Source organism: Nocardia sp. NPDC004151 (assembly GCF_042874235.1).
Taxonomy (GTDB): Bacteria; Actinomycetota; Actinomycetes; order Mycobacteriales; family Mycobacteriaceae; genus Nocardia.
Map to the genome: position 1 here is coordinate 112062 of NZ_JBIAMR010000019.1, position 43228 is coordinate 155289.

Below are 43228 nucleotides of genomic sequence, written 5' to 3' on the forward strand. Positions count from 1 at the left end.
GCGCCGCTCGGCCGGGCTCAGGGTCTCGAAGCCGCTGCCGCCCAGCGTGTCTCGCGGTCCTGGTCCGGAGTCGACCTGCAGTCGGGCCAGGAGCGGTTCCGCGCCGGAGGTTTCGGCGAGCCGCGCCGCCTCGCGCAACGGCGGGCGCGCTCGATCGGCCTCCCCCAGCGCGCGGTAGGCGGCCCCGAGATCGGCCAGCACGGTGGCCAATTCGAGTTCGTCGCCGCCGGAGCGGGCCAGGGCGGCCGCGCGCCGCAGCAGGGTGACCCGTCGCAGCGGGTCACCGGTGGCGGCCAGCAGTCGCAGCGACACCCCGCCGCTGTGATGCCGTTCGGCCCCGCCGATCGCGTCCAGGTGCCGGGTGGCGAGAGCGCGGGCCTGCCGCGACTCCCCCGCCGCCAGGCTCACTGCGGCCAGGTCGTTGCGCCACGGTGCGAGCCACGCGAAGTCCAGGCCCCACTCGGTCATGAGCCGGCCGCAGCGGCGGAAGTGGCGTTCGGCCTCGTCGAGCAGCCCGATGGCCAGGCAGTGCTCGCCGCGGGCGCGCAGATAGCCCAGCGCGAAACGGGTTTCGAACACCGCGCGCGGCAGCGGGCGTTCCAGTTGGGCGGCGGCCTCCACGTGACGCCCCTGCGCGGTGAGGGCGCGCACCAGCACCGCGACCGCCCGGCCGAGCCACACCCCGAGCTGTTCGGCGGGCAGCAGGTTCAGCGCCGCGGCGGCGTGTCCGGCGGCCTCGGCCGGATTGCCTTTGCGCAGCAGTGTTTCCGCGCGGGCCGTGGCGAACAGCGCCTGCCAGGTCGGGGCGCGCCGCGCGGTCGCCTCCGCGAGCAGCGACGCGCACCAGGCATCGGCGGCGTCGAGGCGGTCGGTGTGCAGCAGGCAGTCCACGGCGGCCACCAGCACTTCGACGGTGTCCGGCGCGAGGCGGTGCTGGGCCAGCATGCGTTGCGCCGCCGCGGCGGTCTCCTCCGGCGGACGCTGATTCCACAGGCCGTCGAGCAGGGCGGCGGCCTGCCGGTGCGCCGAATCACGCTGCGGCGCATGCGGACCGGACGCCGCGCGGCGGGGCGTGCTCCGGGGAACCGGAGACCCTTTCGTGGCCCGCGAGCTCGCGGGATCGGCGTGTCCACCCGAGTGCGCGTCGTGGTGTGCGATGGCGGGTGCCTGGGAGCCCGACTTCGCTCCGCAGCTCGGTGCGGCGAGCAGCCAGGAGTGCCGCTGGGCCTGGACCGGGTGGGTGTAGCGCAGCCACGCGCCGAGGAATTCGAGCCGATCGCCGAGCGCGGCGTCCGCCTCCCGCCGCAGCCGCAGCAGGGCGTGGTCGGCGTGCAATATGTGACCGTGCCAGAGCATCTGCAGCACGGTCATCGGGAGCTCCGGGCACGGCACCCGCCCGGTGCGCAGCGCCGCCTTGAGCCGCCCGAAGTTGCGGGTGCGACCGGACGGATTGATCCGCCATTCGACCGCGACCAGCTTCGTCGCGATCCCCGCCCGCTCGTCGGCTCGGCGACTGGCCCGATAGGCGAGCTCCAAATAGGTTCCGGCACTGTCCCATTCGTCGGCGTCGAAGGCATGGTCGGCGACTTCCAGCAGCACCTGCGCCGCCCAGGACCCGCGCGTGTCCCCCGCCGCGACCAGGTGCGCCGCCACCACCGCCGCCGGAAACCCCTCCCGGCACAGCAGTTCCGCCGCCGCCGCGTGCAACGCCCGCCGCTCCTCCTCCGGAAGCTCACGCAGCACCAGCGCCGCCATGTCCGGATGCGGACGACACTCCCCCACGATCAGCCCGGCCCGCACCAATGCCGCCGTCACCGCCCGGATCTCGCCCACGCCGCGGCCGAGCAGCGCCGCCACCCGGCCCAGGGAAGCATGATCGCCCAGCACCGCCGCCACCCGCGCCACCCGCAGCCGCTCGGTCTCGGCCGCCTTCGACCGGGGCACGGAGGCGTTCACCCGCCCGGCTCGGGCAATCGCCGGAACCGCGGTGGTGGACCGTAGCTCGCCCGAATCCGTCTGCGCGCCGGCCGCATCCGGCCGCGCTCGCGTCGCCGCCGGGTCGACCCGGCCCGCGGTCGTGCGGATGGCGGGCGCGCCGCTCGTTCCGCCACCGGCCCCCACCGGTAATCCCCCTCGGTCCCGTGCGACCGACCGTGCCATCTGAGGTCCCTTCACCGAATCGCGGGCGCCCGGCTGTCGGACATGGCACGGCGAGCTTCGGTGTGCGCGAGCGGCATCATTGCAGCGAGGGCGTGTGGACGCCCAGGATCAGCCGGGGCACAGCGGGTTTCGAAATCTACTGCCAAACAGTGTATTTCACTTTCCCCTAGGAGGTGGGGGCGAGCACTCGCGGACGGTAGACCAGGGCGGCGGCCGCGTCGCCGTCCACGCCGAGGAACACCACGGACCGGGCCTCGTCGAGCATGCCCTGGCCCGCCGCGCTCAGGTAGGCGTGCACCGGGCCCGCCGAGTACGGGTCGCCCGCGAAGGGATCGATTCCGGCCACCGCCGCCGACGGCACCCCGACCCGGTAGGCCACGCGCTCGCGAAATCCGGCGACCGGGGCCGGGGCGAGCAGCACCGCCGCGCCGGTCGCGAAGTCGCCGGGCTCGAGGCCCTCGCCGGAAAGGCATTCCCGCAGTATGGTTTCGGCGAGGTCGAGCGGATCGGAGGTGGCGGCGCGCACGGTCAGCGCGCCGCGGCCCGCGGTTCCGGCGGCCTCGAGGTCGGCCCACGCGGTCGGGGTGAGCGGGCCGCTGTTCCCCGTCGTGTAGAGGCGGCCGAAACCGCCCGCGCCACCGTCGGCGCGCAGCAGGATCGCCGCACCGCTGGCGGTGTACGGGAAGTCCTCACGGCCGCGTTCGGTGGTGGGGTGGGTGTCCCCGGCGACGATGAGCGCGTACTCGACATCACCGAGCCCGGTGAAGCAGTGCGCGGTCATGAGGGCGTGCAGCACCCCGGTGGCGCCGTTGAGCAGATCGAAGGAGAAGGCGGGCAGGCGGCCGGTCTCGTACTCCAGACCGACCTCGAGGCGCTTCTGGATCAGTGCGGCGACGGCGGGTTCGGCGATATTGCTGTCGCGGAACACCCCGGCATTGATCACCAGGCCGACCCGGTCGGCGGAGATCTCGGCGGCGGCCAGCGCCTGCCGTCCCGCGCGGGCGGCGAGTTCGAAATAGCTTCCGGTGTCGGCGTCGGTGCACACGGCCGCCGAAACGATTGCGGTGGTCATGGATTCAGGCCTCCAGCCGGGAGATCGTCGCGGCGAGGTGACCGGAGACCACCCCGGACGCCTCGGGGATCAGCAGCACCTTGGAGCCGCGCGGAATTCGCCCCTGCGCCAGATGTTCGCGCAGCACCAGGAAGTGGGAGGTGGACGCGGTATTGCCGTACTCGGCGTAGATATTGAGCGCCTGCGGCATGGGGGTGTCGAAATGGCGTTCGGTGAGCGAGCTGATGTACTCGATGGCCGGGCCGCTGAACTGGTGGTGGATCCAGTAGTCGTATTTCTCGCTCTCCCACGCTCGGCCGGTCTCGAAGAGGAAGTCGGCCATGCGGGAAATGCCCTGCAGGAATCGTGATTCGCTGGCCAGTGCCCGGTTGTCGGTGTACATGGCGATGCCGGTGGTCTTGTCACTCGGCATGCCGATGCAGTGTTCCGCGCCGGCCGAGGTGGTCATGAGTTCGATGTAGTGGATCTCGTCGTCATCGTCACCGCGGTCGTCGACCACCACCGCCACCGCGGCGTCGCCGACGGTGAGCGCCGCGAACTGCGGGTCGTAGGGCTTGGAGATCTCGCGGGTGGCGGTCTCGGCGATGGGGGTGATCTGCTCGCCGCTGACCACCAGGCCGCGGCGCACCACGCCGGCCTTGATCATGCGGTCCAGCACCAGCACGCCGGTGATCATCCCGGCGCAGGCGTTGGACAGATCGAAGTGCAGGGCCTTGCCCGCGCCGATGGCGGCGCCCAGCTGGGCGGCGAACGACGGGGCGAAGCAGTATTGCCCGGGCGCGGTGAAGCGGGTGATCGAGACCGAGATGATCACGTCCAGATCCTCGGCCGTGTAGCCGGAGCGTTCCAGGCAATCCTCGATGGCCCGCTGCGCGAGCACGAAGGAGGATTCGTAATCGCCGGGGTCGCTATTGTGCACGCGGCGATTCTTGATTCCGGTAATTCGTTCCAGATCCAAGGCCCGCGGTACCGACAGGGCATTGATGACGTCTTCGGTGGAACGGATGGTGCTGGGTGTATACGCGCCAATGGATTCGAAGCGTGTACGCATGTGGCCCCCTGCTCTCTCGGGTGATTTCCGTAGGCCCCGATGCCGAGTGGAAAGCTACCGTACGGAGGGGTGGACGGGAGGTGGGCGTTGATCACGGATCAGCCTGTTGTACACAGTATTTCGAATCCGCGTAGGGGTGGGATAGGGGGTGCGGAGTAACCGGTGTCGGTACCGCGAGACACACTAACATTGTTGTCCATCAAAGGAATTCGAATCAATACGGCTGGCGGCCACGGTGAGCCCCGTGTAGCCTCACCGACATATTTCTCGCATTCCTCGACAATTCCCTGGGGGAAGTGTGTCGCATTCCTTGCCCACTGTTTATTGGCGCGCCCTCGATCGATTCACCGATATCGTTTCCGAGCATCCTTCCCGGGCGGCGGTGATCCACGCCGAGGGCCGGACCCGGGCCGGCCTGCCCGACTACCGGCAACTCACCTACGCCGAACTCGACGCCTGGTCGGACACCATTGCCGAGCGGTTCCTCACGGCCGGGGTGGGCGCAGGCGTGCGCACCATCGTGCTGGTGCGACCGGGGCCGGAGCTGTACGCGGTGCTGTACGGACTGTTCAAGATCGGCGCGGTGCCGGTGGTGATCGACCCCGGCATGGGGTTGTTCAAGATGCTGCGCTGCCTGCGCGCCGCCGACGCCGAGGCGTTCGTGGGGGTCACCGAGGCGCAGGCGCTGCGCATCGTGTTCCGCGCCTACTTCCGCAAGGTGCGGGTGGCGGTCACCGTGGGCCGGTCCTGGTGGCAGGGACCCACCCTCGAGAGCTGGGGCCGCACACCGGCTTCCGCCCTGCCCGAGCGCGAGCCCGCGCCCGATGACGAGCCGCTGCTGATCGCCTACACCACCGGCAGCACCGGGCCCGCGAAGGCGGTGGTGCTCACCCACGGCAATCTCGCGGCCATGATCGATCAGGTGGACGCCGCGCGCGAGCACGTCGCGCCGGAGACCTCGCTGATCACCGCGCCGGTGGCGGGCATCCTGGAACTGTTGCTCGGATCCCGGTGCGTGCTACCGCCGTTGATCCCGTCCAAGGTCGGGGCAACCGATCCCGCGCACGTGGTGGACGCGGTCGAACGGTTCCAGGTGCGGACCATGTTCGCCTCTCCCGCCGTGCTGATCCCGCTGCTGGACCACATCCGCCGCACCGGGGCCGCGCTGCCGAGCATTCGCAGCGTCTACTCCGGCGGCGCGCCGGTGCCGGACAGCTGCATCGCCGGACTGCGCGAGGTGCTGCCCACCGACGCCCGGGTGTACTCGGGATACGGCGCGACCGAGGCGCTGCCCATGGCCACCATCGAATCCCGGGAACTGCTGGGCGAACTCGTGGCGCAGGCCCACACCGGGCACGGCGTCTGCGTGGGCGCGCCGGCGCTGCACGTGCGGGCCCGCATCATCCCGATCACCGATGATCCGCTGCCGGACTGGCCGGATGTCGAGGGGCGGGGCGGCCTCGCGGGCCCGCTCGGGATCGGGGAGCTGGTGGTGTCCGGGCCGAATGTCAGCACCCACTACTTCTGGCCGCCGACCGCGGACCGGGTCGGCAAGATCGCCGACGACGAGGTGATCTGGCATCGCACCGGCGATCTGGCGTGGCTCGACGACGCGGGACGAATCCGGTTCTGCGGCCGCAAGAGTCAACGCCTGGAGACGGCGCGCGGTCCGATGTTCACCGTCCAGGTCGAGCAGGTGTTCAACACCGTCGCGGGCGTCGCCCGGACCGCGCTGGTCGGCGTGGGCACGCGCGGCGAGCACCTGCCGGTGCTGTGCGTCGAACTCGAGCCCGGCGCCGACCGCGACGCCGTCGAGCGCGAATTGCGCGGGCGGCGCGACGAATTCGAGATCACCAAGCCGGTGACGGAGTTCCTGTTCCATCCCCGGTTCCCGGTCGACATCCGCCACAACGCCAAGATCGGCCGCGAACGGCTGACGGTATGGGCGGACAAGCAGCTCGGACCGGGGGCGTCATGAAGGTCTTGGTGACCGGAGCCTCGGGGTTCCTCGGCGGTGCGCTGACCCGCCGCCTGGTCGGGGACGGCGAGCACGAGGTGTCGATTCTGGTGCGGCCCACCAGCGATCTGCGCGACCTGACCCCGGTCCTGGACCAGGTGGAGCGGGTGGTCGGCGATCTCGGCGATCCGGCGTCGCTGGAGCGGGCGGTCGCGGGCGTGGACATGGTGTTCCACAGTGCGGCCCGGGTCGACGAACGCGGCACCCGCGCCCGCTTCTGGGCCGAGAACACCACGGCCACCGCGCGTTTGCTGGCCGCGGCCGCCGCCGGTGGCGCGCGCCGGTTCGTGTTCGTGTCGAGTCCGAGCGCGCTGATGGATCGTGACGGCGGCGACCAGATCGATATAGACGAGTCGGTTCCGTATCCGTCGCGCTATCTGAACCACTACTGCGAGACCAAGGCCGCCGCCGAACGCCTGGTGCTGGCGGCCGATGCGCCCGGCTTCACCACCTGCGCGCTGCGGCCGCGCGCCATCTGGGGCGCGGGCGACCGGTCCGGGCCCATCGTGCGGCTCCTGGAGCGGGCGGCGGCGGGGACCCTGCCGGATCTGTCGGGCGGGCGCGGCGTCCACGCCTCGCTGTGCCACGTGGACAATATCGTCGACGCCATGGTCAAGGCCGCGGGCGGCGAGAACGTCGGTGGCAGAGCGTATTTCATCGCCGACGCCGAACGCACCGAGGTGTGGGGGTTCCTGGCCGAGGTCGCCGCCGACCTCGGGTATCCGCCGCCGGGCCGGGCGCTGGACCCGCGTCTGGTGGCGCTGGTGGTGTCGGTGATCGAGAACCTCAGGCGGGTCCCGTATCTGGCCGAGCACTGGACCCCGCCGCTGTCGCGCTACTCGGTGGCGGTGCTCACCCGCACCGGCACCTACGACACCTCGGCCGCCGCCCGCGATTTCGGATACCGGCCCGTTATGGACCGCGACACCGGCATGGCCGAACTGAAATCCTGGATCCACCGCACGGGGGTGATCGCCGGATCCACCCACTGACCAGCGTTCGGGCGCTCTCCGCGAAACCTTGTGTTACGCGCGGTAGCGGCTACCATGGCTTGGGTACAGCGCAGTACCGCACTCAATGAGGAGAGCGCCCGATGCCGGCATTCGACTATCACGGCGTATCCGTCGCCTACGACCACGCCGGATCCGGCGATCCGATCCTGTTCCTGCACAATATCGGCGGCGACCGCCACATCTGGGCCAACCAGACCCGGGCCCTGGCCGCCACGCACAGCGTCTACGCGCTGGACCTGTTCGGCTACGGCGACTCCGACTCCCCCACCAGCGGTTATACCGTCGCCAACTACGTGCGCCTGGTCTCGGAGTTCATCAGCGCCCACGATCTCACCAACGTGACGCTGGTCGGCAACTGCTTCGGCAGCGCGCTGTCGCTGCTCTACACCCGCGCCAACCCGCAGAACGTGCGCGCCCTGGTGCTGTGCAGCCCGCTCACCGCGGCCACCCTGCGGCCGACACCGACCGGTTGGACCGCCCGCGCCGCGTCCCGCATCCCGCTCGACTCCGTCGCGAGCGCCATCCGCCTGCCCGGCGTCGCCGCCAACCTCGTGGTCCGCGAACAGCTCGGCCCGCGCGGCCGCGCCATGACCTCCCCGTCGTTCACGGCCCTGCGTCACCGCTGGTCCGAGCCGCGCCGCCTGTACCCGCCCGCCGCCATCGCGCGCGATCTCCCCACGCTGGCCACCCTCGACACCTTCCACCCCTCCCCCACTTTCCCGCCCATCACCACCGTCTGGGGCGAGAAGAACCGCATCCTCTCCGCCGCCGCGGGCGCCCGTCTCAACGAAACCCTCCGCCCGGCCCACGCCATCACCCTCCCCGACTGCGGCCACCTGATCATGCTCGAGCAGCCCGAAACCGTCACCGCCGCAATCCGTTCGGCCACCACCACGGCCCTCGCGGGCTGAATCGACCAGAGCGCGGGATCCGTTCAGCCGTCCCCGGCCGCGCGGCGAAGGAGCGCGGACAGTTCGCGCATGCGGTCGACCAGTTCCGGTGGTTCGATGACCCGGAATTCGAAGCCGAAGCCCGCGACGTAGACGGCTATCGCGTCGAGGGAGTTCGCGCCCGCGTGCAGGACGCAGGTGGTCGCGTCCACGGCTTCGAGGACGCCGACCGTCGGGGAGATGAGGTCGGCGGCCCGATCGGCGGAGGTCAGCAGGGTGATCCGGGCGTGGTAGCGGTAGGGCGCCGAGGTGACGCCGCGCGAAACCTGGTCGGCGGGGTCGGGGGCCTCACGCGGGGTGAAACGCGGGCCGGTGGGGATGCGCGGGGTGAGTCGGTCGACGCGGTAGGTGCGCCAGTCCTCGCGGTCGACATCCCAGCCGGTCAGGTACCAGCGGCGACCGTGGTGCACCAGACGGTGGGGTTCGGTTGTGCGGTAGGAAGTTTCGGTGCCGGCGTGGGTGCGGTAGTCGAAGCGCAGACGGTGCTGGTCGCGGATGGCGGCGGCGATGGTGGTGAGGGTGTCGGGGTCGACGCGGGGGCCGCCGGAGGGGACCGACACGGTCGCGTCCTGGAGGGCGGTGAGGCGGTGACGCAGCCGCGACGGAAGCACCTGTTCGAGTTTGGTGAGCGCGCGCAGGGAGCTTTCCTCGATGCCCGCGATGGTGCCGCCCGCGGCGGTGCGCAGGCCCATGGCGACCGCGACAGCCTCCTCGTCGTCGAGCAACAGCGGCGGCACATTCGCGCCCGCGCCCAGGCGGTATCCGGCGCAACCGGGTGTGGCGTCCACGGGATAGCCGAGGGCGCGCAACTTCTCGATATCGCGGCGCACGGTGCGCACGTCCACCTCGAGCTGGGCGGCCAGATCCGCGCCGCTCCATTCGCGCGGGGTCTGCAACAACGACAGCAGTCGCAGCAGTCGAGCCGAGGTTTCCAACATGAATCCGATTCTTCCCGACAGCTAGGGCAGAGCCTGTCCTAACCGGCTCGTAGCGTTGTTCTCATGAGCGAACAGGTCACTCCCTTCCGCATCGACATCCCTCGGACTCAGCTCGACGATCTGCGGCGGCGGCTCGAATCCGCCCAGCTGCCCGCCCCGCTGCCGGGCGACGACTGGGACACCGGCGTACCCGTGCACTGGCTGCGGGAACTGGTGGAGCACTGGCGCACCGGATACGACTGGCGCGCGGCCGAAGCCGAAATCAACCGGTATCCGCAGTTCCTCACCGAGATCGAGGGGCAGCGGGTGCACTTCCTGCACATCCGCTCGGCCGAACCGGGCGCGGTGCCGCTGCTGCTGACCCACGGCTGGCCCGGCTCGGTGGTCGAATTCCTCGACGTCATCGGGCCGCTCACCGATCCGGCGGCGCACGGCGGCGACCCGGCCGACGCGTTCCACCTGGTCATTCCGTCGCTGCCCGGGTTCGGGTTCTCCGGGCCGGTCGCCGACACCGGGTGGACGCGGGCGCGGATCGGCCGGCTGTGGGCCGAGCTCATGCGCCGCCTCGGCTATGAGCGCTACGGCGTACAGGGCGGCGACATCGGCGGCTCGGTCAGCCCCGAAGTGGCGCGGTCGGCACCGGACAAGGTGATCGGCGTGCACGTCAACGGCGGCACCAATCTGCCTCCGCAGTCGGCGGTGAACGACCTCGACGAACTCACCGACCTCGAACGCGACCGGATCCGGCGCATCCAGGCGTTCATGCGAGAGGAGTTCGGCTACATCGCGATCCAGTCCACCCGGCCGCAGGCGCTGGCCTACGGCCTGGTGGACTCCCCGGTCGGGCAGCTGGCCTGGATCATGGACAAGTTCCGCGAGTGGACGCATCCCCGCAATGTCGTGCCCGACAAGATCATCGACCGGGATCGCCTGCTCACCAATGTGATGCTGTACTGGCTGACCGGCACCGCCGGCTCCGCCGCCTACGTGGGCTACGCCCAGACCGGCGAATGGGGCGCTCCCGCAACCAATTCCGGTGTCCCGACCGGCGTCATCGCCTTCGCCCACGATGTCTGCATCCGGCGCTACTGCGAGCCGTCGAACACCATCACCCGCTGGACCGACGTCGACCGCGGCGGCCACTTCGCGGCGCTGGAGGAGCCGGAGATCCTCGTCGGCGACATCCGGGAGTTCTTCCGCGACCTGCGCTGAGCGCCGGGACCGGAATCCGGTGCGGTCCGGCCGTATTCAGGGCACCAGTGGCCTGACCTGCTCGGCGGCGAAGCGGACGAAGCCGACCGGGTCGGGCTCGTCGCCGGTGGGTTGCAGCACGACACCGGTGGCCCCGGCCTCGGTCCAGGCGATCACCGCGTCGGCGATGGCCCGGGCGTCCCCGCCAACCCCGATCCCGGGGATGGTGTCGCGGTTCTCGGCCCGCAGTTCCGCCGCCACCCGGTCGGCGGCTCCGGGCCCGGTGGCGGCCAGTAGGTACACGACGATCGGATACGGATGCGCCGCCATGGATTCCGGCCGGGCGGCCCGCACGATCCCGGCAGCCGTGCGGACCCCTGCGGCGGGGGTGGAGCTGGTGAGGATCACCCCGTCGGCCGCCGCGCCCACCAGTTCGAGGGTGCGGGGCCCGGTCGCCGCGGCCAGGATCGGCGGCGCGGCGGGCGGGGGCCAGTCCAGCGCGACGTCGTCGAGCTGAACATACCTGCCCCGCACGGAGATTCGCTGCCCTGCCAGCAGGGCCCGCAAGGCCTCGAGGTATTCGCGCAGCAGCGTGATCGGCGAGGCGACCCGCTCCCCCACCTGGCCCATCCAGTCCTGCACCCCGTGCCCCACACCCCAGATCCCGCGCCCGGGGAACATTCGTTCCAGTGTGGCCAGCTCCATGGCGGTGATCGCGACATTGCGCAGCGGCACCGGCAACACCCCGACGCCGATGCGCACGCGCTCACTCCAGGCCAGTGCGGCCGACGCGGTCGCGATCCCGCCCTCGAGGAAACAGTCCTCTCACAGCCACAGTTCTTCGAGCCCCGACGTGTCGGCGGCCCGCACCACCTCCCGCAACCGCTCCGGCGGTTGCTGCGGCCGGAACACCACTCCCAGCGTCGTCATCCCCCATGCCTACCACGCGGGCGGCGGAAACGACTGCGGCCCGGCCCATTCGAGGGACCGGGCCGCGGGGAAGTTCGGCTCAGCCGAAGTGGCAGACGTAGTGGACCGGCTCCACGACCTCGATGACGAAGCTGGAGTTGCCCGGGACGGAGAAGGACTCGCCGCCCTTGTAGGCGACGGCCTCGGTCTCACCGGCGAGGGTGACGTTGCACTGACCCTCGAGCAGCTCCATGATCTCCGGCGCGCCCGTGTTGAAGGTCAGGGTGGCGGGGAGGATGACACCGACCGACTTGCTGGTGCCGTCGGCCAGCTCGATGTTGTGGCTCACACACTTGCCATCGAAGTAGACGTTGGCGCGCTTGGTGACGGTGACATTCTCGAACTTCATGCTGCTACGGAGTCCTTTGCTCGGATGGGGACCCGCCTGGCGGGCGGTCCGGTTCGCGCCGATCGTACCGGTGGTCTCCGGGCGATCGTTCAGTCGGGCAGGGCGCCGGCGCCCGCGTCGGCCAGCGCGTCCAGGGCCGCGACCGCCAGCGCCCGGCCCTGCTCGATGATCGGGGCGGCGCGATGGAAATCCATGGTGCCGCAGACGTTCTGCGGCACCGAGATCACCAGGTCGGGCGGGTGGGCGGCGAGATGCTGGCGGGTGATGGAGGCCAGCATCAGATCGATCGCCCGCTGCGCGACATCGGTGGCGCGCACGCTGCTCAAGGCGGGCGGCTGCTCCTCGACGGGCGCGTCCGGGGTGCGGCCCAGCCTTTGCGCGGACGCCCGCCACCACTGGGTGAACCAGTTGGTCCGCGGTTGCGCCCGGTCGTAGGCGGGGTCGGGCGGACCGGACAGGTCGACCCCGATGAGCAGGTCGGCCGATCCCAGCGCCATGGTGGCGACCACCGGCAGCGGATCGAGGACGCCGCCGTCGACGAGGACGTGACCCTCACGCAGCACCGGGGTGATGAAGCCGGGGATGGCGATCGAGGCGCGGATGGCGGCGTCGAGTTCACCGTCCCGGAACCACGTCGAGCGACCCGTGGTGATGTCGGTGGCGACCGCGATGTAAGGAATCGGCAGGTCCTCGATGCACAGTTCGCCGAGCATCTCCCGGATCCGGTCCAGGATCTTCCCCGCCCGGATCACCCCGGGCTCGCTGAACGCCGGATCCAGCAGGCGCGCCACCTCGAACTGGCCGAGAGTCGCTGCCCAGGAAGTGAATTCGTCGAGCTTGCCCGCCGCGTACAGCCCGCCGACCAGCGCGCCCATCGACGACCCCGCCACCCCGGTGATCTCGTAGCCGCGTTCCCGCAGCTCCGCGATCACGCCGATGTGCGCGTATCCGCGTGCCCCGCCGCTGCCCAGGGCGAGGGCCACCCGCTTGCCGGTCGGCACCGCGCCGCCCATGGGCATCGCGCCGATCGGCGCGGTGCTGCTCGTCGGCACCGAGTCGTCACGCGTCGCCATGGCGTTCTCCCATCTCGACGGCGACCGGACCGACGGGTTTGGGCTGTTCCGGCCGCCAGCGCCGCACCAGGTAGACCCCCAGGGCACAGCCCGCCGTGATTCCCAGCGCCGCGTAGGCGGGCACCGGTTCGTGGGGTACCTGCGGCAGTCGATACCAGTGCGGTGAATACCCGATCCGCCCGAACGGCCTGCCGCGCAACGCGACCGCCGCCGACGGCACGAACAGCGCCGACAGCGCGACCACCACGCTCGTCGCGCGCCGCGGCAGCGCGGACCCGAGATTGCCGCCGCCCACCAGGCTGATGGCCACCACGCCCAGCACCGCCCAGGTCGGATTCGCGATTCCGGTCACCGCGAGCAGCGCCGCCACGGCCGCCAGCACCGCCGACGCCGCGATGGCGACGTAGGGGCGCGGCCGCAGCCAGGCCACCAGCAGTCCCGCCGCGACCGCCACGTCGATCAGCAGATTCGCCCAGCCCGGACGTGGCACGGTGACCACCGCGGACGCCGCGGCGGAGAAGGCGACCAGCAACAGCAGCAGCACGCCGTCGCGGCCGGGCAGAATCAGCGCGGCCAGGAACGCGCCGACGATCACCAGCGCGACACCCGCGACGACCACCGCGACCCGGTCACCGCTCTCGGCGAGCCAGCGCGAGGCCCGAGCCAGCGTGAACACGGCGACGGCTCCGGACAGGATCGGGGCCAGCGAGAAGTCCGGTCCCTCGCCGGGCATCGGCCCGATGTGATCGCGGGCCGGAAGATTCGCCGCCACCAGCGCCAACGCGACCAGGGTCAGCCACACCGGCGGCGCACCTCCGAACAGGCGGTCCAGGGTGCTCGACCACCGATCCTGGTCCGGGGGCTGGGCGAGATCCCCGAAGATCACCGAGCTCAGGCAGCCGAACAGGTACGCGCCGCCCGCCAGGGACGGCGTCCACGCCACGGGTGCGAGGCAGCCGATGATGACACCGGCGCACAGCGCGTCGACGTAGTTGACCGTGGTCAGCGAATCCATGCCGACCCCGGACATACCCACGTGATTGACCAGGATGCCCAGCAGCGCGACCGCGACCGCGTACCAGGCGGCGCGGTTACTGCGGACGCTCACCACCGCGGCCGCGCAGATCACCGCGACCATGGCGCCGGATTCCATGGCCGGCGGCACGCTGCGGACCATGAGGTCGACCTGCTGAGGTGCGGAGGTGAACCAGCCGTAGCTGACGGGCATCATGATCGCCAGCCCGGCCGTCGCGGTGGCGGCGTAGACCGCCGCGAACCGCACCAGCGCCCGCCACTCCACCATGTCCTTGACGGTACGGCGATCAGCGAACAGCCCGCAATCACGACTCGCAGACGCGCCGGACCGGATGGCGGGCGCTATCGTTCACCTATGTCTGCTGCAACTGAGAATGTTCGCGTAGATAGTGAGTTCGCACCCCTACGGACCGTGGTCGTCGCCCAGAGCGAGTTCCGCGCTCCGGACAACCAGGAGCTAATCGGCCACGAGATGCCGGTGGAACCGGCCGCGGTGGGCGTCCTCGACGTGGTCTGGGGCAGGACATTCGGCGAGGTGTACCCCGACAAGCAACGCGCGTGGGAGGCCGAACGCGAGGAGCTGGCCGCGGTCCTGGAACGCCACGGCGTGGAGGTGCTGCGCCCGCGCCTGTTCACCGCCGCCGAGAAGGCGGCCGCCGGACCCGAGGGCTACGCCAACTTCTTCGTCCGCGATCCGTGGTTCACGGTGGGCGAGAACGTGATCGAGGGCGTACTCCAGTTCCCGCACCGCCGCCGCGAGGTGCTGCCCAGCCGCGACCTGCTGCTGGCGCGCGTGATGCCGGCCGCCGCGCACTACGTCTCGCTGCCGCAGCCGGGCATCGGACATCCGGGACCCGGTCCGTTCCTCGAGGGCGGCGATGTCCTGGTCCTCGGCAAGCAGGTCTTCGTCGGCCTGTCCGGGATGGCGAGCAACGCCCTCGGCTACAACTGGCTCGCGAAATACCTTCGCCCCCAGGGCTTCACCGTCACCCCGGTCCGGATGCCCGAACACGTCCTGCACCTGGACTGCGCCCTGGGCCTGGTCCGCGAGGGTCTGCTCATCGCCTGCCCCGACCGCCTCCCCGACGGCTTGCCCACGGCGCTGCGCGAGTGGGAGCGCATCGAGGTCACCGAGGACGAGGCCGCCGCCATGGCCACCAACGGCCTGCCCATCGACAGCGAAACCTACATCACCGACCCGCGATTCGACCGGGTCGGCACCCTGCTGAAGGAGCGCGGCATCACCGTCGAGTACATCGATTTCTCGGTGTCGCGGCTGTTCGGCGGCGCGTTCCGCTGCTCCACCCAGCCGCTGCTGCGCGCCGAATGACCGCTCCCCCACCCCGTTTCGGGGCGGAGGGCGTCAGGCGGCGGAGGTCACGCGGTAGACGTCGTAGACGCCTTCCACATTGCGGACCACATTGAGCAGGTGCCCGAGGTGCTTCGGGTCGCCCATCTCGAAGGTGAACTTGGAGATGGCGACTCGATCACCGGAGGTGGTGACCGCGGCCGAGAGGATATTGACCTTCTCGTCGGCGAGCACCTTGGTGACATCGGAGAGCAGGCGGGTGCGGTCGAGGGCCTCGATCTGGATGGCGACCAGGAAGACCGACGACGGCGACGGCGCCCACTTGACCTCGATGATGCGTTCGGGCTCCGAGCGCAGCGAGTCGGCGTTGGTGCAGTCGGTGCGGTGCACGCTGACCGCGCCGCCGCGGGTCACGAAACCCATGATCTCGTCGCCGGGCACCGGGGTGCAGCACTTGGCCAGCTTGGAGACGGTGCCGGGCGCGCCCGGAATCTCCACGCCCGCGTCCCCGGTCGTGCGCTGGCGGGCGGGCACCGTGGACGGCGTGGACCGTTCGGCCAGTTCGTTCTCGACATCGCTGACACCGCCGAGCTGGGCCATGAGCCGCTGCACCACATGGTGCGCGGACACCTGGTTCTCGCCGACGGCCGCGTACAGCGCCGAGATGTCGGTGTAGTGCAGTTCGTGGGCGAGGGCGCTCATGGCGTCCACGCTCATCAGACGCTGCAGCGGCAGGCCCGAGCGACGGACCTCCTTGCTGATGGCGTCCTTGCCCGCCTCGAGGGCCTCCTCGCGGCGTTCCTTGGCGAACCACTGCCGGATCTTGGCCTTGGCGCGCGGGGACACCACGAAGTTCGACCAGTCCCGCGAGGGTCCGGCGTTCTGCGCCTTGGAGGTGAAGATCTCGACGACCTCACCGTTCTCCAGCTGCCGTTCCAGCGCGACCAGACGTCCGTTGACGCGCGCGCCGATGCAGCGGTGCCCGACCTCGGTGTGCACCGCGTAGGCGAAGTCGACCGGGGTCGACTTCTGCGGCAGCGTGATCACGTCGCCCTTGGGGGTGAACACGAAGATCTCCGGCGACTTCAGGTCGAAGCGCAGCGACTCCAGGAATTCGGCCGGGTCGGCCGCCTCCCGCTGCCAGTCGAGCAGCTGACGCATCCACGCCATGTCGTCGACTTCGGTGGAGTCGTTGGAGTGCTTGCCCTTGGTCTCCTTGTACCGCCAGTGCGCGGCGATGCCGAACTCGGCGGTCCGGTGCATGTCCTGGGTGCGGATCTGCACTTCCAGCGGCTTGCCGTCGGGGCCGACCACGGTGGTGTGCAGCGACTGGTAGACGCCGTAGCGCGGCTGGGCGATGTAGTCCTTGAACCGCCCGGCCATGGGCTGCCACAGCGAGTGCACGACGCCGACAGCGGCGTAGCAGTCGCGCACCTCGTCGCAGAGGATGCGGATGCCGACCAGGTCGTGGATGTCGTCGAAGTCCTTCCCCTTGACGATCATCTTCTGATAGATCGACCAGTAGTGCTTGGGGCGGCCCTCGACGACGGCGGTGATCCGGCTCGACGCGAGCGTGTTGACGATCTCGGCGCGCACCTTGGCCAGGTAGGTGTCGCGGGACGGCGCGCGGTCGGCGACCAGGCGCACGATCTCGTCGTACTTCTTGGGGTGCAGGATCGCGAACGCGAGGTCCTCGAGCTCCCACTTGACCGTGGCCATTCCGAGGCGGTGGGCCAGCGGCGCGATCACCTCGAGGGTTTCGCGCGCCTTCTTGGCCTGTTTCTCCGGCGGCAGGAAGCGCATGGTGCGCATGTTGTGCAGCCGGTCGGCGACCTTGATCACCAGCACGCGGGGGTCGCGGGCCATGGCGATGATCATCTTGCGGATGGTCTCGGCCTCGGCCGCGGCGCCCAGATTGACCTTGTCCAGCTTGGTGACGCCGTCGACCAGGTGGGCGACCTCGGTGCCGAATTCGGCGGTCAGCTCGTCGAGCGAGTACCCGGTGTCCTCGACGGTGTCGTGCAGCAGGGCGGCCACCAGGGTGGTGGTGTCCATGCCCAGCTCGGCCAGGATGTTGGCGACCGCGAGCGGATGGGTGATGTACGGGTCGCCGGACTTCCGGAACTGGTGCTGGTGCTTCTCGTCGGCGACGTCGAAAGCCCGTTGCAGCAGAGCCAGATTCGCCTTCGGGTACAGCTCGCGGTGCACGCTGGCGAGCGGCTCCAGGACCGGCTTGACCGCCGCGATGCCGCGCTGCCCGGTCATGCGGCGGGCCAGGCGGGCGCGCACGCGGCGGGAGGCGGAGGTGGGGACGGCGGTGGTGTTGCGGGCGGCGGCCGCGGACTGCGCGTTGGCCGCCGGGGTGGCGGATCCTTCCTCGGGCGATTGCCCCGAGTTCGCCTTCTCCAGATGCTGTGTCATGCCACCTCCGCTCGCGGCCTCGAAAGGAAAACCATATCGGACCGTTCAACCACCCAGATCATCCACTTTAGTCCTGGAATCGGATCGCGACCGGGGCAGCGTCCACCGCCGGTGCCAACCGCTCCGGAGCGATGAACGATACCCGTCCTGCTCACTGTTCGCTCGGACTCGCCGCGAGCCCGTCGCGGGTCAGTTCCAGCCGTCGTGTCACCCCGATGCCGGCCAGGAATCTCGGGTCGTGACTGACCACCACGAGCGCGCCCTGGAAGCTCGCCAGCGCCTCGGTGAGATGCGCGAGGCTGGGCAGGTCCAGGTTGTTGGTCGGCTCGTCGAGCAGCAGCAGTTTCGGCGCCGGGTCGGCCAGCAGCAGCATGGCCAGCGCCGCCCGCAACCGCTCCCCGCCCGAGAGCGCCCCGGCGGCGACGTCGGCGTCGGCGCCGCGGAACAGGAACCGGGCCAGCTGGGCGCGGATCCGCTCGGGTGCGGCGTGCGGCGCGGTGGCCGCGACGTTCTCGAACACGGTCTTCGATTCGTCGAAGACGTCGAGGCGTTGCGGCAGCATGCGCCACGGCACGGCCGGCCCCTCCTCCTGAATGCGTTGCAGCAGCGTGGTTTTGCCGATGCCGTTGCGTCCGGTGAGCGCGATGCGTTCGGGCCCGATGATTTTCAGGGTCACGGTGGGTCCGCACGGCAGTCGCGCCTCGGTCAGGTCGAGGACGTCCTGGCCCGGGTAGAGCCGGGTGCCGGGCAGGTCGACACGGATCTCCCGGTCGTCGCGCAGCCGGTCCTGCATGTCGGTCAGATGATCCTTGGCCTCCTCGACCTTGCCGATGTGGTTGTTGCGCAGCTTGCCCGCCGACACCTGGGCCTGGCGTTTGCGTTCGCCCATGACGATCTTGGGTTCGCGTTTCTGGTCCCACATCTTCTGCCCGTACCGCTGGCGGCGGTCGAGTTTGATACGGGCTTCGACGAGTTCGCGCGACTGCTTGCGGACATCGCTGCGGGCCTCCCGGATGGCCGCGCGGGCGGCCTCCTGTTCGGCGTCGATGATCCGTTCGTAGTCGGTGAAGTTGCCACCGAAGATCCGCACCTCGCCGTGCCGTAGTTCGGCGATGGTGGTGACCCGGTCGAGCAGTTCACGGTCGTGGCTGACGGTGAGCACGGTGCCGGGGAACTGGCCGACGACCTCGTAGAGCCGCTCGCGCGCCACCCCGTCGAGGTTGTTGGTCGGTTCGTCCAGCAGCAGCACATCGGGTTCACGCAGCAGTTCGGCGACCAGGCCGAGCAGCACGGTCTCCCCGCCCGACAGGGTGTCCAGGCGACGGTCCAGGTGCGCGACATCGCCTGCGACGTAAGGCAATCCGAGCCGCCCCAGCAAGGCCACCGCGCGTTCCTCGATGCCCCAGGCCGTGCCGACGGTCTCGAAGTCGGTATCGTCGCCGGTACCGGATTCGATGCGGTGCAACGCCTTCCGGATATCCGACAGCCCGAGCACCGCGTCCACGCGCTGCCCCGCGGCGAGTCCGAGATCCTGACGCAGATACCCGAACCGCCCCGGAATGGTCACCGAGCCGCGCTGGGCGCGCAATTGCCCGGTGAGCAGGCGAAACAGGGTCGATTTCCCCGCGCCGTTGGTGCCGACCAGGCCGACGTGACCCGGCCCGAACTGGGCGTCGAGTCCGTCGAACACAGGGGTGCCGTCCGGCCACGCGAAGGTGAGATCGGAAACAGAAATAACAGGCATAGACATGCGGGCCTCCCGAGAGTGAGCGAATGCGGCGCGCGAATGCGGGCCACTCGGCGATCACCTCAGAAGATCAACGGCATGTCTCCGATCAGACGGGAATGAGAACCGAACTACGGTAACCGAGATCAACGGGCCCGGGCAAGAACATATTTCGTGAGCCGAGTCTCAGCGCACGTCAGCGCGCGGTGAAGCGCAGATACCCGAGCGCCGCCAGCGCCAGCACGGCCGACACACCGAACATGACCGTCACGCCGTGCCCGAGGGCGACCCCGCCCAGCAAGCTCCCGGCCCCGATGCCGAGGTAGATGCAGGAGGCGTTCAAGGCCACCACCAGCCCGGATTCCGCGGGCGCGGCGGCGATGAGCCGGTGCTGTTGCGCGGGCGTCTGACACCAGGTCGCCGCACCCCAGCCGAGCGCCAGCACACCGATGAGCACAGGGAGACGCGTACCCGTGGCGGCCAGTACGGCCATGACGCCGAGGGAGAGGGCCATCAGCGCGTACCCGGCGGTGAGCACCGGGATCGGGCCGAACCGATCGGTGGCGTAACCCGACGACAGATTGCCCGCGACCGCTCCGACCCCGTACAACCCCAGCACCCACGCGGTCGCCGAGGACCCGATGTCCAAGGCCCCCAACGCCGGAACCGCGTAGGCGTACACGGTGTACGCCGCGCCCATGCCGAGCACGGTGAGCGGCAGCACGGCCGCCACCGATCGATCGCGCAGCACCGCCAGCCGAGTCAGCAACGGCACCACCGGATTTCCAGGCAGCGCGGGCACCCACGCCGCGACTCCGGCCGCGGCGACCGCGCACACGACCGCGACCCCGATCAACGCCGAGCGCCACCCCATCCGCTCGGCCAGCAGGTCGCCGAGCGGCACGCCGAGCGCGGTCGCGACGGTCAGACCGCCGACCACGACGGCCAGCGCTCGCGCCCGGGCCTGCGGCGGGACGAGCGCCGAGGCCACCGCCGCCGCGTTCGGGGTGAAGGCGGCCGCCCCGAGCGCGGCCAGGATCCGGGTGGCCAGCAGCATCCAGAACGCCGGCGCCGCCGCCGAGCCGAGGTTGGCCAGGGCGAGCACCAGCAGCGCCGACACCAGCAGCGTCCGGCGCGGCAGCCGCGCGGTCAGCGTCGCCAGTACGGGCGATCCGAGCGCGTAGGCGCCGGCGAACACCGTCACCGCCAGTCCCGCACTCGCGAGCGAAACCCCCAGCGTCCCAGCCACATCCGGCAGGAATCCGGCCAGAATGAACGAGTCCGTGCCGACGGCGAACGTCCCCAGCGCCAGAATCCCCGTGCGCCGCAATCCGTTCCACGACCCGGTGCCGCCGCCTCGCCGGGCCGCGCCACTGCCGACCGGCACGTCATCTGTCGAACGTCGCGCGGCAGAACCGTCGACCGCAGCATCCACTGTCCAGGCGGTGGCCCGCCCAGCTGGACCTGATGCTTCGCCAAACGGGACACTGATCATCCCGAATCTCCTTCCGAAAGACCCGGCGCGAGGCCGGGTCGGTTTCTTGCGGACGCGCCGAGCGGTCAGCCTGTCCTGTTCTCATAGAAGCGGCGCGTGTACTTCGACGCGTTGGCCGGGGTACCCGCCATCACGTCGGCCACCGTCTGCGCCGTCAGCTCCCGCCGCCAGGCCAGTTCGGCCCGTCCCATCGCCGCGGCGATGCCACACGGTTTGGCGAATTCCTCACCGCCCCGCGCGGCTCCCGCGCCGCGGCGGCGAATCTCGGTGCACCGGAAGGCTTCCGTGCGCCCTTCGACGGCGGCCACCACATCCATCAGCGTGATCCGTTCGGGCGCGCGCGCCAGCCGGTATCCCCCGCGCGCTCCGGGCGTGGACTCGAGGATCCCTTCCCGCACGAGCGGCTGGAGCCGCTTCTTCAGGTACTCCGGCGGCAGTTCGAAGATCTCGGCGAGCCGGGCGGTGGCGATCGGCGCGTGGTCGTCGAGCCAGGCCAGGGCCACACAGCAGTGCAGCCCCCATTCGACGCCTTCACCCATCAACATGAATAGGGATAGTACATGTCCCGATAACCCCGGCCAACCCCGTTCAGCTGCCGATGCGGCGAGCCTTCATGCCATTGGCGAGGGGCACCTCGCCGACCTTGCCGCCGGCTTCGGCGTGCAGCATGCGGCCGCCACCGGTGTAGATGCCGACGTCGGAGGGCCCACGCGGCCCGAACGACCCGAACACCAGGTCACCGGGCTTGGCCGACAGCAACGGCACCTCGACGCCCTGTTCCCACTGTTGTTCGGCGGTCCGCGCCAGGGTGATGGTGCTGCCGCTGCCCGCGAACACCGCCGCCGCGGTCAATCCGGCCTGGTCGAAGCCGCCGTCGCTGGGCCCGCCGGGTCCGCCGCCGCCGAACACGTACGGCGTACCGATCCACTGCTCACCGGCGGCCACGATCTGCGGCCCGAGATCGGCCCGTGAGTCGGCCTGGAACCGGCCCTCACTGCCCAGGCTGCGGAACCCGGGTTCGGCGGCGAGGATGCGCGCCACGTAGGGCCGGGTCTCGGTGTAGTGCCGCGAGATCTGGTTGGGCATGCCGCCCGAGGCCAGTACCGCGCCCTCACCGGCGTTGTAGGCCGCGACGGTCAGCGCGGTCAGGTCACCGGACACCGTGCCCGCGGCCATCCAGCCCTCGATGGTCTTGGCGATGGCGCACATGTAGCGACCCTGCCCGATGATGGCGTCGGCCGGATCCAGCACGCTGGCATAGCCTTTGCCGTCGGCGTCGATGACGTAGGGCTGCCCGTCGGGGGCGAGGGCGCGGGCGGTGCCGGGCATGAACTGGGCGATGCCCTGCGCGCCGTCCGGGGAGACCGCGTCGGTGCGGAACCCGGATTCGGCCTGCCCCTGTGCGGCCAGCAGTGACGCGCCGATCTCCGGGCACAGCGAACCCGCGCGCCGATACCAGATCTCGAGTTCGGCGGGCACCTTCCCGGAGGCGAGATTGCCGCCCGCGGTACCGAATCCGTTCTCGCAGTACGGCCCCGAGGGCACGGGGATGCTGCCGCCGGCCAGCCACGGCATCGGGTCGACCTGACGCCCGCCGGTCATGCGCCCGCCCGGAACCAGCTCGAAATGCAGGTGCGGGCCCGAGGATTCGCCATTGCTGCCGACATCGGCGATGTGGCGGCCCATCTGCACGATGTCGCCGGTGCGCACGAAGATGCCGTTCGCGTACATGTGCCCGTACACCGTGGAGTAGCGGCGGCCGCTCTCGTCGAGGGAGTCGATGACCACCCAGTCGCCGAAGCCCGAGGCCGCGCCCGAGGCCACCACCAGACCGTCGGCGGCCGCGTAGATGGGGGTGCCCGCGGCGGCGGCCATGTCCACGCCGAGGTGCGCGCCACCGCGCGCACCGAAGGTGTCGGAGATGGTGAATGTGCCTGCGGCGAGCGGGTATTGGTGGCGTCCGGCGCCGGTGAGGCTGCCCGCCTCGTTCACCCGGCCGGGTGCGGCGGCCATGGAGGCGTTGGCGGGGGCCGGCACGGTCGAGGTGGGGGCCGCGTCCTTGACGGTGACCAGCACCCGGTCCAGGCGGTTGCGGGCCGCGTCGCCGCGATCGCCCAGCGGCGTCCACTGGATCCCGGCGGCCGCGCCGGGAGTCCAGCTGCGCTGCTTCCAGATCAGATAGTCGACGCGGAAAGCGGCGGCGTTCTCCTGGAGGAACGACACGATGGCGTCGCCCTTGCCCGAATCGCCGCCGACGATGAATTCGACAGCGCGCCCGGCCTTCAGGTCCGGGGTGGCGTCGTCGTCGACCACGCCGCGCATGTCCATCATCCCGAACCGGGCCACCGTACAGCGCAGGACGCGCAGCGCGCCCTCCTGGAGCCCCGCCTCGACGGGCGAGCCGGTGGACGGGCAGCTGGGTTCGGTGCGCGCGGAGGTGAGCGCGGGGATGGCGGGCGAGCCGGGGCCGCAGCTGGTCTCACTGGCGGGCAGGATGATGACGAGCAGCAGCGTCATCATCCCCAATATCAGGCAGATCGCCCCACCCACGAGGTACTTGGGCCTCACGCCCGAAAGCTCCCGGCCGCCGCGCTGATCACTCGGACATCATGCCATGGCGGACACGCGGTTTCACGGACGTCCGCATCCGTCACACCCGTCGTGCGTGTCTCCCTCAAACCGACCCGCGTGTCTGTTTCGACGGGTGAAATGCGGGCACTCCTCGGATATGCCGTACGTTGCCCGCAATGAAGTCCGCGCCGCTGGCATCATCAGCGGCGTCGGCGCGCTCTTCGCCCTCATCGAGGGCGTCTACATCCTGCTGCTGGTCTTCGAGGCGGACCAGTCCAACAAGTTCTTCGGCTTCATCAAGCGGCTGGCAGAACCGCTCGCGCTGTTCTTCCCGGGGTTGTTCCACACCAGCAATGCCGACTTCAACATCATCCTGGACTACGGCCTCGCCGCGATCTTCTGGCTGGTGGTCACCGGATTCGTGGCCCGCATCATCGCCCGCTGACCGAGCGGCGTTGCGGGGACACGTCCCCGCAACCCGATCTCCAACCCCGCGGCGGCCGCGGGGACAACACCTACTCGGGCGACATGACGGGCGGCACACCCACGGTCGCGGGGAAGGAAAGGCTCCGGCCTGGGCGGATCAGAGCTTGACGATCGAAGTCACCGGGTAGTCGCCCTGCCGTTCGCGGCCGTTCAGGAAACCCAGCTCCAAGACGACTGCCGCTGCCGTGACCTCGGCACCCGCGGCGGCGAACAGCTCGGCTGCGGCCGCCAGGGTGCCACCGGTGGCCAGAACATCATCGAGCAGCAGCACTTTGCGGCCCTTCAGGTCGATGCCATCGGCCGGGATTTCCAATGCGGCGGAACCGTATTCGAGCGTGTATTCGCGGCTCAGCACCGGCGGCGGCAGCTTGCCCGCCTTGCGGACCGCGACCACACCGGTGCCGAGGATGGCGGCCACGCCCGCGCCCAGCAGGAAGCCGCGCGCGTCGACACCGGCGACCAGGTCGGCGTCAGGGGCGCAGGAGGCGAAGCAGTCGAGCACGGCACGGAAGCCCGCGGAGTCGGCGAACACCGGAGTCAGGTCCGCGAAACGCACGCCCGGCGTCGGGAAGTCATCGTGCCAGCGGGTCAGCCGCCGCACCGCTTCCTCGGCCCGGGCGGCCCGCTCCCCCACCAGTTCGGCCGTCTCCAGCATCTCGTGCTTGCTCATCTACACCCACTCCTCGTTCACCACGCCGGTCCGGCACAACTACCGTTTCAGTACCCAGCGATCCATATTCCAGCCCGCGCCCGCCTTCGTGGCGCTGGCGATCCCGTTCTCCATGCCGTTGCCGAACCCGATGGTGCGGGGGGAGGCGAACAGCGGAATCGACGGCATCTCGCTCCAGAGCAGGTTCTCTTGCTCGTTGAGCAGATTCAGCACGGCTGTCGAGTTGTCCTCCGCCGCAAGCTGATCCGCGATGGCATCGTAGCGGCCGTTGCCGAACCGCCCGAAATTCAGGCCCGCGCCGGTGCGCAGCGCGGCGATGGCGTCGGTCGCGCCGAGCGTGCCGGAGGGGCCCGGCATGGCGGCGCTGCCGCCCAGGATCGCGTCGACCTTGCCCTCGGTGAGCTGCGCGGCGGTGAAATCCGGTGCGCCCGCGTCGATCACGTTCACGCCGGCGGCCTTGCAGGCGTCGGCGATGGCGGCGACCATGGCCGCGCGGCGCTCGTCGGGCTTGACGTAGCCGATCCGCACGGTCTGGTTGGCCACGCTCGAGGACGCGGCGGCCTGGGCGGCGGTGCCGTCGCCCTTGTACTTGTCGCCCGCGCCCGAGATCGACTGGTAGTACACCGAATCCTGTTGTACGGTCCGCGAATTCAGCGGCCCGGCGCCCGGGCCGATCTTCACGGTGTAGTCCGGGTGCCCGAACTTCTCGAACAGCGCCTGCCGCGGCACGCAGGAGGCGAAGCCGCGCCGCGCGTCCGCGCGGTCGAACACGCCGCCGGTGGCGAGCACCAGCTGCTCGACACCGCGACCGGGCAGATTCTGGCTGTGGAAGCTGCCGAGCCCCACGTCACCCAGCGATCCCGCGCCCACGTCCAGCACGCCGATCGAGTTGTCCGACACCTTGGACTTCAGGTCCGAGTGCCGGTCCCAGACCACGATGCGCCCGGTCCGGGGCTGGTTGCCCCACCACTTCTCGTTCTTCACCAGGACCAGGCCGTCCTTGTCGGTGAAGGAGTCGATCCGGTACGGCCCCGACGACGGCAGCACCGTGGCGTCCACCTTGCCGGGGGTGAGCTTCCAGCCGTTGTTCCAGAAGTCGGCGACCCGCTCCAGGGTGGGCTGGTCGCCGGTCTGCACCGGGGTCACCACGTTCGGGATCTTCACCTGGGTGGCGACCACGTGCGCGGGCATCAGCTCGGCGGCGTTGAACAGCGTCTTCCACGCCGAGTAGTGCTTTCCCGGCCGGAACAGCACGGTGGCGTCCTTGGATCCGGGCTGGCAGTCGACGCGTTCGATATCGCGGTAGCCGTCGGTACCGGCCGCCTCGAACAGCGGGACCGGGCCGCCCGGAGCGGGCTTGGTGAACCGCCCGCTGCGCGCGGCCCAGGTCAGCACCAGGTCGTCGCAGGAGGTGGGGATGCCGTCGGTGTAGACGCCCTCCGGGTTGAGCCGGTACTGGATGGTCTGGGACTCGCCCGGCACCTCCTTGGCGGTGCCGGTGTCGGTGTCGGCCACCGGCTGCCCGTCGGGCCCGGTGTAGAAGAACCCGGTCAGCACCCGCGAGAACACCGCGGCCGCACCGCTGTTCGCGCCGAGCGCGCTGCCGCCGTTGTAGGAGGCGACGACCGCGTCCACGCCGTACCCGATGGAGGGCACCTGGTTCTTACCCGCGCAGCCCGCCAGCGCGCCGGCGGCGAGCGTGCCCGCCATCAGCGCGACGACGGTCCGGCGCACGGTCGTGTCGACGGCGGTCCGGCGCACAACCTTCTGGTCTTGCTTCACCCGCGAAACCCCCTGTGCGCCTAGTGCCGTCGCTGCTGTCGTTTCCCACTCGGCCGGGCGCCAGGACGCGGCGCCCGGGTGCCCTGGCTACGCGGCCCGTGCTCGCGCGCGGCGCCGTTGGCGTCCGAACCGCGACCGGCGACCCCGGCCGCCGCGCCCACGCGGGCCCGGCCGCCGCCCGCGCGGCGGTTGAGCACCTTCTTGGTGTGCGCGGCGACCGGACCCCAGGTCTCCTTGAGCGACACCAGGATCGGGACGGCGAAGAAGATCGAGGAGTAACCACCGACGATCATGCCGACCAGCTGCACCAGCGCCAGGTCCTTGAGCGTGCCGACGCCCAGCAGCCACACCGCGATCACCAGCATGCCGATGATCGGCAGGATGCCGATGACGGTGGTGTTGATCGATCGCATCAGGGTCTGGTTGGCGGCGAGGTTCGCCTTCTCCGCATAGGTGTGCTTGGTCAGGTGCAGCACGCCGCTGGTGTTCTCCTCGACCTTGTCGAAGACGACCACGTTGTCGTAGAGCACGTAGCCCAGAATCGTGAGCAGACCGATCACCGCCGCGGGCGTCACCTCGAATCCGACCAGCGAGTAGATACCCGCGGTCACGATGAGGTTGAACAACAGCGAGGCGATGGCCGCGAACGACATATCGCGTTCGAAGCGGATCGCGATGTAGAGCATCGTCAATCCGACGAACACCACCAATGCCAGCAAGGCCTTCTGGGTGACTTGGCCACCCCAGGTCTCACTGATCTCGGCCACGCTGATCGCGTTGCGGTTGGGCTGTCCGCTGGAGTCCTTCGGCTGGAACGAGTCGTACAGCGCGTTCTGCAGCTTGTCGGCCTGCTCGACGGTCAGCGAATCCGACCGGATCTGGATGGTCGACGACGAGCCCGAGCCCACCTTCTGCACGGTCACCGGGTCGTGGCCGAGCGCGGACCGGTAGACATCCTCCACCTTGGAGGTGGTGACGCTGTCCGAGGCGGGCAGCTGGATGCGCGAACCGCCGGCGAAGTCGATGCCGAGGGTGAACCCCTTGAACACCATGCTGGCCATCGCGATCGCGATCAGCGCGGCGGCGATGCCGTAGTAGACCTTGCGCTTGCCGACGATCTCGAAACCGCCGGTACCGGTGTAGAGCCGCTCGAACAGGCTGTGCCGCTTGTCCGCGGGCGTCGCCTCGTAGTCGAGCTCGGAGTCGGAATCCACCACGATGGGTGAGGACTTGGCCATGATCACGCCTCCTTCACCAGAACGCCGCCGGTGGCCTTGCGTTCCTGTGCCAGCTCTGCAATTGCGCCCAGGCCGTTCACCGACGGCTTCGCCCAGAACGGCGACCGCGAGACCAGCATCATCAGCGGCGCGGTCACCAGGTACAGGACGATGACGTCGAGGACGGTGGTGACACCGAGGGTGAAGGCGAAGCCCTTCACCTGACCCGCGGCCAGCAGGTACAACACCGCGGAGGCGATCAGCGAGACCGTCTTACCCGAGAGGTTGGTGCGCTGGGCGCGCTGCCAACCGCGCGGCACCGCGGAACGGAAGCTGCGGCCCTCGCGCATCTGGTCCTTGATGCGTTCGAAGAACACGACGAACGAGTCCGCCGTCATACCGATACCGATGATCAGACCCGCGATACCAGCGAGGTCGAGGGTGAACCCGATCCAGCGGCCCAGCAGCACGATCAGCGCGTACACCGCGACACCCGCCGCGAGCAGCGAGAAACCGGCCAGGAAGCCGAGCATGCGGTAGTAGAGCAGGCAGTACAGCAGCACCGCCACCAGGCCGATCGCGCCCGCGATCAGGCCCGCGCGCAGCGAGGACATGCCCAGGGTCGCGGAGACCGTCTCGGCCTCGGAAGTGGTGAACGACAGCGGCAGCGAACCGTACTTCAGGGAGTTCGCCAGCTCCTTGGCGGTGGTGGCGGTGAAGTTGCCGCTGATCTGGGTGCTGCCGCCGAACTGGTTGCCGGACTCGACCCGCGGCGCGCTGACCACCTTGGTGTCGAGCGCGAAGGCCAGCTGCTTGTTGAGGTACTCGTTGGTCAGCTTGCCCCAGGCGTCCGAACCGCTCGACTTGAACTCGACGTCGACGACCCAGCGACCCTGACGCGAATCCAGCTGGCCGGTCGCGTTCTTGATCTCCTGGCCGTCCAGCTTGGACTTGTCGAGGAGGTAGACCTCGGTGCCGTCGCTGCTGCAGGCGACCAGGGGCAGGTTCGGATCGTCGTTGCCCTGCAGCGGATCCGGCTTGGTGCAGTCCATGGTGGCCATCGCCTGCAGCTGCGCCGTTTGATCGGTGCTCTGCCGCAACGCCTTCGCGGCCGCGATCTCCTGCTGCGACTGCTGCGGGCTCGGCGCCGGGGTCGGGGACGGGGTGGTCGGAGCCTGCGCCGGGAACACCCGGTTCTGCGGGACCGTCGCCTCGGTGGTGGCCGCCGCCGACGTGGTCGGCGCGGACGAGGTGGTCTCGGGCGTCACCGTGCTGGGCGCGGCCGGGGCGGTGGTCGGGGTGCCCGCGGGCGGCTGCTGCGGCTGCGTCTGCTTGCCGACCTGCGGGGCGGTCACATTGAGCACCGGGCGCACGTACAGCTTGGCGGTGGTGGCCAGTGACTTCGCCTGCGCGCCATCCTCGCCGGGGACCGTGATCACCAGGTTGTCACCCTCGATGACGACCTCGGAGCCGGCGACGCCGAGTCCGTTGACGCGCTTCTCGATGATGTCCTGGGCCTTCTTCAGGCTGTCCTGGCTGGGCTTGCCGCCGTCCGGGGTGCGAGCCGTCAGGGTGACCCGGGTGCCGCCCTGCAGATCGATGCCGAGCTTCGGGGTGTGGACTTTGTCGCCGGTGAAGAAGATCAGGCCGAACATCAAAGCCACCAGCGCGGCGTAGACGCCGAGCAGGCGCAATGGATGCGCCGTTCCCTGTGAAGGTGGCACAGTACTTATCTCCTAGGCGGGATCGAGGGTGGAACTAGCGGGTACACACCGCAGCGCCACCGGCCGCCGGTGTACGTCGAGTACAGCCCGGAGCGGCCGATGGCGCCGGATGTGTTCAGTCCTTGGTCAGCCGCGGGGTGTCGTCGGCGGCTTCGGAGGCGGCGTCCCCGGCCGCGGCGGTGCCGTTGGCCGCAGCGGCGGCGGTGCCGTTGGTCGCGGAGGTGGCGGCGGCGTCGTCGGCCGCAGAGGTGGCGGCGTCGGCGGCGGCGGTGTCGTCGGCCTCGTCGTCGTTGCGCACCTCGAGCACCGACTTGCGCAGCCAGGTGGTGACGACCTCTTCGGCGATCTCCAGATCGACGGTGGCGTCATCGAGTTCGACCACGGTGCCGAACAGACCCGACGTGGTGACCACCCGGTCGCCGACCTTCAGGGCGTCCTGCATGTCGGTCACCTTCGCCATCTCCCGTTTCTGGCGGCGGACGCCGAGGAACATCGGGATGAGCAGGGCAACCAGCAGCAGTGGCAGCAGAAGATCCATCGTCGAAGTCAGCTCCTGGTCAGTGGTCAGACGGTTGTTTCCCGACAGTCTGCCAGTAATCCCTGAGAGAACGCGCGGCGACCTGTCCCAGAGTCCACCCGTTTTCGCCCAGGGCTGATTCCCCGGGCTGCGCGGTCGGCCCCCGACTGTGCCGACCGCGCAGTCTCACTCAGGCCGGCTGTTGTCCATAGCTGTAGTCGTCCAGCGGGAAGCTGGACGCTTCGCGGTGGGCGTTCAGGGTGCTTGTCGGGCGCAGCAGGGCGGCCTCGCCGTGCTGGTTGAAGTAGTAGCTGCGCGCGGTCGAGCACTGGCCGCCGTAGAAGACCGAGGAACCGAGCTTGTCGGTGACGCGGTCCAGGAATTCGGCGTTGGCGCGCTCGGTGACCTCGAAGACCTGCTCGCCGCGGCGGAACATCTCACCGAACAGCCGCGTCATGTGCTTCATCTGCGCCTCGATGGTGGTGAAGTACGACAGGCCGCTGTAGGAGTAGGGGCTGTTGAGGCTGACGAAGTTGGGGAACTTCGGCACCGTGATGCCCTCGTAGGCCTGGAAACGGTTGTCGCGCCAGAACTTTCCGAGGTTCACCCCGTCGCGGCCGATGATCTCGATGGCCGGGAAGTTGACGTCCCACAGGTTGAAGCCGGTGGCCAGGATGAGGGTGTCGACCTCGGTCTTGTGGCCGTCGGCGGTGACGATACCGTCGGGCTCGATGCGCTCGATGGAGTTGGTCTCCAGGCGCACGTGCGGCTCGTTGAAGGTCTTGAAGTACAGGTTCGAGAAAGTGGGCCGCTTGCAGCCGAAATCGTAGTCGGGCGTGAGCTTCTCGCGGGTCTGCTTGTCACGGACCTGGGTGCGCAGGTGGGCCTTGGCGAGCAGTCCGGCGGCCTTGTTGAGCGGCTTGGCCTGCTTGAAGTGCAGCACGCCGACCACCATGAGCGCCTCCAGCATGGCGGTGTTGATCAGGCGGGCGGCCTTCTGGGTGGCCGGAACGCGCGTGAACAGCTTCTGCACCGAGGGCGGGATGGGGGCGTCGACCTTGGGCACCACCCAGATCGGGGTGCGCTGGAAGACGGTGAGCGCCCGCGCCTTCTCGGCGACTTCGGGGATCAGCTGTACGGCGGTGGCGCCGGTGCCGATGATGGCGGCCTTGGTGCCGGTGAGGTCGAAGCCGTCCTCCCAGGCGGTGGTGTGGATGATCTTGCCTTCGAACGTGTCGATACCCGGGAACGGCGGGGTGTAAGGCTGCGACAGGAAGCCGGTGGCGGCCATCAGGTAACGCGCGGTGAGGGATTCACCGTTCTCGACCGATACCACCCAGTGCTGCTGCTCGGCGTCCCAGCGGGCGCCGCCCACGGTGGCGCCGAAGCGCATGCGACGGCGCAGGTCGTACTTGTCGGCGACGTGTTCGGCGTACTTCTTGAGCTCCGAGCCCGGCGCGAACAGCCGTGACCAGTTCGGGTTGGGTTCGAAGGAGTACGAGTAGGTGACCGAGGCGATGTCCACCGCCAGGCCCGGATAGTGATTGACGTGCCAGGTGCCGCCGAGGTCGTCCTCGCGCTCGAGGATGAGGAAATTGCCCAGGCCGAGCCGATCCAGCTCGATCCCCGCACCCATACCGCCGAAACCCGCCCCGACCACGATGGCGTCGTACTGAGGTGCCACGCCGAACCTCCCGCTGAGCTGTGTGTTCTACAAAAACTGATTCACCTGTCACGGAATGACATCTCATTCCGTTTGTGATCACCGTATCATCGGCCTGGTGACGAAGCCATCCTCGAGAATCGAACGGCGCAAGGCCGAACTCCGCCGGGAGATCATCGACACCGCGTTCGCGTGTTTCGCCGAGAAGGGCTACCACGCCACCGGCATCGCCGATATCGCCGCGGAGCTCGGCATCGGGCACGGCACCTTCTACCGGTACTTCGAGAACAAGCGCGACATCATCGACCACGTCATCGACGACCTGGCCGCGCGGATCATCGAAGCGCTGGGCACCGACAACGCCCCCGACGCGGCCGACAGTCTCGAGGAGTACCGGGCGCAGGTGGACCGGATCGGCGACGCGCTCAACCGGATCTTTCTGGAGGACCGGCGGGTGGCGCAGCTGCTGCTGTTCCAGGCCACCGGGATCGACTCCGAACTGACCGAGCGGCTCTACGGCCTGCTCGACACCGCCGACGCCCTGACCGCCGGATACCTCGAGCACGGAGTCGAACACGGTTATCTGCGTGCGGATCTCGACACCGTGAACACCGCGCGCGCGGTCACCGGCATGCTGCTGGCCGCCATCGTGCACGGCATCCGCACCCCCGACCCGCAGGCGGTGGACGATCTCAGCCATGCCATCCGAGCGCTGCTCATCGACGGCGTGCGCAAGCACTGAGGCGGCGATCCGGCAGGCGCTGACACCCGTGTACAAACAGACCAGTATGTCCAGTGCGGCTGGATCCGCAAGGGGCGGAAGTAATTCGGACACGAAGCTCTTGGCACAATGGCGCGAGTGACCCCCGAGGACGTCCGCCGCCGCCGGTTCGGCCCCGCACCGCACGGGCCGCACGGCTACCACCCCGCCCAGGTGGACGCCTTCTGCGCGCGCATCGCCGACACCATGGCGGGCCACGACCATCTGACCGTCGCCGAGATCCGGCTCGTCGAATTCGACGGTCCCCCAGCCGGGCAACACGGTTACGACATCGAACAGGTCGACGATTTCCTCGACCGGCTGTGCATGGAACTCGAGTACCTACGCCTGGGCCGTAGCCACCAACCCGTGCGCCGCACCCACGACCAGCTCACCCCCGACGACGTCCTGAGCATCCAATTCTCCACTCCCCCGGCCGGTTTCCGCGGCTACCGCGCCGAGGAGGTGGGGGCGTTCCTGGTCCGTCTGGCCGCCGCTCTCGCCCATCAGAGTCCCCACGGCCCCACCCCGGACGAGGTCCGGACGATCACCTTCCACCTCGCCCCCCTCGGCGCTCCCGCCTATCACCTCGACGAGGTCGACGCCTTCCTCGACCTGGTGGTCCAGCAGCTGCGCCAGTCCGACAACCGCGGACCCTCGGTACCCGGCCCGGAGTCGAGCACCCCTACCCGCGAACGGTCCGCGCCGTCGCTCGAGTGGTGATCGACGCGGCTCCAGCGGTGATCGACGGCCGCAGCTGCGCCCAGGGCGCGGCGCGTTCGATGGCGGCTGCCAGCCGCAGGACGGTCCCATCGGCCAGGTGGCGGCCGATGATCTGGAGCCCCACCGGCAGCCCGGCGCCGGTGCGGCCCGCCGGAACACTGATGGCGGGCTGACCGGTGAGGTTGGCCGGATAGTTGAAGCCGATCCAGGCCGACTGGGAAACCGGTGTGCCGTCGATGGTTCCGGGCCCGTGCGCGCCGACCGGGAAGGCCGCGACGGCGGTGGTGGGGGTGATCAGGACATCGAGATCGCGCATGAGCCGGGCCATCGCGTTGACCAGGGCCTTGCGCGCGATATTGGCGTCGGTGAAATCCTGCGCGGTCCACGGCCCGCGCAGCCAGGCGACCAGGTGCGGGGACATGCGATCGGCGTGCCGGTCGGCCATGGCGCGCATGCCGCTCAGGTCGGTCTCGGCCATGATGAGGGCGGAGAACGCGGCGGCGGGATCGGACCAGCCGGGTCGCACCGCTCGCACGTGGCAGCCGAGCTGCCCTTCCACGACCTCACGCACCGCCCGTTCCACCACGCCGCGCACCTCGGGATCGACCGGCAGGTAGCCGAGGTCGGGGCTGAATCCGACGCGCAGCCCCGCCACGGTGTCGGGCCGTTCGCCGCCGTCGCGCGCCGCGGCGATCCAGTCCACGTCCCCGCACGGAATCGAATGCCGATCGCGCGGGTCGGGGCCCGCGAGCACCGACAGCATCAACGCGGCGTCGGCGACGGTGCGGGTCAGCGGGCCGATATGTTCGATGCTCTCCCAACCGGATACACCGGGCAGCCGTTCGTCCCGGCAGCCCGGGTAGACGGGCACCCGGCCCATCGACGGCTTCATTCCGACCAGCCCGCACAGCGCGGCGGGCGCGCGTACCGAGCAGCCGCCATCACTGCCCAGCGCCACCGGTCCGAGCCCGGCCGCGACGGCGGCGGCCGATCCCGCGCTGGAACCGCCCGGGCTCGAGGCGGTGTCCCAGGGATTGCGGGTGGCGGGGAACAGCGGGTTGAGTCCGCTGGCGCTGTAACCGAATTCCGAGGTGTTGGTCTTACCCAGGCAGATCGCGCCCGCCGCCAGCACCCGCTCGACGACGATGTCGTCCTCGTCGGGAATGTGATCGCGATACACCCAGGACCCCGAGGTGGTGCGAATACCCTTGGTGGACAACAGGTCCTTGATTCCCAGTGGAACGCCCACGAGTGGTCCCGGATCCCGGCCGCGCACCAGGTCGTCCGCGATTCGCCGGGCCCGCCGCCGGGCCGGCTCCGGGGTCGGGGTACAGAAGGCGTGCAGTAGCGGATCCATCTCCTGCATACGATCGAGTACCGCCTCCGTCAGCTCGACCGGCGACAGCTCCCGCGACCGGATCCGGGCCACCAGCTCGGTGGCCGGAAGGAAGCACAGTTCGTCGCGTTCAGCGGAATTCACCGCGCCTCCTCAGACGGGTACAGACGACGGCGCGGGCGTGGGCGCCGCGGCCGGCAGTAGTGCGGTGGCTCCGGCGTGCACCGCGGCGGCGGTGACGAATCCGATCACCGCGTCCACCGAACCCGGCAGGTGATAGTGCGCGAGACCCGCCGCCACCGCTCCGATCCCCCACGCCGCGAAGGCGATCGGCCGCACCCGGGCCCGCTCCGGCTCGCGACGCCGGGTCAGCACGTAGTCGACGATCAGCACCGCGCCGATCGGCGGCACCACCACACCGAGCAGCACCAGCCAGTTGACGATGTGCGCCCAGACGCCGGTCAGCGCCACCACGGTGCCGATCAGGCCCAGCGCCGCCGCCAGCGGCCGCATCCGCAGGGGCGTGATCCCGGCCCAGCCCACCGCGCCGTTGTAGAGGCAGTGCGCCGCAACCGATCCCAGGTTCGCGAAGACGAACAGCACCGACAGCCCGGTGATGAGCGGCCCGTGCCCGGCCAGCAGACCCAGAAAGGCGCCGCCGTCGTTCGCCGGGTCGGCGGCCCCGCCGATCGCCACCACCAGACCGCCGATGAGGAAGGCGATGGAGTTGGCGAACGGGAAGGCCGAGGCCGCCGCCACCAGCCCCGCTCGGCCGTCGCGGGCCCAGCGGGTGAAATCGGCGGTCATGGTGCCCGAGTCGGCGAAACCGCCGACCACGATGCTCACGCACGCCCAGAACCCGAGCGGGCCGCCGCCACCCGCGTATCCGAACGCGCCGGACAGCGAATGCCCGTGCCCGAGGCCGTAATACAGCGCCAGACCGGCCATGACCAGAAACAGCGGCGTCCCGATCAAGCCGATGAGCGAGAGCGCGCGGATTCCCGCGAGGGTGAGCAGGACGAAGAACACTCCGCCCAGCAGCCCACCCCACGTCGGGCTCCACCCGTACAGGCCTTCGAGGGTGGTGCCGGTCAAGCCGACCTGATAGGAGAACCAGCCGATCACCACGGTGGCCAGGAACCCGACCACCACGGCGCGCCCGCGGTCGCCGAACGCGTGCCGGGCCTGCAGCGAGAAGTTCCGTCCGGTCTGCCCGCCGATCCAGCTCAGCGTGCCCACGTAGCCGAACAGCAGCAGGTTGCCGAGCAGGATCGCCAGCAGCCCGCGACCCATACCCTGGCTGTACACGATCAGTCCGCCGAAGACCGCGTTGCCCAGACACATCGGGAATCCGGCCCAGACCGCGGCGACCGAGAGCAGGCTGCGACGGGCCGCGGCCGGGACCGGTTCGTGCTCGTACTCGTGATTCGACATGGTTCTCCGCGACCTCAGCCCTGCTGCTTCAGACCCTTTGCGGGGTCGATGAATTCGTTGGTGACCAGATCCTTGGCGGTCAGGTTGCCGGGGACTTCCCGGCCCTTGGCGCGCAGCAGCGGGGTGACCTGGGCGATGGCGCGGGTGACGCGGTCGAGGTCGAAGTCGCCGAGGGTGTTGCCGGGCCCGTTGGCGATGATCTTCTCCTTCAGCTGCACCTTGACCGAGTCGGTGTTGCCGCCGGCGGTGATGGGCGGACCGTCCGGAATGCCCTGCGCGATCTTCAGCAGCGCCTGATTGGTGGGTTCGGGGTCGGTGGCGTAGTCGATCTGGGCCTGCTGCAGCAGGGGGACGAGCTTCTGCAGGCAGGGACGCAGCTTGTCGAGTTCACCGGAGCGGACCGACCAGGCGTGCGGGTAGCTCTCGTATCCGGCGTCGGCGACGAGCAGGTGTCCGGTGGGCTCGAGCCAGCCCTTGACGTCGTGCTCCCAGCGGTAGGGCTCATTGGAAACGTAGCCCTGCTGCATGACGCGCCCGTGTTCGGCGACGAAGCGGCTCGGCGTGCCGTCGTAGGAGGCGTCGGCCTGTTCCTTCTTCACGTCGCCGTTGGCGATCAGGTAGTCCATGTAGATCTTGCCCTCGGAGTACAGGATCGGGGCGTTGGTGGCGGCCACGTCCTTCCACGAGTTGACGGTGTAGGTGGCCGGATCCCACATGACGATCTGCGGGTTCTTCTGCAGGGAGGCGAAGACGCCGGTGAGCGGGAACTTGGCGGCGGCGCGGACCTGCTCGTCGGTGGGGACCAGGCCGAGGGTGATGGAGGTGTCCTGGTACATCTGGGCGGGCACCGGCTGCCCACCCAGGAACGGACCACCCAGTCGCACTTCGACATTCACGCCGGTGTCGCCGAGCGGGCCGGAGTAGGCGCCCTTCTTGGCGTCGACAGTGCCGTTCGGGCCGACCAGCTGATACGCGGCGGCGCGTTCGGGCGTCGCGAACCAGTCGGTCTGGATCACGACGGTGGACGGGCACACACCGGCCAGCGCGCCCTTCCCGGTCGGGGCGGGAGTCGATGCGCCGCCACTGCAGGCGGCGGTGAGCAGGACGCTACCGGCGAGCGCGGCAGCAGCGAGGACACGTTTCTTCACGAGCATTCCTAGGGTTGGGCACAGTGGGGTTGAGACACGGTGGGGTTGAGGCACGGTGCGGTTGCGACACCGCGGGGTCGCTAGCTGCGGGCGCGCTTGCCGTGCGCGCGGTCGACGCGTCCGGCGAGGAAGTCGAAGATCCAGAACAGGATCAGGCCGACGAGGGAGGACAGCAGGAGCGCGGTGAGCAGTTCTTCGGTGGCGAGCCGCTGCCGGTAGACGTCGATCATGCGACCGATGCCCGGATTGCCCTGGCGGAAGAAGAAATCCGCGACGATGGAGCCGATCACGGCCATACCCGCGGAGATCTTGAAGCCGGAGATCATGGCCGGGAGGGCGGCGGGGAGTTGGAGTTTCAGCAGGCGCTGCCACCGGTTGGCGCCGTGCAGGGTGAACAGGTCATGCTCGGAGGGCTGCACCGATTTCAGGCCGAACAGCGTGTTGGTGATGACCGGGAACAGCGACACCATGACGCAGACGATCACCCGGCTGCCGAACTCGTAGCCGAACCAGAATCCGAACAACGGCACCACCGCGAGCACCGGAATCGTCTGCAGGATGACCGCGTACGGGTAGAGCGAGTACTCGGCCCAGCGGGCTTGGCTCATGATCACCGCGAAGGTGACGCCGAGCACGATGGCGATGGTGAGGCCGACCAGCGCGATCTGCACGGTCGCGCCCAGCGCCTGCAGGATCTCGGCGCGGGTGGCGGCGTCGAGCAGCCCCTTGGACACCACCGCTTCCGGCGGCGGCAGCAGGAACCTGGATTCCGGCGCTATCAGGAAGTGGCTCGCGATCGACCACGCGGACATGACCAGCACGAACACGAAGACCGGCGCGAAGACCCGGACCGGTGCTATCGCGAAGGGCCAGCGCGGCTTCCGGATTCGACGCACGGGCCGCCCGGCCGCTCCGGGCGTGCTGGTCGCCTCGGATACCGTGGCCGCATCGCCGCCATCGGGCGACGTCGTCGGGTCATCGGCCTCGCGCACCGCCGTCGGGTCGCCCGCCTCGGATGCGGCGATCGGCTCGTCCGACCCGGACACAGCGATCTCGCTGTCCGCGGCCGCGGTCATGCCGCCCTCCCCAGCGTCTGGACGGTACCCCGCTCGGCGTCGTGCAACGCCGCCGAGACCTCCGCCGCGACGGCGCCGAACTCGGCCGTGTACCGCAGCTCCGGCGAGCGCGGAAAGTCCAGCGGCACCGCGATATCGGCCGCTACGCGTCCGGGCCGCCCGGTCAGCACAATGACCCGGGTCGACATGAAGACCGCTTCGGCGACCGAGTGGGTCACGAACACCCCGGTGAATCCCGAGCGCCGGTACAGCCCGCTCACCTCCTCGTTCAACCGTTGGCGCGTGATCTCGTCGAGAGCGCCGAAGGGTTCGTCGAACAGGAACAGTTCGGGCGCTCCGGTGAGGGCGCGCGCGATCGAGGTGCGCATCCGCATGCCGCCGGAGAGCTGTGCCGGCTTGTGGTTCTCGAATCCGGTGAGCCCGACCAACTCCAGCGCCTCCTGCGCCGCGGCCCGGCGAGTCGACTTGTCCACGCCCGCGAGTTCGGCGGGTAGTTCCACATTCCGCAGCACCGACCGCCACGGCAGCAGGGTCGCCTCCTGGAAGACGTAACCGAGCTTGCCGGTGGCGAGGGAAATCGTTCCGGCGGTGGGCTTCTCGAACCCGGCGGCCAGTCGCAGCAACGTGGACTTGCCGCAGCCGGAGGGACCGACCAGCGAGACGAATTCCCCGGGCCGGATGGCGATATCGATGCCGTCGAGCGCGTGGGTGCCGTTCTCGAAGGTCAGGCCGACATGATGAAAGACCAAGGCCTGGTCGGTGTATACGCCAGCGGCGGCGGTGGCATTCGCGCTCGCGGTGGCGTCCGTATTCCCGTCCGGGCCTTGGCCTTTGACGGTGGTTGAGGCGGTGGTGCGCATGTCCACATTTCTATCGGCGGCTCGTTGCCGAATGCGGTCCAGGCGATTACACCCTTGTTTCGTATACGATCAGCATGGATCAGTTGGGGGTCAGTCGCCGAGCAGACGACCGTCCCGCGCGACCACACGGCCACGCTTGACCACCAGCGAGCGTCGCGGCACGGAAACCACGGCGGCAGCGGGTGTTTCGGCGTCCACCGTGAACAGGTCGGCGGTCGCGCCCTCCCGCAGCCCGTAGTCCTCGATCCCGAGCAGGGCCGCTCCCCCGTAGGTGCCCGCGACCAGGGCCAGTTCGATGTCCTCGTCGAAGACCAGGCGATCCCGGAACGCCACCTGCATGACCCGGCGCAGCATGTCGCCGTCGCCGTAGGGGGTCCACAGGTCCCGGATGCCGTCATTGCCGAGGGCCAGCCCGGCCCCGGCGGCGTGCATGACCCGGACCGGCACCACGGGCGCGCTGCCGACCGCACAGGTCACCATCGAAACCCCGGCCTCGGCGAGGCTTTCCGCGATCCGGCGCTGTTCGCCCGGCTCCAGCTCGCCCATCGCGTAGGCGTGGCTGATGGTGACCCGCCCCGCCAGACCGGTGGCCTTCGTGCGAGCCACGATCAGGTCGTACTGCCAGGCGCCGAGCGCGCCACGGTCGTGCAGGTGGATGTCGATGCCCGCCCCGTACTTCTCGGCGAGGTCGAACAGCACATCCAGCTGCCCGGCCGGATTCCCGTCGTACCCGGCGGGATCCAGCCCGCCGACCACCTCCACCCCGTCGGCCAGCGCGGCTTCGAGCAGTTCGGCGGTGCCCGGCCGGGTCAGCAACCCGCCCTGGGGGAAGGCCACGAGCTGCACGTCCACCCGATCGGCGTGCCGGGCCGCGGCCGCCCGCACCGCTTCCACGCCCCGCAACCCGACTTCGGGATCGATGTCGATGTGGCTGCGCACATGCGCGGTCCCCGCGGACACCATGGCACCCAGCAGGTTCGACGCGTAGTCGGCGCTCGGCAGCCCCAGTTCGTCGCGACGGCCCTCACCGTTGGCGATCCGGCCGGCGAGCGTGCCGCCGCCGGTGTTCGGCACCCACGGCCCGCCGTACATGGTCTTGTCGAGGTGGCAGTGCGAGTCCACCAGGCCCGGGAGCACCAGCGCCCCCGCGAGATCCACGGACTCGACGCCGTCGGCGGTGAGCCCGTCCCCGATCGCGGCGATCCGCCCGTCGCGAATCAGGATGTCGGCGACCGTGACCGGTGTACCGGGCGTCCAGGGCCGGCCGCCGCGGAGCAGGAGATCGTTCATGAGATGCACCACCTGTGTCGTAGGAGAGGGAGAACGGAGTCGGGGCGGAACAACGTCAGGACAGCAGCATGGCCGCGCCCGCCCCGACGCCGAACACGATGACCACCGCCCGGAAGGCCCCCGGCCGCAGCCGATCCGCCACCCGGGCGCCGACGACGCCGCCGAGCAGGCAGGCCGGGGCGAGCACCGCGACCGCCCACCACTCGACCGGCCCGAACAGCGCGACCGCGATCACCGCGGTACTCGACACCGTGAGCGTGAGGAGGCTTTTCAAGCCGTTGAGCCGGGTGATCGAGGCATCGATCCCCAGGGCCAGCGCGGTGAGCAGCACGATCCCCATGCCCCCGTTGAAGTACGCGCCGTAGGCCGCGCCGAGGAACACGCCCGCGAACAGTCGCAGGCGTGAGTCTCCGCCGTGCTCGGACAGCTTGCGCGACACCAGCGGCTGCGCCGCGAACAGCGCCGTGGCGGCGAGAATCAGATAGGGCACCAGCGCCGCGAAGACCTTGGGCGGTGCGGCCAGCAGCGCGATCACCCCGCCGGTCGCGCCCACCACGCCGGTGAGGACCAGTCCCGGGACCAGGGTGCGGTGTTCGTCGAGCCGCTTGCGCAGCGCGGCGGCCCCGCCGAGATATCCGGGCCAGACCGACACCGAGTTGGTGACCGTCGCCGTGACCGGCGGCAGCCCCGTGGCCAGCAGCGCCGGGAACGACAGCAGACTGCCGCCCCCGGCGATGGCATTGCAGACGCCCGCCCCTAATCCGGCGGCGAACAGGAGCACGAGATGCGCGGGATCCATGAGTTCCTTCCGAACAGAATGGCCGCATCGTATACAAACCGCCGCAGGACGGCGACCCGAAACCGCTGTGGCGCAGTCGGACCCGTGAATACGACGGCTGTCCAGTGACTTTCGGGCGGATACAGTAGATTTGCCACATCCCGTCGGCCGAGGCCACGATGGATCGTATGCAACTCCCCGTTCCACCGAATCCCTGATGAGGCTGCCGTGACCAGCACCGCCGGGCGTATGACACCGCAACAGCTGTGTCGCGCCATCCGAGACGACATCATTCGCGGCGCGTACGCCCCCGGCCAGCGCCTGACCGAGGACGCGCTAGCGGAGAGCTACGGGGTGTCCCGGGTGCCGGTCCGGGAGGCGCTGCGCACCCTGGAAGCCGAGGGTTTCGCCTCGTCACGGCCCTACGCAGGCGTTTTCGTGGCGGCACTGACCGAGGACGAGGCCGCGGACCTGCTGGAGATCCGGGCCCGCCTGGAACCGCTGTGCGCGTCCCGCGCCGCCGTCCGGCGCACCCCGGAGCAGCTCGGCCGTTTGAAGGAGCTCACGGCCCTCGGCCAGGACGCCGTGCGCGCGGGCCGCCTCGACGAGCTCGCACGCCTCAACAGCCGCTTCCACGAGGTCCTCGCGGAGGCGTCCGGGAGTACCCTGCTCGCGCAGCTGATCATGCAGCTGAGCTGGAAGATCGCCTGGGTCTACTCGGTCGAACTCCCCCGCCGCGCGACCGACTCCTGGCACGAGCACGAACAGATCTGCGCCGCCCTGGAAACCGGTGACCCCGACCGAGCCGCCGCCGTGGTCACCGCCCACATCGCCCACGCCGCCACCGCCTACCGGTTCCGCCAGCGCGCCGAAGACCCTGCGCCACAGCCCGGTTCGGCTCCGCGCGCTTCGTAACACCGGGGAAGCAATTACCGCCCCCGAACGAAACACGGCTCTCGTATACAAACGGAGTCACTTTCGTTCCGGGAGGTAGCCATGACGGATTCGACTCCGCACCAGGTGGATCTGCTGTTGCGGGCCGCCCGCATCGCCGACGACGCGGACCTGGTCGAAATCGCGATCTCCGAGGGCACCATCGTCGCGATCGGCCCCAAGCTCCCCGAACGCGGCACCGAGGAGATCGACTGCGCCGGACGCGTAGTCATCCCCGGCCTCGTCGAATCCCACGTCCACCTCGACAAAGCACTCCTGGACGCCGAGAAATCCAACCCGGACGGCACCCTGGCCGGAGCCATCAGCGTCACCGCCGAACTCAAACGCGGCTTCACCGTGGCCGCCATCCGCGACCGAGCCCGCCGCGTACTCGACATGGCGATCGCCAACGGCACCACCGCCATTCGCGCTCACCCCGACGTCGACCCGATCGTCGGCCTCCGTGGCGTCACCGCGTTGCTCGACCTCCGCGAGGAGTACCGAGACCGCCTGGACCTCCAGATCGTCGCCTTCCCCCAGGAGGGCATCCTCCAAGCCCCCGGCACTCTCGACCTGCTGCGCGAAAGCCTGCACGCGGGTGTCGATGTACTCGGTGGCTGCGCCTACAACGAGCGCACTGTGGAGGACTGCCGCCGCCACATCGACCTCATCTTCGATCTGGCCGCCGAATTCGATGTCCCCCTGGACATTCACGCCGACTTCGCCGACGACGCCACCGATCCGCGGTACGCCATGGCGGACTACATCGCCTCGGTCACCGAGCTCACCAGCCGTCATGGTCGAGTGACGCTGGGGCACATGACGTCCCTCGCCGGTCGGTCTCCATCGGATCGTGCGCGGACACTCGAGCGTCTCGCGTCTGCCGGGATCTCTGTGGTTCCGCTTCCTGCGACGGACATGCATCTGGGTGGTCGGTCGGACGTCGCCAATGTGCGTCGTGGGATCGCGCCGGTTCGGGAGCTGTGGGAGGCGGGGGTCACCACTGCGTACTCGTCCAACAACATTCGGAACGCCTTCACTCCGTATGGGAATGCCGACATGCTCGATATCGGGCTGTTCCTGGCTCAGACCGGGCATCTCTCGGGGCCTGAGGACATGAATCGGATTCTCGGGATGGCCACTACCGAGGCTGCGCGGACTATCGGGATCGCGGATCGCTACGGCGTGCGGGTGGGTGCCCTGGCTGATCTCGTTGTCCTGTCGACCTATCGCGTTGCTGACGCTCTACTCGACCGGCCTGATCGGAACTATGTGTTCAAGGGTGGGCGGTTGACGGCTCGAACCACTCGGAATCGGGAGCTTGTCGTACCTTGAGCTATCAATGCTGAGAACGAAACCCAAAGACAAAGACACACTCAAAGACAAAAGACTAAAGTGAGGGGCTGGAATGTTCTCGGACAGTGAGGGTTTGATTTCTCAGGCTGTTTTGTTCCGTGCGAACCAGGCGGACTCTACTTCGTTCGGCGTGCG

At 69.7% G+C, this 43228-nt stretch carries 36 protein-coding genes (1 of these 36 running past the window's edge); 10 read left to right on the plus strand and 26 right to left on the minus strand.

The features are described from left to right. The 3 genes from ACFYTS_RS32035 to ACFYTS_RS32045 all read right to left on the minus strand — a co-directional run. A protein-coding gene (locus ACFYTS_RS32035) for a LuxR C-terminal-related transcriptional regulator (RefSeq protein WP_387309167.1) crosses the window boundary here: on the minus strand, nt 1–2121 show its 5' portion. Its footprint begins 186 nt before the window's first position; the window shows 2121 of its 2307 coding nt (coding positions 1–2121); it begins with the start codon at nt 2119–2121; its stop codon lies beyond the left edge, outside the window. 205 nt (nt 2122–2326) lie between these two features. Further along, nucleotides 2327–3232: a hypothetical protein gene (locus ACFYTS_RS32040; RefSeq protein ID WP_387309168.1), complete on the minus strand. Its 906-nt coding sequence runs from the start codon at nt 3230–3232 to the stop codon at nt 2327–2329. 4 nt (nt 3233–3236) lie between these two features. Further along, the gene (locus ACFYTS_RS32045) at nt 3237–4283 is read right to left on the minus strand and encodes a 3-oxoacyl-ACP synthase III family protein (RefSeq protein WP_387309169.1); all 1047 of its coding nucleotides are present in this window, start codon (nt 4281–4283) and stop codon (nt 3237–3239) included. 310 nt (nt 4284–4593) lie between these two features. Between ACFYTS_RS32045 and ACFYTS_RS32050 the strand changes: the two genes are divergently transcribed. From ACFYTS_RS32050 to ACFYTS_RS32060, 3 genes are all read left to right on the plus strand, one after another. Then, nucleotides 4594–6261 (plus strand): fatty acid CoA ligase family protein, encoded by a 1668-nt coding sequence (locus ACFYTS_RS32050; RefSeq protein ID WP_387309170.1) that lies wholly within the window; start codon nt 4594–4596, stop codon nt 6259–6261. Beyond that, nucleotides 6258–7292 carry an NAD-dependent epimerase/dehydratase family protein gene (locus ACFYTS_RS32055; protein WP_387309171.1) on the plus strand — a complete coding sequence of 345 codons (1035 nt, stop codon included), beginning with the start codon at nt 6258–6260 and terminating at the stop codon, nt 7290–7292. Before ACFYTS_RS32050 ends, ACFYTS_RS32055 begins: the two co-directional genes overlap by 4 nt. Nucleotides 7293–7393: 101 nt before the next feature. Further along, on the plus strand, nt 7394–8224 hold the full coding sequence (locus ACFYTS_RS32060) for an alpha/beta fold hydrolase (protein WP_387309172.1): 831 nt from the start codon (nt 7394–7396) through the stop codon (nt 8222–8224). A 23-nt stretch (nt 8225–8247) separates the two neighbouring features. Here ACFYTS_RS32060 and ACFYTS_RS32065 read toward each other — a convergent pair whose 3' ends face one another. Further along, nucleotides 8248–9201 carry a helix-turn-helix transcriptional regulator gene (locus ACFYTS_RS32065; RefSeq protein WP_387309173.1) on the minus strand — a complete coding sequence of 318 codons (954 nt, stop codon included), beginning with the start codon at nt 9199–9201 and terminating at the stop codon, nt 8248–8250. 63 nt (nt 9202–9264) lie between these two features. On the opposite strand from ACFYTS_RS32065, the gene ACFYTS_RS32070 reads away from it, so the two are divergent. Beyond that, a complete protein-coding gene (locus tag ACFYTS_RS32070) occupies nt 9265–10413 on the plus strand; it encodes an epoxide hydrolase family protein (RefSeq protein ID WP_387309174.1) in 1149 nt (382 codons plus the stop codon). Nucleotides 10414–10449: 36 nt separating this feature from the next. On the opposite strand, the gene ACFYTS_RS32075 is transcribed toward ACFYTS_RS32070, so the two are convergent. From ACFYTS_RS32075 to ACFYTS_RS32090, 4 genes are all read right to left on the minus strand, one after another. Then, nucleotides 10450–11154: an LLM class flavin-dependent oxidoreductase gene (locus ACFYTS_RS32075; protein ID WP_387309175.1), complete on the minus strand. Its 705-nt coding sequence runs from the start codon at nt 11152–11154 to the stop codon at nt 10450–10452. 247 nt (nt 11155–11401) lie between these two features. After that, nucleotides 11402–11710 (minus strand): pyrimidine/purine nucleoside phosphorylase, encoded by a 309-nt coding sequence (locus tag ACFYTS_RS32080; protein WP_357288183.1) that lies wholly within the window; start codon nt 11708–11710, stop codon nt 11402–11404. 89 nt (nt 11711–11799) lie between these two features. Then, nucleotides 11800–12729, minus strand: coding sequence for a patatin-like phospholipase family protein (locus ACFYTS_RS32085; RefSeq protein WP_387309195.1), 930 nt, complete (start codon nt 12727–12729; stop codon nt 11800–11802). A gap of 40 nt (nt 12730–12769) precedes the next feature. Then, nucleotides 12770–14086, minus strand: coding sequence for a hypothetical protein (locus ACFYTS_RS32090; RefSeq protein WP_387309176.1), 1317 nt, complete (start codon nt 14084–14086; stop codon nt 12770–12772). Between the two features lie 87 nt (nt 14087–14173). Between ACFYTS_RS32090 and ACFYTS_RS32095 the strand changes: the two genes are divergently transcribed. Continuing rightward, nucleotides 14174–15148 (plus strand): dimethylarginine dimethylaminohydrolase family protein, encoded by a 975-nt coding sequence (locus tag ACFYTS_RS32095; protein ID WP_387309177.1) that lies wholly within the window; start codon nt 14174–14176, stop codon nt 15146–15148. A gap of 33 nt (nt 15149–15181) precedes the next feature. Here ACFYTS_RS32095 and ACFYTS_RS32100 read toward each other — a convergent pair whose 3' ends face one another. From ACFYTS_RS32100 to ACFYTS_RS32120, 5 genes are all read right to left on the minus strand, one after another. After that, nucleotides 15182–17548, minus strand: coding sequence for a RelA/SpoT family protein (locus ACFYTS_RS32100; protein WP_357288192.1), 2367 nt, complete (start codon nt 17546–17548; stop codon nt 15182–15184). A gap of 151 nt (nt 17549–17699) precedes the next feature. Beyond that, the gene (locus tag ACFYTS_RS32105; protein WP_387309178.1) at nt 17700–19298 is read right to left on the minus strand and encodes an ABC-F family ATP-binding cassette domain-containing protein; all 1599 of its coding nucleotides are present in this window, start codon (nt 19296–19298) and stop codon (nt 17700–17702) included. A 172-nt stretch (nt 19299–19470) separates the two neighbouring features. Further along, nucleotides 19471–20661, minus strand: coding sequence for an MFS transporter (locus tag ACFYTS_RS32110; RefSeq protein WP_387309179.1), 1191 nt, complete (start codon nt 20659–20661; stop codon nt 19471–19473). A 173-nt stretch (nt 20662–20834) separates the two neighbouring features. Then, a complete protein-coding gene (locus ACFYTS_RS32115) occupies nt 20835–21314 on the minus strand; it encodes an Rrf2 family transcriptional regulator (protein ID WP_357288201.1) in 480 nt (159 codons plus the stop codon). Nucleotides 21315–21357: 43 nt separating this feature from the next. Beyond that, nucleotides 21358–23286, minus strand: a complete 1929-nt coding sequence (locus tag ACFYTS_RS32120; protein ID WP_387309180.1) for a peptidoglycan DD-metalloendopeptidase family protein — start codon at nt 23284–23286, stop codon at nt 21358–21360. 211 nt (nt 23287–23497) lie between these two features. Here ACFYTS_RS32120 and ACFYTS_RS32125 point away from each other — a divergent pair, with 211 nt between their 5' ends. Further along, on the plus strand, nt 23498–23785 hold the full coding sequence (locus tag ACFYTS_RS32125; protein WP_357288205.1) for a hypothetical protein: 288 nt from the start codon (nt 23498–23500) through the stop codon (nt 23783–23785). A gap of 138 nt (nt 23786–23923) precedes the next feature. Here ACFYTS_RS32125 and ACFYTS_RS32130 read toward each other — a convergent pair whose 3' ends face one another. The 6 genes from ACFYTS_RS32130 to ACFYTS_RS32155 form a co-directional block, all read right to left on the minus strand. Continuing rightward, complete coding sequence (locus ACFYTS_RS32130; protein ID WP_379097608.1) at nt 23924–24496, minus strand: adenine phosphoribosyltransferase; 573 nt, start codon at nt 24494–24496, stop codon at nt 23924–23926. Between the two features lie 39 nt (nt 24497–24535). After that, on the minus strand, nt 24536–26278 hold the full coding sequence (locus ACFYTS_RS32135) for an ABC transporter substrate-binding protein (protein ID WP_387309181.1): 1743 nt from the start codon (nt 26276–26278) through the stop codon (nt 24536–24538). Nucleotides 26279–26298: 20 nt separating this feature from the next. After that, entirely contained in the window at nt 26299–27516 is a 1218-nt protein-coding gene (gene secF, locus ACFYTS_RS32140) for a protein translocase subunit SecF (protein WP_357288211.1), read from the minus strand. Nucleotides 27517–27518: 2 nt separating this feature from the next. Beyond that, nucleotides 27519–29219, minus strand: a complete 1701-nt coding sequence (gene secD / locus ACFYTS_RS32145) for a protein translocase subunit SecD (RefSeq protein ID WP_357288213.1) — start codon at nt 29217–29219, stop codon at nt 27519–27521. A 115-nt stretch (nt 29220–29334) separates the two neighbouring features. After that, nucleotides 29335–29757 carry a preprotein translocase subunit YajC gene (gene yajC, locus ACFYTS_RS32150; protein ID WP_387309182.1) on the minus strand — a complete coding sequence of 141 codons (423 nt, stop codon included), beginning with the start codon at nt 29755–29757 and terminating at the stop codon, nt 29335–29337. A gap of 169 nt (nt 29758–29926) precedes the next feature. Next, nucleotides 29927–31420 carry a flavin-containing monooxygenase gene (locus ACFYTS_RS32155; RefSeq protein WP_387309183.1) on the minus strand — a complete coding sequence of 498 codons (1494 nt, stop codon included), beginning with the start codon at nt 31418–31420 and terminating at the stop codon, nt 29927–29929. A gap of 55 nt (nt 31421–31475) precedes the next feature. Between ACFYTS_RS32155 and ACFYTS_RS32160 the strand changes: the two genes are divergently transcribed. Both ACFYTS_RS32160 and ACFYTS_RS32165 read left to right on the plus strand, forming a co-directional pair. Then, the gene (locus ACFYTS_RS32160) at nt 31476–32141 is read left to right on the plus strand and encodes a TetR/AcrR family transcriptional regulator (protein WP_379097596.1); all 666 of its coding nucleotides are present in this window, start codon (nt 31476–31478) and stop codon (nt 32139–32141) included. A gap of 117 nt (nt 32142–32258) precedes the next feature. Beyond that, complete coding sequence (locus ACFYTS_RS32165) at nt 32259–32882, plus strand: DivIVA domain-containing protein (RefSeq protein ID WP_387309184.1); 624 nt, start codon at nt 32259–32261, stop codon at nt 32880–32882. On the opposite strand, the gene ACFYTS_RS32170 is transcribed toward ACFYTS_RS32165, so the two are convergent. The 7 genes from ACFYTS_RS32170 to ACFYTS_RS32200 all read right to left on the minus strand — a co-directional run bounded on the left by ACFYTS_RS32170 (nt 32845) and on the right by ACFYTS_RS32200 (nt 40825). Beyond that, nucleotides 32845–34362 carry an amidase gene (locus ACFYTS_RS32170; protein ID WP_387309185.1) on the minus strand — a complete coding sequence of 506 codons (1518 nt, stop codon included), beginning with the start codon at nt 34360–34362 and terminating at the stop codon, nt 32845–32847. The two genes, ACFYTS_RS32165 and ACFYTS_RS32170, sit on opposite strands and share 38 nt — an antisense overlap. Before the next feature lie 9 nt (nt 34363–34371). Then, nucleotides 34372–35652, minus strand: coding sequence for a purine-cytosine permease family protein (locus ACFYTS_RS32175; RefSeq protein WP_387309186.1), 1281 nt, complete (start codon nt 35650–35652; stop codon nt 34372–34374). 14 nt (nt 35653–35666) lie between these two features. Next, entirely contained in the window at nt 35667–36800 is a 1134-nt protein-coding gene (locus ACFYTS_RS32180; RefSeq protein ID WP_357288231.1) for an ABC transporter substrate-binding protein, read from the minus strand. An 80-nt stretch (nt 36801–36880) separates the two neighbouring features. Then, nucleotides 36881–37876 carry an ABC transporter permease gene (locus ACFYTS_RS32185; RefSeq protein ID WP_387309187.1) on the minus strand — a complete coding sequence of 332 codons (996 nt, stop codon included), beginning with the start codon at nt 37874–37876 and terminating at the stop codon, nt 36881–36883. Continuing rightward, nucleotides 37873–38736, minus strand: a complete 864-nt coding sequence (locus tag ACFYTS_RS32190; protein WP_387309188.1) for an ABC transporter ATP-binding protein — start codon at nt 38734–38736, stop codon at nt 37873–37875. Before ACFYTS_RS32190 ends, ACFYTS_RS32185 begins: the two co-directional genes overlap by 4 nt. A gap of 90 nt (nt 38737–38826) precedes the next feature. Next, nucleotides 38827–40026 (minus strand): amidohydrolase, encoded by a 1200-nt coding sequence (locus ACFYTS_RS32195; RefSeq protein ID WP_387309189.1) that lies wholly within the window; start codon nt 40024–40026, stop codon nt 38827–38829. A gap of 55 nt (nt 40027–40081) precedes the next feature. Continuing rightward, nucleotides 40082–40825 carry a sulfite exporter TauE/SafE family protein gene (locus tag ACFYTS_RS32200; RefSeq protein WP_357288243.1) on the minus strand — a complete coding sequence of 248 codons (744 nt, stop codon included), beginning with the start codon at nt 40823–40825 and terminating at the stop codon, nt 40082–40084. 207 nt (nt 40826–41032) lie between these two features. Here ACFYTS_RS32200 and ACFYTS_RS32205 point away from each other — a divergent pair, with 207 nt between their 5' ends. Both ACFYTS_RS32205 and ACFYTS_RS32210 read left to right on the plus strand, forming a co-directional pair. After that, complete coding sequence (locus ACFYTS_RS32205) at nt 41033–41719, plus strand: GntR family transcriptional regulator (protein ID WP_357288245.1); 687 nt, start codon at nt 41033–41035, stop codon at nt 41717–41719. 81 nt (nt 41720–41800) lie between these two features. After that, nucleotides 41801–43072 (plus strand): amidohydrolase family protein, encoded by a 1272-nt coding sequence (locus ACFYTS_RS32210; RefSeq protein WP_387309190.1) that lies wholly within the window; start codon nt 41801–41803, stop codon nt 43070–43072. Nucleotides 43073–43228 lie beyond the last annotated feature (156 nt).

Coding starts and splice junctions, on each gene's coding strand:
- ACFYTS_RS32040 (WP_387309168.1), bottom strand. CDS start 3,232: ATGACCACCGCAATCGTTTCGGCGGCCGTGTGCACCGACGCCGACACC.
- ACFYTS_RS32045 (WP_387309169.1), bottom strand. CDS start 4,283: ATGCGTACACGCTTCGAATCCATTGGCGCGTATACACCCAGCACCATC.
- ACFYTS_RS32055 (WP_387309171.1), top strand. CDS start 6,258: ATGAAGGTCTTGGTGACCGGAGCCTCGGGGTTCCTCGGCGGTGCGCTG.
- ACFYTS_RS32060 (WP_387309172.1), top strand. CDS start 7,394: ATGCCGGCATTCGACTATCACGGCGTATCCGTCGCCTACGACCACGCC.
- ACFYTS_RS32065 (WP_387309173.1), bottom strand. CDS start 9,201: ATGTTGGAAACCTCGGCTCGACTGCTGCGACTGCTGTCGTTGTTGCAG.
- ACFYTS_RS32070 (WP_387309174.1), top strand. CDS start 9,265: ATGAGCGAACAGGTCACTCCCTTCCGCATCGACATCCCTCGGACTCAG.
- ACFYTS_RS32080 (WP_357288183.1), bottom strand. CDS start 11,710: ATGAAGTTCGAGAATGTCACCGTCACCAAGCGCGCCAACGTCTACTTC.
- ACFYTS_RS32085 (WP_387309195.1), bottom strand. CDS start 12,729: ATGCCCATGGGCGGCGCGGTGCCGACCGGCAAGCGGGTGGCCCTCGCC.
- ACFYTS_RS32090 (WP_387309176.1), bottom strand. CDS start 14,086: ATGGTGGAGTGGCGGGCGCTGGTGCGGTTCGCGGCGGTCTACGCCGCC.
- ACFYTS_RS32095 (WP_387309177.1), top strand. CDS start 14,174: ATGTCTGCTGCAACTGAGAATGTTCGCGTAGATAGTGAGTTCGCACCC.
- ACFYTS_RS32100 (WP_357288192.1), bottom strand. CDS start 17,548: ATGACACAGCATCTGGAGAAGGCGAACTCGGGGCAATCGCCCGAGGAA.
- ACFYTS_RS32105 (WP_387309178.1), bottom strand. CDS start 19,298: ATGTCTATGCCTGTTATTTCTGTTTCCGATCTCACCTTCGCGTGGCCG.
- ACFYTS_RS32115 (WP_357288201.1), bottom strand. CDS start 21,314: ATGTTGATGGGTGAAGGCGTCGAATGGGGGCTGCACTGCTGTGTGGCC.
- ACFYTS_RS32120 (WP_387309180.1), bottom strand. CDS start 23,286: ATGACGCTGCTGCTCGTCATCATCCTGCCCGCCAGTGAGACCAGCTGC.
- ACFYTS_RS32125 (WP_357288205.1), top strand. CDS start 23,498: ATGCCGTACGTTGCCCGCAATGAAGTCCGCGCCGCTGGCATCATCAGC.
- ACFYTS_RS32130 (WP_379097608.1), bottom strand. CDS start 24,496: ATGAGCAAGCACGAGATGCTGGAGACGGCCGAACTGGTGGGGGAGCGG.
- secF (WP_357288211.1), bottom strand. CDS start 27,516: ATGGCCAAGTCCTCACCCATCGTGGTGGATTCCGACTCCGAGCTCGAC.
- yajC (WP_387309182.1), bottom strand. CDS start 29,757: ATGGATCTTCTGCTGCCACTGCTGCTGGTTGCCCTGCTCATCCCGATG.
- ACFYTS_RS32160 (WP_379097596.1), top strand. CDS start 31,476: ATGACATCTCATTCCGTTTGTGATCACCGTATCATCGGCCTGGTGACG.
- ACFYTS_RS32175 (WP_387309186.1), bottom strand. CDS start 35,652: ATGTCGAATCACGAGTACGAGCACGAACCGGTCCCGGCCGCGGCCCGT.
- ACFYTS_RS32185 (WP_387309187.1), bottom strand. CDS start 37,876: ATGACCGCGGCCGCGGACAGCGAGATCGCTGTGTCCGGGTCGGACGAG.
- ACFYTS_RS32190 (WP_387309188.1), bottom strand. CDS start 38,736: ATGCGCACCACCGCCTCAACCACCGTCAAAGGCCAAGGCCCGGACGGG.
- ACFYTS_RS32195 (WP_387309189.1), bottom strand. CDS start 40,026: ATGAACGATCTCCTGCTCCGCGGCGGCCGGCCCTGGACGCCCGGTACA.
- ACFYTS_RS32200 (WP_357288243.1), bottom strand. CDS start 40,825: ATGGATCCCGCGCATCTCGTGCTCCTGTTCGCCGCCGGATTAGGGGCG.
- ACFYTS_RS32210 (WP_387309190.1), top strand. CDS start 41,801: ATGACGGATTCGACTCCGCACCAGGTGGATCTGCTGTTGCGGGCCGCC.